We start from the raw sequence: 41,475 nt of genomic DNA, 5'->3' as shown, positions 1-41,475 counted from the left end.
TCCGCGGCCAAACTCGATGTCCGATGGAGACTGGCTGATCGGATATGGCTGCGCCACGACTTGCTACCCAACGCAAATGGCGGCCGCGGCCGCGCGCGTTCGTTTGCAGCGAGATGGCCGTACCCGGGTCGAGATCGCCGGTCATGAGATCGGCACCGGGGCTTATACCGTAATCGGTCAGGCCGCGGCTGATAAGCTCGGCGTCCCCATCGAAAAGGTTTCGGTTTTTATCGGCGATAGTGATCTGCCGCCGGCACCAGTGGCGGGCGGCTCCAATTCCACCGCGAGTACGTGCTCGGCCGTAATGATGGTGTGCAACCAGATCAGGCAGCGCCTGTTCAAGGCCCTGAACCCGAACGAAAGCCTCGCTGACAAGGCAAAGGAAACGGTGGGGCTCGGACAGACTGCGAGTACGAGACGCGCAAACAGCGATGCTCCGCTCGACCTGGAGCAGGCGTTCGATGCGCTCGGTGTCAGCGTCGTCGAAGAATATGGCGAGTGGAAGCCGGATGGCGCGCCGGCAGACTCTTTTAGCGCCATGCACAAGGGCCAGTTGCGAATGGTCGGCGGCGACAAGATGAAGGACCGCATAGCCTATGCTTTTGGCGCTGAATTCGTGGAGGTTCGGATCAATCGATGGACGCACGAGATCCGTGTGCCGCGAATGGTCGGCGCGTTCGCCGCCGGCCATATTATGAACCCGCGGACGGCGCGTAGCCAGCTGATGGGTGGCTTGATTTGGGGAATGTCCTCGGCACTCCTTGAAGCGACTGAGCTTGACCAGCGCTACGCGCGCTACGTCAACGACAATCTCGCTGATTATCTGGTGCCGGTGAATGCGGACGTGCCCAATGTTGAGGTGATCCTGGTGCCGGAGCAGGACGACCACATCAATCCGGCGGGCGTCAAAGGCTTGGGCGAGTTGGCGAACGTCGGTACCAATGCTGCCGTGTGCAACGCGATCTTCCATGCCACCGGTCAGCGCATCCGCAAGCTGCCGGTGCGACTGGAGAATATCGAATTATCGTAGCATCCCGGGCGAACAGGCTGGCAAGACACGTCTCGCTGCGCTAGAGACACCAATTCCGGTTCGTGACGGAAGGTGCCTGAATGCGAGCTCGTCAGCATCCAAAGATGTCGATACTAGCCGCCGTGGCGCTAACGGCGGCAGCGATGACAGTTATTGCCGTGCCCTTGGCGTGTGCGCCTGACAGTGCAGCGGCGCAGACCGCAGGAAAGATCATGACCACACCTTCAGGCTTGCAGATTATCGACACCGCGGTCGGCTCGGGTGTATCGCCAAAGCCCGGTCAGACCTGTGTGATGCACTACACCGGCTGGCTTTATGAGGATGGCAAGAAGGGCAAGAAGTTCGACAGCTCGGTCGATCGTAACGAGCCGTTCGAGTTTCCGATCGGACACCACCGGGTGATCGCCGGCTGGGACGAGGGTGTCGCGACCATGAAGGTTGGCGGCAAGCGCACGCTCATCATCCCGCCTGCGCTAGGTTACGGAGCACGCGGGGCCGGCGGCGTCATTCCTCCCAACGCGACGCTGATGTTCGATGTCGAATTGCTGGATGTGAAGTAGGACTTGCAACAAAAAAAGACCGGCCCCGAAGGCGCCGGTCTTTCGAATCAGTTCTTTCAATCACTCGATCAATGTTCGTCAGAGATTCTTGTTTGCCGTCTCTGCTGCCTTATTCGCAACATCCTTTGCGGCCTGCTTGGCGTCGCCAACCGCCTTTTGTCCCTTCCCCTTGAGCTCCTGAGCCGCGCCTTCGCCTTGCATCTTGTCGGAACCGACGGCTTCGCCAACACCCTGCTTGGCCTTGCCCATGCCTTCGTTGGCGGCACCCTTGATCTTGTCTGCCGTGCTACCCATGATTTAATCCCTTCGGAACTGTTGAGCGTTGCCAAGACAACTTCGCCATGAGGTAAACGTTCCTCGCTCGTCTGGTCGGCGATCGCGATTTTAGGTAACGTGTTCGCCGGTAATTATTGCTGGAAGGCAGAAGATGACGGGCTCGCATGATCGTTCACATCCGGCCCATTCGCAGGATCGTGACGCGCAGCGTTGGAAGCACGATGGTGTCCGCGTCATTCCCGGCAATCAACTTGATCCCAATGTTCCCTCCACGCCTGGGATGGATCGCAAGGCAGCAATCAATTTCGCGCGCGTTGGGGCGCAGAAACTTTGGGCCGGCACGGTAACGATCAAGCCCGATGCCAAGACCGGCGCGCATCATCACGGCCATCTCGAGAGCATCATCTATGTGGTGAAGGGAAAAGCCCGGATGCGTTGGGGCGAGCACCTGCAATTCACCGCTGAAGCCAATCCCGGCGATTTTATTTTTATACCGCCTTACGTGCCGCATCAGGAGATCAACGCTAGCCGCGACGAAGTACTGGAATGCGTTCTGGTCCGCAGCGATGGCCAGGCGGTCGCAATCAATCTCGATATCGAGCCCGTCGAAAAGCCGGAAACGGTGCTGTGGGTCGATCCGATTCATCGCGATCCGGCGGAGTCGAAGTGAAGTCATCCAGGGAACGTGGCTTTCTGGTCGAGCTTACGACCATCGCCACGTGAGCCGAGGCTTCGGCCGAAGGCAAATCGGCCGCGTAAGAGTCGCAGCTCGCGCCAAACGTTCAATGCAATTGCTGACGTCAGCGGTTCTTCGCGCTGGCGTCGGCAGAGTTGTTGATGGCTGAATGATTAGGCGCGTGGATGCATCGGCTTTGTGTTATGACTCACGAACCAACCACTGAGATGACAACAGCCATTTTCGAGCGAAGCCGCTAGCGCCAGCAAAGCCTCGTCGCAATGCGGTCGTGGCGGCGCCGAGGTGCTGACACCAAATCGGCCAGATGCGCCTCTAAGGAACCCGCAGACAAAGCAAAACACAGCGAAGCAGCAGCGCCTTGTTTCAGCCAGCCAAGAGACCAAAGGAATATCAAGGAGCCTATCGCGCGGTTGCAGCTGACCGGCCGGGAACTTCGATGCCGATATTGATAGGCTCAGGGCTGATCGCTGCGGCTATATTGCTCTCGACCCTGGTTACGGCAGTCGGTACCCGGTTCGTCGGGATGGAAAGCCCAAACGACGAGAATATGTGGCTCGTCGATCGCCTAACGGGCAGCGTTTATAAATGCCAGGCCTCCGAGCGGGGGAAGGCATCCTGCGCCGAGATCGCGACCGGAAGTATCGGTCAGCGTGAGAAGCACTGAGCGGGGCCGTTTTTCCGGTCCTCTGAATGCAGAGAATCCGCCTACATTGTCGGGGCGATGTCCAGCGCGGATAAACTCCATCCTATGACCAAGGCCGCGGCCCGGCGTATCTGGCTCGCAGCCCAGCGGCTCGACACACAAGATCCTTTTGGCGAGGGGCCGCAGGCCGTGGCCCGTGCGGTAGAACACCTCGGCTACGTGCAAATTGACACGATCAATGTCATCGAGCGCTGCCATCATCACATTCTCTGGAACCGCATCCCCGAATATCGTCGCGCGGATTTGCGCCAGGCCCAGAGCATCGAGAAAAGCGTGTTCGAATACTGGACCCACGCGCTCTCCTATGTGCCGGCCAAGGACCTGCGTTTCTTTATTCCGGCCATGAACCGGCACAGGCGGGAAGGTCACAAGTGGCTCAGCTCGGTGAAACCGGCGGACCTGCGCAAGGTGCTGAAGCTGATCCGCCGGGACGGTCCCTTGACGATCCGTGACATCGAAGACGACGTGCTGGTCGACAAGGAGCATTTGTGGGCCAGCCGCAAGCCGTCGAAACGGGCGCTGCAACTGGCGTTCTACACCGGCGTGCTAACGATTTCAGAGCGTAACGGCATGCTCAAGACGTACGAGCTGATGTCGCGGCATTTCGGTTGGGACAAACCGCCGAAGGGTGCTTCGCCGCGCGAGGTAACCGCTTATCTGCTCGCTCGCGCGTTGCGGGCGCAGGGGGTGGTGAGCATCGATTCGATCTGCCATTTGGATGCACCGAGCAAGTCGGCAGTCCGCCGACTGGTCGAAGCGGCAGTTCGTCGAGGCGAATTGGTCCCCATCGCGCTCGAAGGTGCGGGCAAGCAGGAGCACTGGGCCCAGCCGGCGATGACCGAAATTGCCAGCACCGAAGCTCATGAGATGGTTCACATCCTGTCCCCGTTCGATCCGCTGATCATCCAGCGCAAGCGGACTCACCTGTTCTTCGATTACGAGCACCGCTTCGAGGCGTATGTGCCCAAGCACAAGCGCCAATTCGGATATTTCGCGTTACCGGTTCTGGTCGGTGACGCGATCGTCGCCGCGCTCGATCTCAAGACCGACCGCAAGCAGCGCAAACTGCTGGTGCAGAGCTGGAGCTGGGTAGGCGGCGGCGCACGGGGCGCGCGCAAGGAATCGAGGCGAAGAATCGAGGAAGAGCTGCACCGTTTCGAACGGTTTCAGCTGGCTGAATAGCTCAACATCTCGCATTTGTCTGGCCGGCGCAGACCTCCTGGGGGCCAGGCGCACACTGCTCGCCCGCGCGGGATTAACGAATCTTCACGAAATCATGATCAGTGACGAATATTGACAATCGTTACTAAACAATCGACACTCCCTACACGAAGACTGGAAAGGGAAGCTGTCATGTTCGTCCGGTCAATTTTTGCTAACTATTTCAGGCTTATGGCCGGCGTATCGCTAGCGATGATTGCAATCGCATTGGCCGGCTGCAACGAGAAGGTTGCCGAGAACCCCACGCCATCGCGGCCGGTTTTGGTGGCCCGTGTGCATTACGAGGCGGAATCGCCGGAACGGAGCTTCGTCGGCACCATCAAGCCGCGGATCGAGACCGACATGGGGTTCCGAGTACCGGGTAAAGTTGCAAAGCGCCTGGTCGAAGTCGGCCAGACCGTCGACGTTGGCCAGCCGCTCGCAACGCTCGACGACGTCGATCTCAAACTTCAGGCCGAGCAGGCCGATGCGGAACTCCATGCAGCGACCGGTGTGCTGGCGCAGGCCGCCGCCGCCGAGCAGCGCGCGAAGGAGCTGCGCACAAAAGGCTGGACCACCGACGCCCAAATGGATCAGGCCAGAGCCGCTGCCGATGAAGCGCGGGCGCGCTTGAATCGTGCCGAGCGCTCGGTCGAACTCACCAACAATTCGCTGTCCTATGCAACGCTGGTTGCTGATACCCGCGGCGTCGTTACCGCGACCCTGGTCGATCCTGGTCAGGTCGTCGCGTCAGGCCAGACCGCCATTCGCGTCGCCCGCTTTGCGGAAAAGGAAGCCGTCGTCGCAATACCTGAGACGCTAGTCGGTCGCGCCAAGGACGGTGTCGCCAGCGTGACGCTGTGGTCAGAGCCGAACAAGAAATATGCCGCCAAGCTCCGGGAGATCGCGCCCGCTGCGGACCCCGCGACCCGAACCTATTTGGCAAAATTCTCGCTGCCGGATGCCGGCGATGACGTCTCGCTTGGGATGACCGCAACCTTGACGCTGGCCGACCCCGAAACCATGAGGGTTGCCCGGCTGCCCCTGTCAGCGCTGTTCAGCACCGGCGGCGATCCTTCACTCTACGTGGTCGATGATAAGGGCGACGTGGCGCAGACGCCAGTTGCGGTCAAATCCTACGAGAGCAACGACGTCGTTATAGTCGGAGGTGTCAACGAAGGCGCCAAAGTTGTGGTGCTCGGCGTGCAGAAGCTCGATCCGACCCAAAAGGTTAGGGTCGTCTCTTCACTGTCATTCTGAGGGAGGACACGATGAAGCGCTTCAATCTTTCCGGCTGGGCGGTCAGCCATCCGTCGCTCATCCTCTTCCTCGTCATCGCGCTTGGCGCCGCCGGGTTCTTTTCTTACGAGCGGCTTGGCCGCGCGGAAGATCCGTTCTTCACCGTCAAGGTGGTGAACATCTCCGCTATCTGGCCGGGCGCCACTGCTGCCGAGATGCAGAGCCAGGTCGCGGACCCGATCGAAAAAAAGCTCCAGGAGCTGCCCTATTTCGAGAAGGTCCAGACCTATTCGAAACCGGCATTTACGGCGATGCAGGTCACCTTCAAGGATTCGACCCCGCCCAAGGACGTGCCGTATCTGTTCTATGTTTTGCGCAAGAAGCTCGCTGACGTTCAGGGCCAGCTACCTGCCAATCTGCTCGGTCCCGTCGTCAATGACGAATTCTCCGACGTCGACTCGATCCTCTATATGATGACCAGCGACGGCGCGGATTACGCGCAGTTGAAGAAGGCGGCCGAAGGTATGCGCCAGCGTCTATTAAAGGTGCCGGGCGTCACCAAAGTCGACCTTTACGGCACCCAGGACGAGAAGATTTACGTCGAGTTCTCGCACGCGAAATTGGCGACGCTTGGGATCACGCCGCAGGCCTTGTTCGATTCGCTCGCCAAGCAGAACAATGTCGTGCCAGCAGGCACAGTCGAAACCTCCTCGCAACGCGTGCCCCTGCGCGTCACCGGCGCGCTCGAAGGCGCCAAGGCAGTCGCGGAAACGCCTGTCGAGAGCAATGGCCGCGTGTTCCGGCTGGGCGATATCGCCACCGTTACGCATGGTTTCGTCGATCCGCCAAGCTTCGTCGTGCGTCAGGAGGGAACGCCGGCGCTTGGTATTGGCGTAGTCACCACTAAAGGCGCGAACATCCTGGAGCTCGGCAAAGAGGTCGAGAAGGCGACCTCCGAATTCATGGACGCGGTGCCGCAGGGCATCAAGGTCGAGAAGATCGCCGATCAGCCGAAGGTCGTCGAGCACGCCGTCGGCGAATTCGTGCACTCCTTTATCGAGGCGCTGGCCATCGTGCTGTTCGTCTCCTTCCTCGCGTTGGGCTGGCGCACCGGAATCGTGGTGGCGCTATCAGTACCGCTGGTGCTGGCGATCGTATTCATCGTCATGAATGCGATGTCGCTCGATCTACATCGGATCACGCTGGGGGCGCTGATTATCGCGCTCGGGCTGCTGGTTGACGATGCCATCATCGCAGTCGAGATGATGGTGGTGAAGATGGAGCAGGGCTGGGACCGCGTCCGCGCGGCGTCCTTTGCCTGGGAGTCCACCGCGTTTCCGATGCTGACCGGTACCCTCGTCACGGCGGCCGGCTTCCTGCCTGTTGGCTTCGCCAATTCGGCGGTAGGCGAATATGCCGGCGGGATTTTTTGGATCGTGGGAATCGCGCTGGTCGCCTCCTGGTTCGTGGCCGTGATCTTCACGCCCTATATCGGTGTCAAGCTGTTGCCGAACATCACTGTCAGTCGCAACCACGATCCGCACGCGGTTTATGAGACGCGCATGTATCGAATGCTGCGCGGTATGATCCAATGGTGCGTCGAGCACCGTGTCAAAGTCGTGCTGGCGACTGCCGGCGTGTTCGCCCTGTCGATCGTCGCGTTCGGCCACGTGCAGCAGCAGTTCTTCCCGCTCTCCGAGCGCCCGGAATTGTTCCTGCAGTTGCGGCTGCCGGAAGGCACCGCCTTCAATGTCACGGAAAAATCGGTGAAGAAGGCTGAAGCTCTGCTGAAGGACGACAAGGACATCTCGACCTACACGGCTTACGTCGGCCAGGGCTCGCCGCGGTTCTGGCTCGGGCTCAGCCCGCAACTGCCAAATGAATCTTTCGCCGAGATTGTGATCGTCGCCAAGGACGTCCACGCGCGCGAGCGGATCAAGGCTCGGATCGAGAAGGCGGTCGATGACGGCGCCCTGACCGAAGCGCGGGTGCGCGTAGATCGCTTCAACTTCGGCCCGCCGGTCGGCTTCCCCGTCCAGTTCCGGGTGATTGGGCCGGACACCAAGACCGTGCGCGAGATCGCCTATCGGGTCCGCGACGTCGTCAAGCAGAACCCGAGCGTCAAGGATCCGCAGCTCGACTGGAATGAGCAGTCGCCTTACCTGAAGCTTGTCGTCGATCAGGACCGCGCCCGCGCGCTGGGCCTGACGCCGCAGGACGTCTCCCAGGCGCTAAGCATGCTGATTTCAGGCGTACCGGTGACGACCATTCGCGACGGCATCGAAAAGGTTGCGGTCGTCGCGCGCGCTGTGCCCTCCGAGCGGCTCGATCTCGGCCATGTCGGCGATCTCACGGTGACCTCTCGCAACGGAATCGCGGTGCCGCTCACGCAAATCGCAAAGATCGAATACTCCCATGAGGAGCCGATTATCTGGCGGCGCAACCGCGATATGGCCATTACGGTGCGCGGCGATGTCGTGGATGGCGTGCAGGCCCCTGATGTCACCAGCCAGATCTGGCCCAAGCTGCAGGAAATCCGCGACAGCTTGCCACCGGCATACCGGATTGAGATGGGTGGCGCGTTCGAGGAATCCGCCAAGGGCAATTCGTCGATCTTCATCCTGTTTCCCCTGATGATGATAGTCATGCTCACCTTGCTGATGATCCAGCTGCAAAGCTTCTCGCGCTTGCTTCTGGTGTTCCTGACCGCCCCGCTCGGGGTGATCGGCGCCTCGCTCGGCCTCAATGTCGCCGGCCAGCCATTTGGGTTCGTGGCGTTACTCGGATTGATCGCGCTGGCCGGGATGATCATGCGCAATGCGGTGATCCTGGTCGACCAGATCGAGACCGACGTGTCGCATGGGTTGACGCGCAAGGAAGCCATTGTGGAAGCGACCGTCCGCCGCGCCCGTCCCGTGGTGCTCACGGCGCTCGCCGCCATTCTGGCGATGGTCCCACTATCGCGTTCGGCGTTTTGGGGTCCGATGGCGATCACCATCATGGGCGGCTTGTTCGTTGCAACATTCCTGACGTTGCTGTACCTGCCAGGCCTCTATGCGCTGTGGTTCCGAAAGACTCTTGAAGAAAGCGGCACGAGCGAACATCTTAAACTTGCGCCGCCGCTGGACCATTCACAACCTGCATTTCCGCTTGCTGCGGCGGCGGAATAATTGAACATTGAGGACACGGATCGGTGCTGAGATGACGCTGGTTTCCGAACAGATCGAAGTTGATACCAGAGAGCGGATTCTCGGGGTGGCGGAGCGTCTGTTTCGCGAAATCGGCTACCAAAAAACGACCGTCGCCGACATCGCCAAGCTGCTGCGCATGAGCCCGGCGAACGTGTACAGGTTCTTTGATTCAAAGAAGGCGATCCACGAGGGCGTCGCCCGTAGCATGATGGCCGGGGTCGAGGAGGCCGCCCAGGCGATCGCAGCCGGACCCGGCTCGGCGACCAACCGGCTGCGCGAGCTCTTGACCACGGTCCATCGGATGAACAGCGAACGCTACGTCGGCGATTCCAAGCTGCATGAGATGGTTGCGGTTGCGATGGAAGAGAGCTGGCAGGTTTGCGTCGCACATATCGAGCGGATTACCCAGACTATCGCCACCGTCATTGCTGATGGCGTAGCCGCTGGTGAATTCGACGTGCCGGACGTGCCGGTCGCGGCGATGTGCACCTGTACGGCGATGATCCGATTTTTTCACCCGCAGATGATCGCGCAAGCGGCCACCAAGCCGGGGGCATCACTCGATCAGGTGATCGATTTTATCCTCGCGGCCCTTGCGCCGCGCACCCGGAAGGGCTCCGCTGCCCGCTGAGGTCGCTAGCCACGTCCCATCCCGGAATGCCCGCACGTGAAAGTTGGAAGCGTGACTGAAAAAGAACTGCATTATTACGAGCCGGCCAATGGCCACGGCCTGAAGCACGATCCGTTCAACGCCATCATAGCTCCACGTCCGATCGGCTGGATTTCCTCGCGCGATGCCAATGGCAATATCAATCTCGCGCCGTACAGTTTCTTTAACGGATTCAATTATCACCCTCCGATCATTGGATTTTCCTCCACCTCGTGGAAGGACAGCGTTGCCAATATCGAGGCTACCGGCGAGTTCGTCTGGAATCTCGCCACCATGGCGCTGGCGCGTCAGATGAACGCCACCGCCGCGCACGTCGCCCATGACGTCAGCGAATTCAAGATCGCCGGGCTGACCGCCGTCCCCGGCAAGCGGGTCAACGTGCCCCGGGTCGCGGAAAGCCCGGTGTCCTTTGAATGCAAGCTGTCGCAGATCATTCAGCTCCAGGGCGCCGACGGCACCAAGGCGCAGGCCTGGCTCACGCTTGGCGAAGTCGTCGCGGTTCATATCGACAAGGCGTTCATCAAGGACGGCGTCTATCAGACGGCGCTCGCGCGCCCGATCGTGCGGGCAGGCCGGCGCGGTGACTATTTCGAAATTCGTCCCGAAGCCATGTTCGAGATGACCAGGCCGGACTAATTGGAGTCTGCTCCCGAGGAGGACGGGAATTTTCCGCACAGGCCGGCGACATCAAATGGCCCGATAACGATCAATTTCGCTTTATTTTCAAGTTGCCGGATTCACTGAAATCGCGCGCTTTCCGCTAAGATGAGTTGTGTTCTGGCATAGACGCGAGGCCAGGTTACGCTATTGCCCGCCCCGAGGTGAGGACATCCCATGGATTTTCAGGCCTTTCGCCGTGACATCATCACCAAGCCAATATTCTCGTGGGCGCGCCGCGTGTTGCCCGCGATGTCGGATACCGAGCGCGAGGCTCTTGAGGCGGGTGACGTCTGGTGGGATGCGGACCTCTTCACCGGCAATCCCGATTGGTCGAAGCTGCTTGCCACCGCGCCGGCGAGGCTGACGGCGGAAGAGCGTGCCTTCCTCAACGGCCCGGTCGACGAGCTCTGCGCGATGCTCGATGACTGGAAGATCAATTGGGAATGGCGCGATCTGCCGACCGAAGCCTGGGACTATATCAAGCGCGAAAAATTCTTCGGCATGATCATTCCGAAACAATATGGCGGGCTTGGCTTTTCGCCGTACGCCCATTCGGAAGTTGTGCGGAAGATTTCATCACGATCTCTGACGGCGGCCGTGACGGTGATGGTACCGAACTCGCTCGGCCCGGGCGAGCTCTTGATGCGGTTCGGCACCCGCGAACAGCAGCAGCGATGGCTGCCGAGCCTGGCCGACGGCCGCGAGATTCCCTGTTTCGGATTGACCAGCCCGGAAGCAGGATCCGACGCGGCCTCGATGATCGACAACGGCGTGATCTGTCGTGGAAACTTCGATGGACGCGAGGTGCTCGGGGTGCGCCTCAACTGGCACAAGCGATACATTACGCTTGGCCCTGTAGCGACCCTGCTGGGCCTCGCGTTCAAGGCGTACGACCCCGAACATCTTGTTGGCCCGCAAGAAGAACTCGGTATCACCGTTGCCCTGATCCCGACCCATCTGCCCGGAGTCGAGATCGGTCGTCGCCATCTCCCGGCGATGCAGGTGTTCCAGAATGGTCCGAACTGGGGCCGCGATGTGTTCATTCCCATGGATTACATCATCGGCGGCGAGGCACGGCTCGGCCAAGGCTGGAAGATGCTGATGACGGCGCTGGCGGCCGGCCGCGGCATCTCGTTGCCTTCGCTTTCGGCTGCTGGCGCAGCCTATGCGGCGCGAACCTCGGGCGCTTATGCGCGCATCCGCGAGCAGTTCAACGTTCCGATCGGGAAATTCGAGGGCATCGAGGTGCCGCTCGCCCGCATTGCCGGCACCGCGTATCTGCTCGATGCGGCGCGTCGACTGACCTGTGCGGCGCTCAATCAAGGTCATCATCCCGCGGTCATTTCCGGGATCATGAAGCTGCAGGCGACCGAGCGGATGCGCCTTGCGATCGACGACGCGATGGACATCCATGCCGGAAAGGCTGTGATCGACGGCCCGCAAAACTACATGGGCGCTCTTTATCGTTCAGTGCCCGTCGGCATCACCGTCGAAGGCGCCAACATCCTTACCCGCAATTTGATCGTATTCGGGCAGGGCGCGATCCGTGCGCATCCGTTCATGCTGGAGGAGATGAACGCGCTCGGCGAACAGGATCCAGCCAAAGCGCTGGATGCCTTTGACAAGGTGTTCTGGAAGCATGTCGGCCACAGTATCGCGACATTGTTCCGGGCCTGGGGCCGGAGCTGGACCGGCGGCGCGTTCGCAACTGTGCCCAACGCCGGACAGGCCACGGGATTCTATCGCCAGCTCTCGCGCTACTCGGCGGGATTCGCGCTCTGCGCGGACATGGCGCTGTTGACGCTTGGCGGCGCGCTAAAGCGCAAGGAAATGCTCTCGGCCCGTTTCGGCGATATCCTGTCCGAACTGTATCTGTTATCGGCGGTCCTGAAACGCTGGCAGGATGAGGGTCGGCAGCCGGCCGATTTCGCCGCGCTGGAATGGTGCATGGCCAGCGGCTTTCGGACGATTGAGTGCAGTTTCGCGGAAATCCTGGCGAACCTGCCCAATCGCTTCATCGCTGTCGTCCTGAAGTTCCTGATTCAGCCGTTGGGCGCGCGCGTGCTCGGTCCCTCAGATCAGGTGACCCATCGATGCGCGCAGCTGGTACTGGAGCCGTCGGAGGCGCGCGATCGCCTGACGCCCGACCTGTCGCATGTCGAAGACGATCGCGGCCTGGCGCGGCTGGAAAACGCGTTCCGGTTGGTCAGCGCAGCCGAGGACATCGCCCGAAGAATGCGCGCCGCTCATATTCACGATTGGAGGGAGGCGGTGAAGAAAGGCGTCGTCACGCAAACCGAGGGCGATCAGCTTGCGGCGGCTCACGAAGCCGTTGCGAAGGTGATTGAGGTCGACGACTTCGCGCCCGAGGCGTTGTCGCCGATTTACAGGAAGCCGGGCGACGTGCATCAGTTCTTTCAGGAGCTTGGTGAACAAAAGGCGGCAAGCTGATGGCGCGGCCGGTCTTTATCGTCGATGGCAGCCGGACGCCGTTCCTCAAAGCGCGTAGCGGGCCGGGGCCATTCACGCCGGTCGACCTCGCGGTGCAGTGCGGCCGGCCGTTGCTCGCTCGGCAGCCCTTTCCCCCGTCGGCGTTCGATCAGGTCATCCTCGGCTGCGTCAACGTCATCGCGGACGAGATGAATCCGGCACGGGTCGCCGCGTTGCGACTTGGTATGGGCGAGGCGATGGTCGCTTTTACGGTGCAGATCAATTGCGGCTCCGGCATGCAGTCGGTCGACACCGCTTATCAATATATCCGCGAAGGCGCGTCCGAACTGATCCTCGCCGGCGGGGCGGAAGCGCTAAGTTATGCGCCGCTGGTCTGGCCGCAGCAGGGCGTGCGTTGGTTCGCGGGGCTGGCCGGCGCCAAGGGACTGCTCGCCAGGATCGCGGCGCTATTGAAAGCTCGGCCAGCCTATTTCAAACCGGTGATCGGGTTGGAGCGCGGGCTTACCGATCCGATTACCGAACTTAACATGGGACAAACTGCCGAAGTCGTGGGTCATCTCTTTGGCATCACCCGAGCCCAATCGGACATTTACGCCGCCGAGAGCCATAAGCGGCTGGCCAACGCCCAGGCAAAGGGTTTTCTCAAAGGCGAAGTCGAAATCGCGTTCGCTCGCGACGGCAAGTTCTACGATCATGATGACGGCGTGCGGCCGGACTCCTCGCCGGAGACGCTTGCAAAACTGAAACCCGTGTTCGAGCGCCCATGGGGACAGGTCACCGCCGGCAATTCGTCCCAAATCACGGACGGCGCGTCATGGGTGATCCTTGCCTCTGAAGAAGCGGTCACCAGGTACGGGCTCACGCCGAAAGCCGTCATCGTCGACAGCCAATGGTCGGCGCTTGACCCCAGTATCATGGGCCTCGGGCCGGTGCTGTCGGCAACCGAAATCTTGAAGCGCAACAAGCTGGCGCTCGGCGACATTGAGACTTGGGAGTTGAATGAGGCGTTCGCGACCCAGGTGCTCGGGTGCCTTGCCGCTTGGAGGGACGAGAAGTTCTGCCGCGAGATTCTTGGCCTTGAGGCTGCTGCCGGGCAGATCGACCTCGCCCGGCTGAATGTCGATGGCGGCGCGATCAGCCTCGGTCATCCCGTCGGCTGCAGTGGCAACCGGATCGTGCTGCATCTGGTCAATGCCATGAAGCGGCTTGGCACCAAACGGGGGATCGCGACCGAATGTATCGGGGGCGGGCAGGGTGGCGCCATGTTGATCGAGACGGTGTGACGATGGACTCACGCATCAAGGAAGTCCTCGCGGACCGCGTGCTCGAGCTCGGGCCGAAGCCTGCGGCCGACGGTCCTTATCGCAATTTCAAGCTGACTCGCGACAGCGATGGCCTTGCCTGGCTGCTGTTCGACCGTGCCGGCGCCAGCGCCAACACGCTTTCGGCTGAGGTGATTGAGGAGCTCGACCTGGTGCTTGCGGCGCTGGAGGCCGAGCGGCCCGCGGGAGTTGTCGTTCGCTCGGCCAAGAACTCCGGCTTTATCGCTGGCGCCGATGTCAACGAGTTTCGCGGCGCAACCGATTCCCGCCTCGTCGAAACGGCGATTAGCCGAGCGCATGCCGTAATCGATCGCCTGGAAGCGCTGAAAATTCCGACCGTCGCCGTCATTCATGGCTTTTGCCTGGGCGGCGGCCTTGAAGTCGCGCTCGCCTGCCAATCGCGCATCGCGATCGAAGGCGCGCGGTTTGGTTTTCCAGAGGTTATGCTAGGCCTGCATCCCGGCCTCGGCGGCACTGCGCGCTTCACGCAGCTGGTCAACCCGATCCAGGCAATGCGGCTGATGCTGACCGGAAAGATTGTCGATGCGCGAGCGGCGAGGTCGCTCGGGCTGGTCGATGCGGTCACTGAGGAGCGGCATGTTCGCAACGCCGTCAGGGATGCGGTGTTCGGCCGCTTGAAACGCGCGCGGCCGGGCATCTTGAACACAGTTCTGAAGTTTGCGCCGCTGCGGGGCTTGCTAGGCTCGCGGATGCGCAACGAGGCCGAAAAAGCCGCGCCGCGCCAGCATTATCCCGCGCCCTATGCATTGATCGAGCTTTGGGAAAAGCACGGCGGCGACAGGCACGCGATGCTTGCGGCCGAAAAGACCTCGTTCGCCGGACTGATGGTGACGCCGACGGCGCAGAACCTGATCCGGTTGTTTTTCCTGCGCGAGCAGATGAAAAAACTGGCGGGAAGCGATGCCAACGTGCGCCATGTTCACGTTATCGGCGCCGGCGCGATGGGCGGCGATATCGCGGCCTGGTGCGCACATCAGGACCTGCGGGTCACACTGTCCGACATGAAGCCGGAGCCCATCGCCGGCGCGGTAAAGCGTGCCTCGGATCTGTTCGGCAAGATCATCCGCAAGCGCACCGACATCCGCGACGCGCTGGACAGGCTCGTTCCGGATCTGGACGGCGAGGGCGTGCGCAACGCCGATTTGATAATTGAAGCCGTTCCCGAAAAGCTGGAGCTCAAACAGAAAGTTTATGCCGGGCTCGAACCCCGGATGAAACCGGACGCGATCCTGGCCACAAACACGTCCAGCATTCCGCTGCAGGATTTGAGGGCGACCGTGCAACGGCCGGAGCGGCTGGTCGGATTGCATTTCTTCAATCCCGTGTCCCGATTGCAACTCGTTGAGGTCGTGAGCCATGACGGCAGTGATCCGCTGGTACTCAAGCGGGCGCTGGCCTTTGTCGGCGCGATCGATCGGCTGCCGCTACCGGTCAAGAGCTCGCCGGGCTTTGTCGTGAACCGCGCGCTAACGCCTTACATGCTCGAAGCCATGCTGATGCTCGACGAGAACATCGACAAGCTCACGATCGATACCGCGGCTGAAAACTTCGGCATGCCGATGGGTCCGATCGAACTCGCCGATCAGGTCGGGCTCGACATCTGTCTTGCGGTCGGCGACATGCTGCGCTCGAAGTTCGGCGATCTTCTGCCACCCGCGCCGGCATGGCTTCGCGACAAGGTCGCTCGGGGCGAACTCGGCCGCAAGACCGGCAAGGGCTTCTATACCTGGAAGGACGGCAAGGCCGAAAAGAAGCCAACCTCGACGGAAGCCGCGCAGCCAAGGCCCGAATTGATCGACCGCCTGGTGCTGCCGATGTCCAACGTGTGCGTCGCCTGCCTGCGCGAAGGCATTGTCGAGGACTCAGATCTCGTCGATGGTGCCATGATTTTCGGGACGGGCTATGCGCCGTTCCGCGGCGGTCCTCTGAATTATGCTCGAGGCCGCGGGCCGGAGAACGTGGTATCGGCCTTGCGGGGGCTGGAGCAGAAGTTCGGCGGGCGCTTTGCGCCGGATGCTGGTTGGGACAGTTTCAAATGATATCTTGCGATTTAGATGCACGGGACAACTGAGATGGATGAAACGCAAGCCATCCATGCCCCTCCGAATTACGAGATCGAGCCGTGCGGTGATCTTTCGATCCGCACGCTGGCTATGCCTGCCGATACCAACCAGAATGGCGACATCTTCGGCGGGTGGCTGCTCAGCCAGATGGACATCGGGGGCCGAATCTTCGCATCCAAAGTCGCAAAATCCCGCACCGTGACTGTCGCGATCGAGGCGATGAACTTTCGCAAGCCGGTATTTGTCGGTGACGTCGTCTCTGTCCATGTCAATCTGGTCCGCATCGGCAAAACCTCCGTCACCGTCCGCGTGGAAGCCTGGGTGATGCGCCGCAAGGAGATGCATTCGATCCTGGTGACGGATGGCAACTTTACGTATGTGTCGATTGACGACAACGGACGGCCGCAGGCGATCGAGCCGGGGGAACCTCCGATCTCCACTTAATGGACCGAAGGATTTGCGGCCCGGGAAAATGATAACTTTGCACCGTGGCGGACATTGACGGGGGAATTTTGACAGGTCTCAATAAACCCAGGTGAATCGAGCGCACGCCGGCTTATCGGCAAGTCGCCGATCGCAGCTCTCAGCCTGCGCGATCGTCAGGCGATAAGCTGCCCAGTATGTTTCGAAATCGCTTCCGCAGGTTCGGCGTACAAAAAATCAAAGTGATGGGCGTCATGGGTAACAATGATCCGCGAGACCTTTTGCAAACCGTGGAACGAGACCTCCGGCTCGATCTGTTCCGTGGCATCGGATTGTGGATGATCTTCCTCGATCACATTCCGCACGATGTTGTCGCCTGGCTGACCCTGCGCAATTACGGCTTCAGCGACGCCGCCGAATTCTTCGTATTCATCTCAGGTTATCTCGCCGGGTTCATCTACGGGCCGATTGTGCGCGGGGGCAGTTTCCTCGCAGCTACCAAGCGGCTGTTGAAGCGCGCGGCGGAAATGTACGTCGCCCACATCATGCTGTTTCTGCTTTTCACGGCACAGATCGCGCGCACCGCCAGAAAATTCGACAACCCGATGTATGAAAATGAGTTCAATGTCTACAATTTCCTCCAACACCCGGACGTGCTGATCGGGCAGGCGCTTACGCTGCGCTACAAGCCGGTCAACCTCGATGTGCTGCCCCTCTATATAACGTTGATAGCCGCTTCGCCGCTGATCCTATGGTGTCTGGTGCGGCGCCCCAACTGGACCTTGCTTGCCTCGGCCATCCTTTACGTTGCGGCGCGGTGGTTCGACTGGAATCTCGCGTCGTACCCGCCGGGGACGACCTGGTACTTCAATCCCTTTGCCTGGCAATTGTTGTTCGTGTTCGCGGCCTGGTGTGGTGTTGGAGGCGCCGCCAAGCTCGAATTCCTGATCAGGTCTCGCGTTGCGCTGGTGGTTTCGATTGCGTGGATTCTGTTTGCCCTGCTGATCGTGATGACGTGGCACATCGCATTCCTCGAAGCCTTGGTGCCAAAATGGATGATCAAGGCGATCTACCCGATCGATAAAACCGATCTGGATATGCTGCGGCTGACGCATTTCTTCGCCCTCGCCATCCTGGTCACACGGTATTTCCCCCGCGAGTGGAGCGGCCTCACGTCCAAATGGTTGCGCCCGCTGATTTTGTGCGGACAGCACTCGCTTCCGATTTTCTGCTTGAGCGTATTCTTGTCATTTGGAGCGCACTGGATACTGATGCAGTACACCAGAGGTGTCTGGGAGCAACTCGTTGTCAGCGCCGGAGGCATCCTGATCATGGTAGCGGCCGCGTGGCTTCTCGATCGGGCTGCCAAGGTGCCCAACCTGTTCGTGGATGCGGCCGAATTCAAAACGGTCAAAGCCATCGAGTCCGGCAAGGGTTGATCTTGTTCTTTGAAATCCAACCCCTCTGCTAAGGCTTATGGCCTTTCTGGCGCAGCGCTTCGGTGAGACGTCCCTTTAGATCCTCTGCCGCTTTACGGCCGACTTCCTGGCCAATCTGGATGCTTTGCTGCGCGACCACTGAAGACTTTTCCAGGAGCTTTTGGCCAGCCGGCTGGCGATAGAAGGCTTCTATTTCGCGCAGCTCACCGGCCGTGAAGTTATTGGCATAGACCGCGACGATGTCATCGACCATGGCCGAATAATAGGGAGCAAACGCATCGGCCAGCATTGGCATCATTGCGTCATAGTCGCGCTCGATCTCCGGCCTGTCCTGCACCACGGCCGGCCTTAGGCCCAGCAGGATCGCCGGCAAGAGCGCCTTGTACTGCTCGGACAATTTCATCGTGGTCACGAGTGCCCGCGCCGCTGTCATCGTGTCCGGGGAGGGGGTTTGCGCTTGCGAAGCGCCGATCGAAAACAAAAGAGTGCTGGCGATGATCGACAGGCGTCTGGGCATGGTGATCCTCCGATGGCGGCCAGCGCGATGATATCTGAAAATCCGGTCGTCGGCCCGGCCCTTGCTGCCCCACGCATCATGCAGTGGCTGACGCGGCACACGCGTCGTTCGCCGCCTTTAGCTCTGGTGAATCAAAGGCTTTCGCGTAGTTTTGCAACCGGAACCTTTTGCCCTCTTCTTTGTTGTAGGGGCCGCTGAGGAATGAAGGGCTCTGAGGAAATGTCGGACCGTTACATCATTGAAGTCCGCTCGCAGGCGGCGGGCATCGTGGTGCGGACTCCGCATGGGTATCGCTTCTTCGCAGCCGACCCGCGCTTCAATCGGCTGGAAGGCCGGCTGTTTCGCAACGCCCGGGAGGCCGAACGCGCGGCGATGCGTCTGGCCGACAGTTCACTGAAAGAGGCAGCGTAGCGCGTTCCTGCGCCCGCGTTCCAGACGGAACGCGCGCACTATTTGAACGGGTGCTGCAGAATCGTCGGCATCGAAGGCCGGACTCGCCGGACTGTGATCGGCAGTCCGTCGGACTGGAATTGCAGTTGGTACCTCCTGCCGCTTTTATCCATTGCCATGCAGGAAATGCTGGAAATCTGGCGCACCGCCAGATTTCCAACTTGTTTGCAGGTTCCGGCGGAGAATTCCACGCTCGGCACGGGCAGCCCGTCGACCTTGGGCCTGTGTTTGGAGTTGAGCAGCATTCGGTCGATTGGCAATTCGTACAGATCGCCTTGTCCTTTGCGGCCATTTTCGCCCGAGAAGGATATGACGTGACTTTCGTCCGAAGGGTCGTCGAGCACAATCGTGAAGTTGGCGCGCCCTTGTTTGCTGTGGAAGTATGCGACGGACCTGCATGCGAAGTAGCGCCCCGCGATTTCGACGGTGCTGCAGGTTCCTGACATCAGTGCGAACATATCAATGTCCGGCTCCGGTCCCTTGGAGTCGTTTGCCACCGGGACCGGCCGAGGGATGTCGCCACCGTGCGCCAGGACGGGAAAGAAGATGATAGCAACGGCGAGAAACTGCCGGCACAGGCGCATGGTCATGCTCAATTGATTGATCCCCGATCGACAGGTTAGCTGAAACGTTCTGCGCCTTGCTAGGCTTACGGGGAGCTTTTAAACCGATAAACATGCTTGGCAGCACGATTTCGTCGAGCAAGGAGGTACTTTGCGTGCCGCAGGCCGCCTTCAGGCCGGTCTGCCACGTTGACCGCGCGCCGGAACCGCCGCACCATCCATCCCGGGATCGCCGGAGGTGCCGCCGTGGCTGGACTAACCAACCGCCAAAATGAAATCCTGAACATCGCCCGCACTTTTGGGCGCGTGACGGTGGAGGATCTCGCAAAGCGTTTCGAAGTCTCGGCCCAGACCATTCGCAAGGATCTCAACGATCTCTGCGACCATCGGTCACTGACCCGGATCCATGGCGGCGCGATTATCGCCTCCGGGGTCGAGAACCTGGCCTACGAAGCGCGCCGCTTCGTCGCCGCCGAGGAGAAGAAAGCGATCGGCGCGGCCGCCGCGGAGCTCATTCCAAACGGCTGCTCGCTTTTTATCAACATTGGCACGACGACGGAAGAAGTAGCCAGCGCGCTGAGGTCGCACGAGGACTTGCTCGTCATCACCAACAACCTCAATGTGGCGATGGTGCTCTATCGACATCCGCGCATTGAAGTGATTGTTGCCGGCGGTGCCGTTCGCCGCGCCGACGGTGCGGTGATCGGCTCGACCGCCATTAGCCTGATAGGTCAGTTCAAGGTCGATTACGCGATCATCGGGGCTTCCGCCATCGACGAGGAGGGAGCGCTACTGGATTTCGATTATCGCGAGGTGCAGGCCGCGCAGGCCATTATTGCGAATGCGCGAAGCGTCATGCTGGTGGCAGACAGCACGAAACTCCGGCGGAGCGCACCGGTGCGCATCGCCCATCTCAGCCAGATCCAGACCTTTGTCACCGACACCGCCCTGCCGGCGGGACTTGCGAACATTTGTCATAGCCGCGGCATTGAGGTGATCGAGGCGATGCCGAGATCCGCATCCGATCTCGATGAGCCCGGTGCCGAAGCTCCATCGCCGAGCGTGGTTCGGCGCGCCTGACCCGATCCAGCAAAAATCAATGACGCGCGCGCCCCTCGCGGCGGATGCCGTTCGTGCATTTTCGATTGCTTTCGGAATTGGTTGTGTTTTACTCCAAACCGAAAGCTAAATCTCCAAAATGAACGGTGCGAACGCCGGGGGCGCGTCTTTGGACCGAATTTTTGACCTCGCGATCATCGGTGGCGGCGTCAACGGGTGCGGCATCGCCCGCGATGCCGCCGGCCGGGGCAATTCGGTTTTCCTTTGCGAAATGAACGACCTGGCGAGCGGGACGTCATCTTGGTCGACCAAGCTGGTGCACGGCGGCCTGCGGTACCTGGAGTATTATGAGTTTCGTCTGGTCCGCGAGGCCCTGATCGAGCGCGAGATTCTATGGCAGATCGCGCCTCACATCATTCGCCCGCTCCGCTTTGTGTTGCCCCACCACGATGGGTTGCGCCCGGCGTGGCTGCTGCGGCTCGGTCTGTTCCTCTATGATCACATCGGCGGCCGCAATCTGCTGCCTCCGACGCGCACTGTCGACCTGACCCGGGACGAAGTTGGGCAGCCGCTCGCTCCAAACCGCTTCGTCAAAGGCTTTGAATATTCCGACTGTTTTGTCGACGACGCCCGCCTTGTGATCCTGACCGCGCGTGATGCGGCCGATCGTGGCGCCGAAATTCGCACCCGTTCGCGCGCGGTCGAGATCAAGCAGGCTGACGGAATCTGGCACGTTACGACTGAAAACAGCGTCTCCGGCGAGCGCTCGAGCATCAGCGCCCGGGTGCTTGTCAATGCCGGCGGTCCATGGGTGGAGCAGGTGCTGGCATCAGGGGCAGGCGTCAATGCCAGAGCCAAGGTGCGACTGGTGCAGGGCTCGCACATCGTGGTGCCGAAACTCTATTCCCACGACCGCGCCTACATGTTCCAGAACAGTGACGGACGGATCGTATTCGCGATTCCCTATCAGGACGATTTCACGCTGATTGGCACCACCGATCGCGACTTCGTCGGCGACCCGTCAAAGGTGACGGCGTCGAGCGAAGAGATAAAATACCTCTGCAATTCCGTCAGCGAATATCTAGCCAAACCAGTCAGGCCGGAAGACGTGGTCTGGACTTATGCGGGTGTTCGCCCGCTGTATGACGACGGCGCCAGTGAAGCCAAGGCGGCCACCCGTGATTACGTCTTCGAACTCGACACACCCGGCGGTGCGCCGCTGCTCTCGATTTACGGCGGCAAGATCACCACTTATCGCCGCCTGGCGGAGGAGGCGCTGGAGCGACTGTCGCCATATCTGCACAGCGCCAAGGCGCGCGAGGGCTGGACCGGCAAATCACCATTGCCCGGGGGCGATCTCGACGTCTCGGCGGTCGCGGCGATGGCTGCGGAGTTGCAGCGCAATTATTCGTTTCTTACGCCGCTACATGCCAATCGTCTGGTGCACGCCTACGGCACCCGCGCCGTCAAATTGCTTGGCACGGCGAAATCGATGGCTGACCTCGGCCAATCGTTCGGCGCCACCCTGACGGAAAAAGAGATCAAGTACCTGATGTCGCAGGAATGGGCCCTGACAGCCGAGGATATCGTGTGGCGGCGATCGAAGCTTGGACTGCGGCTGAGCGCCGATCAGATCGCCGCCATCGACGCCTGGATCGCCGCCAACACTGGTTCGGTGCAAGGATTACGTGAAGCAAGAGGGCGGTCATGACCGTCACGCTCGAGCGAGTCACGCGATCGATCGATGGCCTACCGGCTATCCGAAATGTCAGCCTGACGCTTGAGCGCGGTACCCTGAGCGTGCTGCTGGGACCGACTCTATCGGGCAAGACATCGATCATGCGGCTGCTCGCTGGTCTCGACAAGCCGACGACCGGCCGCGTGCTCGTCGATGGCAAGGACGTTACCAGCCTCGACGTGCGGCAGCGCTCGGTGGCGATGGTCTATCAGCAGTTCATCAATTACCCGTCGCTCACCGTCTATGAGAACATCGCTTCACCACTGCGGGTGCAGCGCAAGCCGCGCGCTGAAATTGAAAGGCGCGTTCAGGAAGCAGCGAAGCTCCTGAAACTCGAGCCTTATCTGCACCGCACGCCGTTGCAATTGTCCGGTGGCCAGCAGCAGCGTACCGCGATCGCCCGCGCGCTTGTGAAGGGAGCCGATCTGGTATTGCTTGACGAGCCTCTCGCCAATCTCGACTACAAGCTGCGCGAGGAACTGCGCACCGAATTGCCGCGCATCTTTGAAGCCTCGGGCGCGATCTTCGTGTACGCCACCACCGAACCCACAGAAGCCTTATTGCTGGGCGGCCGCACCATCTGCATGTGGGAAGGCGAAGTGTTGCAGGCCGGGGAGACGCCAAACGTCTATCGCCATCCCGACAGCTTGCGCGTGGCCCAGGTCTTTTCCGACCCGCCCCTCAATGTCGTTGGAATCGAAAAGAGCAAGGGCTCGGTTAAGTACGTCGGCGGTGTCGAAGCTCCGGCAACTGGACTTTATGCCGGAATCGGCGACGGCGCCTATCGGGTCGGCTTTCGCGCTCACCAGCTCGAACTCGCCAGCGGAATTGCCGGCCGCCACGCGTTTCATGCCACCGTGACAGTGACCGAAATCACCGGCTCGGAAAGCTTCGTCCATCTCAGCCGCGACGCTTCCAGTTGGGTCGCGGTGCTGCACGGTGTGCACGAATTTCCGCCGGGCCACATGCTCGATGCCGTGCTCGATCCGAACAATGTTTTTGTCTTTGACGGGGCGGGCCGCCTGGTCGCCTCGCCGGGCGGGATGTGAGGAATGCAGCATGGCCCGCATTGACCTCGTCGATCTTGCTCACTCCTACGGCGGTGACAACGCGCCGGTGGAATCGTTTGCGCTAAAGCCGATCTCGATGACGTGGCGCCAGGGCGGCGCGTATGCGCTGCTCGGCCCATCGGGCTGCGGCAAGACCACGCTGCTGAATTTAATTTCCGGCATTGTTACGCCGTCGCGGGGCAAGATCCTGTTTGACGGCGTCGATATCACGCCGCTGTCGACCCAGAGGCGCAACATCGCGCAGGTATTCCAGTTTCCGGTGATCTACGACACCATGACGGTGCAAGAGAACCTGGCATTCCCGCTGAAAAACCGCGGCCTGCCCAAGGGCGAGATCGGTGCGCGCGTCACTGAGATCGCCGACCTGCTCGACTTGACACCGTATCTTTTGCGCAAGGCGACGCGGCTCACGGCCGATGCCAAGCAAAAAATCTCGCTCGGCCGCGGACTGGTGCGATCCGACGTCGCCGCCGTTTTGTTCGACGAGCCGCTCACGGTGATCGATCCCGAATTGAAATGGCAATTGAGGTCGAAGCTCAAGGCGCTGCATCGCACGCTCGACCTGACCATGATCTATGTCACCCACGACCAGACCGAGGCTCTAACCTTCGCGGACACTGTCGTGGTGATGCATGATGGGCGCGTCGTGCAGAGCGGGACTCCGGCGGAACTGTTCGACAAGCCCGCGCACACGTTCGTTGGGTATTTTATCGGCTCGCCCGGAATGAACATCGTGCCCGCCGAGGTGAGCGGACGCAACGCACGCATCGACGGTCATACTATCGCGTTGAAGCGCAGCTACGATCGGCTTTCGTCGACTGCCAAAATCGAGATCGGCGTCCGTCCCGAATTCGTCGATATCGCGCCGCCCGCGCCAGGATTGCTGTCGGCCAACATTGAACGCGTCGATGACCTCGGCCGGATCCGCTTCGCGCGCGTGCGCGTCGGCGATGCGAAGTTCGCAGCCAGAGTGCCGCCGGGATTTACCGTCCCGGACAATGCCGCCGGACTGGTGTTCGACCCAGCGCACGTTCACGTCTACGCCGACAGCCTTCTGGTGGAGGGATCGACCTGATGGACAAGACCATCAATCAGAAGGCCTGGTTCCTGGTGCTGCCGGTGTTTCTGGTGGTGGCATTTTCGGCCGTGCTGCCGCTGATGACGGTCGTGAACTATTCGATGCAGGATACGTTCGGCAACAATCAGTTTTTCTGGAATGGGGTCGGCTGGTTCAAGGAATTGCTCGATCCGTCCACCGATCTGGGCGGGCGCTTCCTGGCATCGTTGTGGCGCAACCTGTTCTTTTCCGCCATGATCCTGGCGATCGAAGTCCCGCTCGGGATCGTGGTCGCGCTCTCGATGCCGCGACAGGGCTGGAGCGTCGCAGCGTGCCTTGTGATCATGGCATTACCGCTGCTCATTCCATGGAACGTGGTCGGCACCATCTGGCAGATTTTCGGCCGGCCTGACATTGGACTGCTGGGCTATGTGCTGAACAATATCGGCATCGACTACAACTATGTTTCCAATGATTTCGACGCCTGGGCCACCGTCATCGTGATGGATGTCTGGCACTGGACCAGCCTGGTCGCGCTGTTGTGCTATGCCGGGCTGAAATCGATCCCGGATGCGTACTATCAGGCGGCGCAGATTGACGGCGCCTCCCGCTGGGCGGTGTTCACCGCGATCCAGCTGCCCAAAATGAATCGCGTCCTGCTGATCGCGGTGCTGCTGCGGTTCATGGACAGCTTCATGATCTATACCGAGCCGTTCGTTGTGACCGGCGGCGGACCCGGCAACTCGACGACCTTCGTTTCCATTGAACTGGTCAAGATCGCGCTCGGCCAATTCGACCTCGGCAAGGCGGCGGCGCTGTCGCTGGTTTACAACCTCATCATCATCATCGTGTGCTGGGTTTTCTATACCGTCATGACCAATGCGGGCGCCGATCGCCCCATCAGCAAGGGAGTCGCATGATGCATTCGATTCCCGGCCGTCGGCTCATCCTCTCGCTGTTCCTGGTGTTCCTGCTGCTGCCGATCTATTGGCTGGTCAATATGAGCTTCAAGACCAACCACGAGATCGTCTCGACCATGACGCTGTGGCCGCATCAGCCGACCATCGCCAACTACATGCGGATATTCACCGACGAGAGTTGGTATTCCGGTTACATCAACTCGCTGAAATATGTCGTCATCAACACCGTGATCTCGATTTCGGTGGCGTTGCCGGCCGCCTACGCCTTTTCACGCTATCGCTTCCTCGGCGACAAGCACCTGTTCTTCTGGCTGTTGTCGAACCGGATGGCGCCGGCGGCAGTCTATGCGTTGCCGTTCTTCAATCTCTACTCGGCCATCAGCCTGTTCGACACGCCGTGGGCAGTCGCGCTGGCGCATTGCATCTTCAATGTGCCATTGGCCGTGTGGATACTGGAGGGTTTCGTCTCCGGGGTGCCGCGCGAGATCGACGAGACGGCCTTCCTGGACGGCTATTCCTTCCCGCGTTTCTTCCTGAAGATACTGGTGCCGCTGATCGCCAGCGGCATCGGGGTCGCGGCGTTCTTCTGCTTCATGTTTTCGTGGGTCGAATTGCTGCTGGCGCGGACTTTGACGTCGGTGGACGCCAAGCCGATTTCCGCCGTCATGACCCGCACCGTCTCCGCCGCCGGCATGGATTGGGGATTGCTGGCGGCCGCCGGTGTCCTGACCATCATCCCGGGCGCGCTGGTGATCTGGTTTGTCCGCAATTACATCGCGCGCGGCTTCGCGCTGGGCAGGGTGTGAGGGCGGCGGGCATGGAAAACATCGCATGGATGGCCTGGACCCTGCCCACCGCGATCTTTTTCGCGCTGCTTGCCCTGACGCTTGCCTTGATGACCTGGCTTGCGATTGCCCGACCCGAGGCGGAACGCGTCGGCGTGCTGCGAATTCCGACGACGCGCGGCGATCGCCTTTTCATTTCACTGATTACAGCCGCAGTGATTCATCTGCTGTGGATTGGATTTATCGGCACCGATACGATTGCGACCCTTCCAATCGGAGAAGAGGGAATTGAATTGTCGAGCCTGTGGCTCGCCACCGTGATTTCGCTTGTTGCGGCCGTTGCGATTTTCCGCACCGTCTGAAGCAGCGAAAAGTCAGCAGATCCGGGGGCAACCCGGGCCTGGGTAGTTTGTGTCTGCAACGGAGGAACCAATATGCGATATTGTAGGAGCAAGACGGGTTATGCGACCAACGCTCGCCTTCTAACCATGAGCAGCGCCGCGGCGTTGATCGCGGCCAGCGTGACAATCGCATCGCCGGCACGTGCCGACGACGCGGTGATACAGCGATGGATAGACACCGAGTTCCAGCCATCGACCTTATCCAAGGCAGACCAATTGAAGGAGCTGCAGTGGTTCGAAAAGGCAGCTCAGCCGTTCAAGGGGATGGAGATCAACGTCGTCTCGGAAACGATCACGACGCACGAGTACGAAGCCAAGACCCTGGCGAAAGCCTTTACCGAAATCACCGGTATCAAGATCAGGCACGACACCATCCAGGAAGGTGATGTGGTCGAAAAGCTTCAGACGCAGATGCAATCCGGCAAAAACGTGTACGACGGCTGGATCAACGACTCGGATCTGATCGGTACCCACTTCCGCTACGGTCAGACCGTTGTGCTATCGGATTACATGAAAGGTGAGGGCAAGGACGTCACCGACCCGATGCTTGACGTCAACGACTTCATCGGCAAGTCCTTCACCACCGCGCCTGACGGGAAGCTCTATCAACTTCCCGACCAGCAGTTCGCGAACCTTTACTGGTTCCGCTATGACTGGTTCACCAATCCCGAATACAAAGCGAAGTTCAAGGCCAAGTACGGCTACGAACTCGGCGTTCCCGTGAACTGGTCAGCCTATGAAGATATCGCCGAATTCTTCACCAACGACATCAAGGAGATCAACGGCGTCAAGGTCTATGGTCACATGGACTATGGCAAGAAGGATCCCTCGCTGGGATGGCGGTTCACCGACGCGTGGTTGTCGATGGCCGGCAACGGCGACAAGGGCATTCCGAATGGCCTTCCCGTCGATGAGTGGGGCATTCGCATGGAGGGCTGTCGCCCGGTCGGCTCTTCAATCGAACGTGGCGGAGATACCAACGGTCCAGCGGCGGTCTATTCGATCGTCAAATACCTTGACTGGCTGAAGAAGTATGCTCCCCCGCAAGCGCAAGGCATGACCTTCTCCGAGGCAGGGCCGGTGCCTGCGCAGGGCAACATTGCGCAGCAGATATTCTGGTACACGGCCTTCACCGCCGACATGGTGAAGCCGGGACCGGTCGTAAATGCCGATGGCACGCCGAAATGGCGAATGGCGCCGTCGCCGCATGGCGCCTACTGGAAAGACGGGATGAAACTCGGCTACCAGGACGCCGGCTCCGCAACCTTGCTGAAATCCACGCCGCCCGATCGACGCAAGGCGGCCTGGCTCTATCTGCAGTTCATCATATCAAAATCTGTGAGCCTGAAGAAAAGCCACGTCGGTCTCACCTTCATTCGTGAGTCCGATATCTGGGACAAGTCGTTCACCGAGCGCGCACCGAAGCTCGGCGGGCTGATCGAGTTCTATCGCTCGCCGGCGCGCGTGCAGTGGACGCCGACCGGAAATAATGTGCCTGATTATCCGAAGCTGGCACAATTGTGGTGGCAGAACATCGGCGATGCGTCGTCAGGTTCCAAAACGCCGCAAGCTGCGATGGATGCTCTGGCGGCAGCTCAGGACTCGGTGATGGAGCGCATCGAGAAGTCAGGCGTGCAAGGCGCTTGCGGACCGAAGCTGAACAAAAAGGAGAAGGCCGAATACTGGTTCGCCAAGGCCGAAAAGGACAAGACCATCGCGCCCCAGCGCAAGCTGGCGAATGAAAAGCCAAAGGGAGAAACCATCGACTACGACGCGCTGATCAAGTCGTGGCCGGCCACGCCTCCGAAGCGGGCCTCCTTGAATTGAGACTTGCCATCTAAAGGCGGCACTAAAGAGGAAGGCCGGGAGCGATCCCGGCCTTTTTCTCAAATGTGAATTACGAGCCTCAGGCGAGCTATTCGAAAGCCGCTGCTCGCGGACTATTGGGCCGCCAGCGCCTCGCTCAGTGTCGGATAATCCGTGTAGCCTTTGGCGTCCCCGCCGTAGAAGGTCGCTTTGTCCGGCGCATTGAGCGGCGCGCCACGCCTGAGGCGCTCGACCAGATCCGGGTTGGCAATGAACAGCTTGCCGAACGCGATCAGGTCGGCCTCATTGGCCGTGAGCACCTTATTGGCGAGCGCGAAATCATAGCCGTTATTGGCGATGTAGGCGCCGTTGAAGAGCTTGCGCAACGAGCCATAGTCGAAAGGTGCAACGTCGCGCGGACCGCCGGTCGCGCCTTCGATAACATGGATGTAGACCAGCTTCAGCGCGTTGAGATGATCGACGATATGCTCGAACAGCGGCTGCGGATTGCTGTCGGAGATGTCATTGGACGGCGTCACCGGCGAAATGCGAATGCCGGTCCGCTCGGGTCCGGCCTCCGAAGCGACGGCCTTCGTCACTTCCAGCATTAGCCTGGCGCGATTCTCGATTGATCCGCCATAGGCGTCGGTGCGCTTGTTGGCGCCGTCCTTGGCGAACTGGTCCAGCAGATAGCCGTTGGCGCCGTGGATTTCGACGCCGTCGAAGCCGGCCTCGATCGCGTTCACGGTAGCGCGCCGGAAGTCATCGACGATCCCCGGTATTTCCTCCAATGCGAGCGCTCGCGGTTCGCTGATATCGGTAAAGGTGCCGCCAACGAAAGTCTTGCCCTTGGCACGGATTGCCGAGGGCGCGACAGGCGCGCCGCCGTTCGGCTGCAGTGTCGTGTGCGAAATGCGGCCGACATGCCAGATCTGAATGAAGATGCGCCCGCCGCGTCCGTGCACGCGTTCGGTCACCTTGCGCCACCCGGCGACCTGTTCTTTCGAATAGATGCCGGGCGTATCCTGATAACCTTGACCCTGCTGCGAGATCTGACTGGCCTCGGTAATCAACAGGCCGGCGGAGGCGCGCTGCCCGTAATACTCAACCGCCAGAGGGCTCGGCACCATGCCGGCGACCGCCCGGTTGCGCGTCAGAGGTGCCATCACCAGCCGGTTTGGCAGCGTAATGGGCCCAAGCTTGTAAGGCTCGAGAAGTTTGGACGAGGTGCTCATTCTTATTGCTTTCGGATTTATTTGTGACGGGCAGGGGCGGGCGAGGCAAGTCTGGGTGAAGTGTGCACTGCAATCGGCCGCAGCAAGCTGCGAGCTATTCGGATATTGCAGATTAGCCCCGCACGACGCCTGTCCCATCACGAAACGGCGCATGGGCCTTTTAATTCATTGCCGCCTGCCTCAGTTCACACCCAGAAAATCGCGCTTGCCGATTTCGACGCCGTTGTGGCGCAGGATACCGTGCGCGATCGCGGCGTGAAAATAAAAATTCGGCAGCGCAAAGTTGCTCAAGAACTGCTGCCCCTTCAGCGTCATCATGTTATTGGGGCCGGCGGGAAAGCTGACGTCCCGGCTCTCGGCGCCCTCGAACTGCACCGGCTTGAAGCTCTTGACGTAATCGAGCGTTTTCGCGAGCCGCTGCTTCAACGCGTCGAAACTGGTTTCGGTATCTGGCGTGGTCGGCACCTCGCTTTGTGTCAAGCGGGCGCAGCTCTTCGCGGCGAAATCGCAAACCAACTGAATTTGACGTGTGAACGGCAGCATGTCCGGATACAGGCGTGCGCCGAGTAGCACCTCCGGCTGAATGTTCTTTGCCTTGCAGTGGGCCTCAGCCTTGGTGAGAATTCCATTGAGGCTGCCGAGAATTTGGAGGAACGCCGGCACGGTCGTGTCATGGAAAGACATATAAATCTCTTTTCGTTGCTAAGATGATTGCGAGCCCACCCTGGTCGCGCGCAAGCGGTCCTATGACAGACTCAGCGAAAGCGGTCCAGCCACACTCTCCAGGCAAAAACAATGGATTGCGTCGCTTGCGCCGTAGGGCGGGGCAATCGGCTCTATTGCGCTGTGGCCGCGTGTGGAAGCGGCTGTGCACGGGATCCGCGCAGCCGCGCCAACAATTCGGCCGTGGGCCATGAGTCGGCAGGCAGGCCATATTTGATCTGCATCGCCTTTACTGCGCTGCGGCTCTGCTGGCCCATCACGCCGTCGATCTTGCCGACATCGAAACCTGCGCGCACCAGCAACTGCTGCAGCTCGCGCAGCTCATGAAAGGGCAGTTGCGCGACCCGCGACGAGGGCCGCTGCATCGGCGGCGCGCCCGCGATGCGAGTAGCCAGATAGCCGGCGGTGGTGGAATAGATCAGGGAATTATTCCATTCCGTGTAAACGCCGAAATTGGCGTAGGCCAGGAATGCCGGGCCCATCCGGCCCATCGGTAGCAGCAGCGACGACGGCATGTTGTCACTTGGCAACGCCCTGCCATCCGGGTAGCTCACGCCCAACTGCGACCATTTGGAGCGCGGCAACTGAATGGTGAGATCGGCCTGGTCCCAAGGAAAACTGGAGTCGGCGGGCAAGCGCACTTCCTGCAACCAAGGCTCGCCACGTCGCCATTTCAGGCCGCTCGCGATGTAGTTCGCCGTCGAGCCGATCACATCCGCCGGGCTGCGCAGCAGATCTCGATGGCCGTCGTTATCGTAATCGACGGCGTAGTTGAAATAGTGCGTCGGCAGAAATTGCGTTTGTCCCAGTTCGCCGGCCCAGGAGCCGACCATCTCCGCAGCAGTGAGGTCGCCACGATCAATGATCTTCAGCGCGGCAATCGTTTCACCCGTAAACATCTGAGAGCGGCGGCAATCGTATGCCAGCGATACCAGCGAGCGCAAAGTCGGTAGATTGCCCATGTTGGCGCCGAAATCGCTTTCCAGCCCCCAGAACGCGGCGATCACCGCCGGCGGAACGCCATACTCCTTCTCGGCCCGGGCGAACGCCGCTGCGTGGGTCCTAATTCGGGCTTGCCCCTGCTGCATTCGGTAGCTCGCCGCCATGCGGCCGGCAAACTCCGTGAACACCTGACCGAACACCCGCTGGCCGCGATCCCGATTGACGATGCTTTGATCGTACACAAGGTAGGGCGAGGCTTCGCTGATCGCGCGCGCCGAGACCCCGGCCTTGGCCGCCTGCGCTTTCAGATCGGCGAGAAAGCGGTCGAAGCTCATGCCGCCGTGGCAAGTGGCGCCGCGTGGCGCGGGCGCAACGATTGGTCTGGCTGGAGTGACGATTGGTTGAGCCAGTGCCAGCAGCGGCGCGGATATTAGAACCAACAGGGTAGCGCCCGCAGAAATTCGTGGCATCGAACCGCTTCGCATCTGGTTACCGATCATGGAGTGAATTCAGCATTTGTGTAGCGAAGTTTGGCGTGAGCGTCATTGCTCATTGCGGAGAAGACGGAAATTGTGTGGGGGAAATTTCGGCCGCCATCATTGCGACAGTGCAACCACGTCGCCGGTCTTCATCCCTCCTCCGATCTTCGTCCGGAGGGTGACGCGAAGCGTCGGGTGGGGTAGGTCGCGCGCGAACGAAACAGCCCTCACCCGTCACATCGTTCGCGCCGCTCAAAGTAGGAGGGATAAGAAAGAGCGGGCGTCATTTGGGAGGAGCGAGCGCGACGAAGCAGTCCATTCTTCCTGTTGCTCCGTGGATTTCTTCGCTGACGCTCGCAATTGAGTTGCAAGATGTCCGCGCGGTTTGAAATTGAACCAAATGCATCATCCCGCAAGTTCACAACTCTCTTGCATTGCTGAATGCAAACGAAGAAACGCGGCGGGTGTTTTCGTCCAGGATCAGGCTGCGGGTGATCGGCGGCTCGGCGCGCTGGCTGCAGTTCTCGCGTTCGCACAGCCGGCAGTTGACGCCGATCGGCGTGCCCTCCGTCTTCTCGAGATCGATTCCGGCGGCGTAAATGAGCCGAGACGCATGACGGATTTCGCAACCGAGCCCTATTGCAAAGCGCGGCTGCGGCTGCGGGTGCGGCGCAATCGGCCGGCGCACCATCTGTGCGATCGAAAAATATCGGGTGCCGTCAGGCAATTCAATCACCTGCTTGAGCAGGCGGTCCGGCGTGTCGAACGTCGAATGCACATTCCAGAGCGGGCAGGTGCCGCCGAATTTCGAGAACGGGAACGTGCCGGAGGAAAATCGCTTCGAGACGTTGCCGGCATTGTCGACGCGCAACATGAAAAACGGCACGCCGCGCGCGTTAGGCCGCTGCAGCGTGGTCAGGCGGTGACAGACCTGCTCGAATCCCGCGTTGAAGCGTTGGCCGAGCACATGGACATCGTAGCCGAGGGCTTCGGCAGCCGCATGAAAAGCCTGATACGGCATCATCACTGCGGCAGCGAAGTAATTCGCGAGCGTTATGCGATAAAGCCGGCGCGGGGTGTCATCGAGCGGACCGGCGCGATTGATGATTGTCTCGAAGGTCCCGGAGCACTCGGCAAGCCCGATCTGGAAAGCGAGCTGGAAGGCGCGGCCGGGGCCGTCCACCAGCTCCGAGATCAGCACTTGACGGCGATGGCGATCGAACCGCCGCAACGTCTCGCGCATGACATCGAGCGGCATGATGCGGGTCACAATGGAATGCTTCTCGCGCAAGCGCGTCGCGAGCGCCGCAAACAGCTGTTCGGAAGGCACGTTCAATTCGTCGCGCAGATTTTCAGCAGCCTGTTCGAGTTCGGGGAAATAGTTGCGATTGGCTTCGATCAACTCGCGGACGCGCTCGATCGGATTGGCTTCGAATCTGCTGGCTTGGTCGCGATCGGCCATTTGGGCGGCGACCAGGGTTTCACCGCGGCGTGCTTCGGTGTAGGCCGCGTATAGCCGCTGCAGCGAGTGCGTGACGCCAGGGCACAATTCCGCGAGATCGCGCAGCTCCTGTTTCGGAAGCTCGATCTGGCGAAACAGCGGATCGGAAAAAATCTCGTTCAATTCGGCGAAGAAGCGATCCTCATCGGCGGTGGCAAGGTCGCGCAAATCGAGGTCATAGGTCTCGGCCAGGCGCAGCAGGATCTGCGCGGTGACGGGACGTTGGTTGCGCTCGATCAGGTTGATATAGCTCGGCGAGATCCCGAGCCCCTCAGCAATCTGGGTCTGCGACAGACCGAGTTGCTGGCGGATGCGTCGAAAGCGCGGTCCGACGAACAGTTTTTTGCCGGCGTCCGTTGCCATCACAGCCTCGCTTGTGACAAAAAATTACAAAATGACAGTTACTACAATAGAAGATGTTACAAGACATCATCATTAGATTGCAAGATCTATATACGAATTAACGCAATTCGCGTTTAGCTCCAGCCACGTTTCGCAACGCACTGTCACGAATGTCGATTGGAGATCACGATGGCAAAGAGCTTTGAGCAGCTAGTCCCCGCGCCCGCCGGGCGTTTCGATGGCATCAGCCGTCCCTACACCCCGGCCGAAGTTGAGCGGCTGCGTGGCTCCGTGCCGATCGCCTATACGCTGGCCGAAAAAGGCGCCAATCGGCTCTGGGAGTCCCTGAAAAAGGAGCCCTACGTCAATTCGCTCGGCGCGGTAACCGGTAACCAGGCCATGCAGCAGGCGCGTGCCGGACTGCCTGCGATCTATCTGTCGGGCTGGCAAGTCGCCGCCGACGCCAATACGGCGGGCGCGATGTACCCCGACCAGAGCCTCTATCCCGCCAACGCCGGGCCGGAGCTGTGTCGTCGCATCAACCGCACCTTCCAGCGCGCCGACCAGATCGAGCACTCCGAGGGCGGCGCCAAGATCGACTGGTTCGTTCCGATTGTCGCCGACGCCGAGGCAGGCTTCGGCGGTCCCTTGAACTCGTTCGAAATCATGAAAGCCTATATCGAGGCGGGCGCGGCCGGCGTCCACTTCGAGGACCAGCTTGCCTCGGAAAAGAAGTGCGGCCACATGGGTGGCAAGGTGCTGATCCCGACCGCGGCGCATGAGCGCAACCTGATTGCCGCGCGTCTGGCTGCCGACGTTTGCGGCACGCCCACCTTCGTGCTCGCACGCACCGACGCAGAGAGCGCCAAGCTGATCACCGCCGATGTCGACGAGCGCGATCGCGAGTTCATCACCGGCGAGCGCACTCCCGAAGGCTTCTTTCGCCTCAAGCCCGGTACCGGTCTCGCCCATTGCATCAAGCGCGGCATCGCGTTCGCGAAATACGCGGATTTGCTGTGGTGGGAAACGTCGACGCCGAACCTGAAGGAAGCAAAGGAATTCGCCGAGGCCGTGCACAAGGTCTATCCCGGCAAGATGCTGGCCTATAACTGCTCACCGTCGTTCAACTGGGAAGCCAACATCGACAAAGCCACCATCGCAAAGTTCCAGCGCGAAATCGGCGCGATGGGGTACAAATTCCAGTTCGTGACCTTGGCGGGTTTCCATTCCCTCAACCACGGCATGTTCGAACTGGCGCGCGGCTACAAGGCCGAAGGCATGGCAGCTTACTCTCGCCTGCAGCAGGCCGAGTTCGCATCGGAGAAGCACGGCTATTCGGCGACCCGTCATCAGCGCGAGGTCGGCACCGGCTACTTCGATCTGGTGTCGACCACGATCACTGCCGGCACCTCGTCGACCACGGCGCTTCACGACTCCACCGAAGCCGCACAGTTCAAGGCTCACGGTTCTGAGATCCAGATTCAGGCAGCTGAATAACAGGAGGCAATGATGACCAAAGGCAGCAATTTCTGGGTGATTGGGGGCGAGTTCGGTTCGATGAACTTCCACAAGCTCGTGGAAGGCTCCGCCCAGGTCAAAGGCCCGTTCAAGACCCGCAAGGAAGCCGAGGAGTGCTGGCGCGAGGTATCGGAAGAGAACCGGCACAAAGCCGGTGTTCGCTTCTCGATTGTCGAAGAGCCCTCTCGCGTCCCGGCCTGATATCGGCCGGTCCACGGCCGAAAGCAAAGCTGCGCAGCGGCCCCGTCCGGCTCCTCCAGGCAGGCCCGCAGTCGTTTCGCCGCATCAACCTCTAAGTATTTGGCAGCAAAGAACGTTTGCGGAATTCGGGGTTGCTGATACGCTAAGTCCCGTGGGGACCATCGGGACAGGGGCGATCAACCGGATGTCAGAGGCGTCAAATACCGCAACTCAGGCCGTGAGCGATCGGCATCCGATTCGGCTGCGCGATGCCTTACGGCAGGCTCGGATCGAGGCGGCCGATCGCACCGGAGTTGTTGTCGACCTGCGCGATGCCGAGGTGGCGCGATTGGAAATTCTGAACGACGCGCTGGAGCCATTGTTCGCGCAAATTCCGGATCGTGTCGATCTGTTCGATCGCGGCATCAGCCAGGGCGAGACGCCGCGGCTGTGGATCGACGTGGTCGCTCATGTCGTGATGGGACGCGACAAGCGGATCTACCGGTTCGTGCAGGACACCCGCTTCGGCCGCATCGTCATTGCTGAATCGCATGACGTGACCGATATCGTCGACGCGGTCACCGACTACGTCGCGCGGCGCATGGTCGAGCGCGAGCATGCGCTCGTCGCCACCCCGGAGCCGCAAGCGACGGTGAGCGAGAAGCCGCGCCCCAGCAGGTTCTGGACATTCGCGCTGGGCTTCATTGCCGGCGCGCTCGCCCTGTTCGCGCTGGCGCTGTACGCGAGTTTGCAGAGCTAGAGCGTTTTCCAGGAAGGGGATGCCGGTGAGGAAAGCGCGTGAGAATAAGCTAGATCAATCGCACCCGCCGTAACTCCCGAACGCGCAGCCCCTCGTCGATCCCGCGGACGATCTGTTCTACCTGCCAGACGGCGCCGTCGCGTTGGATGGAAAACAGATTGTAGGCGGCGGCGGGATGCTGCCGATGCGCGATCGCCGATGCCGAAGGCACGCCAAGGGCGGGTATCGAGCCGTGGGGTCCCTCGATCCAAATCGTTGAATGCACGTGATCGTGCCCATGCAGGATCAACTCGACGCCATGCTGCTTCAAAAGCGCGAGGAGGAGATGAGAATCGGTAAGCCGCTTGGTATAGGCATTCGAGCGCAGCGGGTGATGGATTAGCAGCACCCGAAAAGCCTGCTCGGTGGATAATCCGGCGAGCAAGCGAGCAAGCGCGTCAATCTGGGTATGGCCGAGCTGCCCCGTCGCCATTAATGGCGCCGTCGGGACCGCCGATGACAGGCTGATCAGCGCCAGCGGACCGCGGCGGCGGAGGGAGGGGAAGGAGCTCGCGCCATCGCGACCCTGGTCATCACCGAGATAACCTGCCCAGGCTTGCGCAAACCGATTGCTGGTGGCGCGAACATAAGCATCGTGGTTGCCGGGAACGACGCTGACGCGACCCGGCGGCCCGATGCTCTCGAGCCACGTGCGCGACGGTTCAAACTCCGCCTCCAGGGCGATGTTGACGAGGTCGCCGGTGACCGCGATGTGATCCGGCGCTTGCGCCTGCATGTCCGATACAATTGCGTCGAGCACATCCCGGCGATGATACTTGTGGCGGTTGCGAATCCAATTGAGATAACCGAGCGCACGTTTGCCCGCGAGATCGCGAAGCCGCGCGGCGGGCATCGGCGGAAGATGAGGATCCGACAAATGCGCCAGCGTGAACGACGACATTACATCCATCCGAGCGGGCGGGCTGAGCCAGTGAGCCACGGCATGTCATGATATCCTGTATCCGGAAAAGGTAATGGCAAGCGGGCCTGCGCGATGCAAGGATCAATCACAATCTGCGGAAATACTGGAATTAGACCGCGATGAAACTTGAGGCTTTGCGAAAGCGGTTCGAGCCGCTGCTGCGGCGCGGTTTCCATCTGTATTGGCGCTTGTCCCGGGGTATGACGCTAGGAGTCCGCGGCATCGTCGTTGACGGCGATGATCGCGTCTTTCTCGTCAAGCACAGTTATGTCGCCGGTTGGCATTTGCCCGGCGGCGGTGTCGAACCGGGTGAGAGCTTCCTCGACGCGCTGCGGCGCGAGTTGGCCGAGGAGGGGTGTATCGAAGTAGTTGGTGAGCCGGTCCTGCTGGGGATGTTCTTCAACAGTCACGTGTCCAGCCGTGACCACGTTGCGGTCTACCTGGTCCGGAATTTTCGCCAAAATCAGTCACCCGAGCCGAATCGTGAGATCGTTGCCTGCGGCTTCTTCGAAGCCGGCGCGCTGCCCGAGGATACCACTACGGGTACCCGCCTGCGGATATCCGAGGCGCTTCAGGGCAAGAGCCAGATCGGGACCTGGCGCTAGCGATGGCGACTAGCAGCCGTATTGAAGGCGGTAACATGGTGGACGCTCGGCTTGTCGCCAGCCGGCGAGCGCTTGAGTGTGCTAAGGGAAGTTTCGAGTCGAGAGATCGGATGGAATCGGGTTTTTCAGAAATGACATCTTCGATGCGGATAGCGGTTCTGGTGCCGTGCTTCAACGAAGAGGCGGCGGTCGCCACCGTTGTCGCCGATTTTCGCAAAGCGCTGCCGAAAGCGGAGATATTCGTCTATGACAACAATTCATCCGATCGCACTGCCGTGGTGGCGCGGGAGGCCGGGGCCGAAGTGAGGAGCGAACGCCGCCAAGGCAAGGGCCATGTGGTCCGGCGCATGTTCGCCGACATTGATGCGGATATCTATGTCCTGGTCGATGGCGATGCGACCTATGACGCGGCCAGTGCTCCCCGGATGATCGAGGCGTTGATCTCGGATCACCTCGACATGGTCGTGGGCCTGCGAATAGACAAAGTCCAGGCTGCCTATCGAACCGGCCATCGCGCCGGCAACTGGATGCTGACCGGCTTTCTGTCGTCGGTCTTTGGCCAGGCCTTCACGGACATCCTGTCCGGCTATCGCGTATTCTCCCGCCGATTCGTCAAATCGTTTCCGGTGCTGTCGGATGGCTTCGAAATCGAAACCGAGTTGGCAGTGCATGCGCTGGAGCTGGCGCTGCCGGTCGCCGAGATCGAAACACCTTATTATGCCCGTCCCGAGGGATCATTCAGCAAGCTCAATACCTGGCGTGACGGCTTTCGAATTCTTGGCACGATTTTGAAACTTTACCGGTCGGAAAAGCCGCTGCGTTTTTTCGCGGTGATCGGCGTCTTCCTGACGTTGATTTCGATCGGTCTGGCAATCCCGATCATTATCACTTTCGTGGAGGAAGGCATTGTCCCGCGTCTGCCCACAGCAGTGCTGTCGATGGGACTGATGATCCTGGCAATGCTGTCGTTGTCTTCGGGAATGGTGCTTGACACCGTCACGCGCGGACGGCGCGAGATCAAGCTATTGGCCTATTTGTCGCAACCGCCGTTGAGCAAGAATTGACGGTGCGATCGCCGGCGCGGGGCAATGGACCGCGCGTTCGCCAGATGCTATCCCGCGCGTCATGAGCGATCTCGCTGTCACAATATTGGCCGAAACTGCCAACGACGCGCAGGCGATCGAACGCCTGCACGAGCGCACCTTCGGGCCCGGCCGTTTCGTGCTAAGCGCATACCGGATTCGGGAGCACGTCGATCATCTGCTCGAGCTGTCGTTTACCGCCAGGATCGGCACGCTGCTCGTCGGTTCGGTGCGGCAATTGCCGATTTGCATCGGCGACACAAAAGCGTTGCTGCTTGGGCCGCTCACCGTCGAGCCGCCATTTCGAAGCCGCGGGATCGGGCGAGCGCTGCTGGAGCGCGCACTCAGCGAGGCCAAGACCAAGGGACATCGGCTGGTGTTGCTGGTCGGCGACGAAAGCTACTACAGCTGTGTCGGCTTCAGGCGCGTGCCGAAGGGGCGGGCGAGCATGCCGGGACCAGTGGACTACGACCGCCTGTTGGTTGCGGAGCTCGCCGAGGGCGCATTCACCGATGTCTCCGGCGCCATTCGTCCTGACTGGAGCATGGCGCGATAGCTGTCCGCGCACATCACAGCTTCTGCGAGACACCGACGAAGAAGCCCCGCCTCGGCCCGAACTGCGGCGCGAAGACACCGATGCCCGAGCCATCCCTGATTTGATAGATCGAATCGAACAGGTTGACGACGTCGAAGCGGAGCGTGGTCGGCTTGGTCCATCCGGGGAAAAGATGTTCGTGCGAAATACCGAGGTTGACCTGAGTATATGACGGCAGATGATCCGTGTTGGCGAAGCCGGACCGAAGTCCGCTGCCATAGATCATGGACGCGCTGAAGCGCGTGCCGTTCCACAAATACGAGGCGCCCGCCGATGCGGTCAGGACCTGGGCGTGATCGGTGTAGATGTAGTGAGTGGCAATATAGTTTAGCTCGTCCTGACTGAACAGAAACTGGTTTGATACGATGTTGGTGGCAACCTGTTTTGCCCAGGCAATGTTTCCGTACGCGCGGAAGTTGCCGTTGGTGTAGGTCGATTTGACCTCCAGACCAATGTTCTCACCACGGTCATAGTTGAATCCGTTCAGCACATATGCGGCGCCGAACTGGCCGTCGTCGAGCAGGTCGCGGGCGATCTTGTAATAGCCGTCGACGCCCACCTCGAGGCCGGGCACGGGATATATCTTCTGGACGACGCCGACGTCGAACACGTGAGATCGCTCCGGCAGGACAGGACTGTTGAGCCCGATCTCGGGAGTTTGCGTGTTGGCGGGGACCGCAGGCGGCGTCACCAGCGCCAGATTGGTCGGGGCCGCGATGACCTGCTGCGGGGGCGTAAAGTTTCGCGCATAGCCCGCATGGAAGGTAGTGCCGTCATAGGGCTTCCAGGTCAGGCTGATGCGTGGACTGAGCTGGTTGGCATCGACGTACTGATACATCTGGTCGAACCGCAACCCGGCGTTCAGGGTCAGCTGGTTTGTGATCCTCCATTCATCCTGAATGTAGGTGCCGAGGAGCCAACCGGTCTTGCTGTTTGAATCAAAGATCGAAAATGGCGCATCGATCGTGCCTGCGGTCGGGTCGCTGGGATCGACCAGCGGCAGCACGGTCGAAGCATTATTGACCAAGCTTCGCTCAGCGCTGGCGGAAAATCCAAAGCGCAGCGTATGCGCATAGCCGACTCGCCACGCGGTATCTTCCTGGATCCCGTTGACGAAGCTCTGACGGTAAACGTCCGATGCCACTCCGTTGAACACGAGATCGCCGATCGGGTCCGGCATAAAGTGCAACTGGCTATAGCGGTTGAAATACGAGACCTGCAGATCGATGTCGTCGATCGACTTCTGGTAGGCAGCGACATTGAATTGGTTGAACTCATTCTGATGTTCGTTGAGGAAAGTTGAATTGAAATTGGAGACGCCAAAGGCCGTGAAATTCGGCGTCTGTCCGGGATTGTTCGGAATCTGAAACGTGGAATTCGATATGCCGCTCATGAAGGTGAGGCGACTGGTAGAATCGAGCACGGTCGATAAATAGAAAAATCCCTTTTCCTGTGACGTGCGGTCGTGAATGGCTTCCCTCGAGGAAGTCGGATTTTCTATTCCAAGGTTATTTTGAAGAAAGCGTCCGGAGGCGAAATACTGGGTTTGCCCGACGGTGCCGCCATATTCGAAGCTCGGCGTGATCGTGCCGTGGCTTCCGCCGTAGATACCAACGCTTCCGGAGTTGTTGAACGCGTCGGCCTTGGTCAGGATGTCCAGCACGCCTGCCGTGCGCAATCCATACTGTGCCGGCAACGCGCCGGTCAGCAGCGTAAGGCTGCCGACGATCCCGGTGTCGAGGATTTGGCCGAACGCGCCGACTCCGTCGGGCAGCATGATCCCGTTGATGCGATATTGGATATTGGCATGCTCGTTCCGCACATGCAGTTCTCCGCTCGCGGCAGAGTCCTGCGTCACTCCAGGAAACTGCAACAGCACTTTGTCGAGCGACGCATTGTTCCCCTGCGGCAGCGCTTCAATAGCCTGGTGGTTCATTTGATGCGCAGTGGCGCCGAGCGGTGCAATAATATTCTGGCGGGCCTCGTCGAATTTTTCATTCTTGCCAGCCACGATTTGCGTTTCCGTTGGCGGCGGTGGGGGCGCCCGCGGAATCTCGCGACGCTTACCCGTGACCACCCGGACTCTCGCGCGGCGTGGCGGCTCCACGCGACGGGGCGCTACGACGGTGATGCCGGGCAGAGTGGTCGCTGCACCGGCTGCGGGCGGTGCAGTCTGCGAGCTTGCGTTGCCGGCCAAGCCGAGCAGCAGTGACGCCGAGCCCCCGAGCAGGAGTGTGCTTC

At 60.5% G+C, this 41,475-nt stretch carries 38 protein-coding genes; 29 read left to right on the top strand and 9 right to left on the bottom strand.

All coding sequences use genetic code 11. From position 1 onward, the window contains the following. A partial coding sequence (locus VJV58_RS07975) for a xanthine dehydrogenase family protein molybdopterin-binding subunit (protein ID WP_324136795.1) occupies nucleotides 1-1,030 on the top strand: 1,030 nt, incomplete at its 5' end. Nucleotides 1,031-1,110: 80 nt separating this feature from the next. Next, nucleotides 1,111-1,590: an FKBP-type peptidyl-prolyl cis-trans isomerase gene (locus tag VJV58_RS07970; protein ID WP_324136794.1), complete on the top strand. Its 480-nt coding sequence runs from the start codon at nucleotides 1,111-1,113 to the stop codon at nucleotides 1,588-1,590. A gap of 78 nt (nucleotides 1,591-1,668) precedes the next feature. On the opposite strand, the gene VJV58_RS07965 is transcribed toward VJV58_RS07970, so the two are convergent. Continuing rightward, on the bottom strand, nucleotides 1,669-1,884 hold the full coding sequence (locus VJV58_RS07965; protein WP_324136793.1) for a CsbD family protein: 216 nt from the start codon (nucleotides 1,882-1,884) through the stop codon (nucleotides 1,669-1,671). Between the two features lie 133 nt (nucleotides 1,885-2,017). On the opposite strand from VJV58_RS07965, the gene VJV58_RS07960 reads away from it, so the two are divergent. From VJV58_RS07960 to VJV58_RS07905, 12 genes are all read left to right on the top strand, one after another. Then, entirely contained in the window at nucleotides 2,018-2,536 is a 519-nt protein-coding gene (locus VJV58_RS07960) for a cupin domain-containing protein (protein WP_324136792.1), read from the top strand. A gap of 463 nt (nucleotides 2,537-2,999) precedes the next feature. Beyond that, nucleotides 3,000-3,227 (top strand): hypothetical protein, encoded by a 228-nt coding sequence (locus VJV58_RS07955; RefSeq protein ID WP_324136791.1) that lies wholly within the window; start codon nucleotides 3,000-3,002, stop codon nucleotides 3,225-3,227. A 57-nt stretch (nucleotides 3,228-3,284) separates the two neighbouring features. Continuing rightward, nucleotides 3,285-4,448 (top strand): winged helix DNA-binding domain-containing protein, encoded by a 1,164-nt coding sequence (locus VJV58_RS07950; RefSeq protein WP_324136790.1) that lies wholly within the window; start codon nucleotides 3,285-3,287, stop codon nucleotides 4,446-4,448. A gap of 171 nt (nucleotides 4,449-4,619) precedes the next feature. Beyond that, nucleotides 4,620-5,726 (top strand): efflux RND transporter periplasmic adaptor subunit, encoded by a 1,107-nt coding sequence (locus VJV58_RS07945; RefSeq protein ID WP_324136789.1) that lies wholly within the window; start codon nucleotides 4,620-4,622, stop codon nucleotides 5,724-5,726. 11 nt (nucleotides 5,727-5,737) lie between these two features. Next, on the top strand, nucleotides 5,738-8,875 hold the full coding sequence (locus VJV58_RS07940; RefSeq protein ID WP_324136788.1) for an efflux RND transporter permease subunit: 3,138 nt from the start codon (nucleotides 5,738-5,740) through the stop codon (nucleotides 8,873-8,875). 31 nt (nucleotides 8,876-8,906) lie between these two features. Further along, entirely contained in the window at nucleotides 8,907-9,527 is a 621-nt protein-coding gene (locus VJV58_RS07935) for a TetR/AcrR family transcriptional regulator (protein WP_324136787.1), read from the top strand. 51 nt (nucleotides 9,528-9,578) lie between these two features. Continuing rightward, nucleotides 9,579-10,202 (top strand): flavin reductase family protein, encoded by a 624-nt coding sequence (locus tag VJV58_RS07930; RefSeq protein ID WP_324136786.1) that lies wholly within the window; start codon nucleotides 9,579-9,581, stop codon nucleotides 10,200-10,202. A gap of 198 nt (nucleotides 10,203-10,400) precedes the next feature. Beyond that, nucleotides 10,401-12,677 carry an acyl-CoA dehydrogenase gene (locus VJV58_RS07925; protein ID WP_324136785.1) on the top strand — a complete coding sequence of 759 codons (2,277 nt, stop codon included), beginning with the start codon at nucleotides 10,401-10,403 and terminating at the stop codon, nucleotides 12,675-12,677. After that, the gene (locus tag VJV58_RS07920; RefSeq protein WP_324136784.1) at nucleotides 12,677-13,960 is read left to right on the top strand and encodes an acetyl-CoA C-acetyltransferase; all 1,284 of its coding nucleotides are present in this window, start codon (nucleotides 12,677-12,679) and stop codon (nucleotides 13,958-13,960) included. Before VJV58_RS07925 ends, VJV58_RS07920 begins: the two co-directional genes overlap by 1 nt. Nucleotides 13,961-13,962: 2 nt before the next feature. Beyond that, entirely contained in the window at nucleotides 13,963-16,059 is a 2,097-nt protein-coding gene (locus tag VJV58_RS07915) for a 3-hydroxyacyl-CoA dehydrogenase NAD-binding domain-containing protein (protein WP_324136783.1), read from the top strand. Between the two features lie 33 nt (nucleotides 16,060-16,092). Then, entirely contained in the window at nucleotides 16,093-16,527 is a 435-nt protein-coding gene (locus VJV58_RS07910; RefSeq protein WP_324136782.1) for an acyl-CoA thioesterase, read from the top strand. A gap of 233 nt (nucleotides 16,528-16,760) precedes the next feature. Continuing rightward, nucleotides 16,761-17,945: an OpgC domain-containing protein gene (locus tag VJV58_RS07905; protein ID WP_324136781.1), complete on the top strand. Its 1,185-nt coding sequence runs from the start codon at nucleotides 16,761-16,763 to the stop codon at nucleotides 17,943-17,945. A gap of 28 nt (nucleotides 17,946-17,973) precedes the next feature. Here the strand turns inward: VJV58_RS07905 and VJV58_RS07900 are convergent, their stop codons facing one another. Further along, nucleotides 17,974-18,462, bottom strand: coding sequence for a DUF2059 domain-containing protein (locus VJV58_RS07900; RefSeq protein ID WP_324136780.1), 489 nt, complete (start codon nucleotides 18,460-18,462; stop codon nucleotides 17,974-17,976). Between the two features lie 219 nt (nucleotides 18,463-18,681). On the opposite strand from VJV58_RS07900, the gene VJV58_RS07895 reads away from it, so the two are divergent. Next, complete coding sequence (locus VJV58_RS07895) at nucleotides 18,682-18,873, top strand: hypothetical protein (protein WP_324136799.1); 192 nt, start codon at nucleotides 18,682-18,684, stop codon at nucleotides 18,871-18,873. Nucleotides 18,874-18,911: 38 nt separating this feature from the next. Here the strand turns inward: VJV58_RS07895 and VJV58_RS07890 are convergent, their stop codons facing one another. After that, complete coding sequence (locus VJV58_RS07890; RefSeq protein WP_324136798.1) at nucleotides 18,912-19,502, bottom strand: hypothetical protein; 591 nt, start codon at nucleotides 19,500-19,502, stop codon at nucleotides 18,912-18,914. Between the two features lie 219 nt (nucleotides 19,503-19,721). Here VJV58_RS07890 and VJV58_RS07885 point away from each other — a divergent pair, with 219 nt between their 5' ends. From VJV58_RS07885 to VJV58_RS07850, 8 genes are all read left to right on the top strand, one after another. After that, nucleotides 19,722-20,555: a DeoR/GlpR family DNA-binding transcription regulator gene (locus VJV58_RS07885; protein ID WP_324136779.1), complete on the top strand. Its 834-nt coding sequence runs from the start codon at nucleotides 19,722-19,724 to the stop codon at nucleotides 20,553-20,555. Between the two features lie 148 nt (nucleotides 20,556-20,703). Further along, nucleotides 20,704-22,245 (top strand): glycerol-3-phosphate dehydrogenase, encoded by a 1,542-nt coding sequence (glpD, locus tag VJV58_RS07880; protein ID WP_414641445.1) that lies wholly within the window; start codon nucleotides 20,704-20,706, stop codon nucleotides 22,243-22,245. Then, the gene (locus VJV58_RS07875; protein ID WP_324136777.1) at nucleotides 22,242-23,321 is read left to right on the top strand and encodes an ABC transporter ATP-binding protein; all 1,080 of its coding nucleotides are present in this window, start codon (nucleotides 22,242-22,244) and stop codon (nucleotides 23,319-23,321) included. The genes glpD and VJV58_RS07875 overlap by 4 nt, the downstream gene beginning before the upstream one ends. Before the next feature lie 10 nt (nucleotides 23,322-23,331). Further along, nucleotides 23,332-24,417 carry an ABC transporter ATP-binding protein gene (locus VJV58_RS07870; RefSeq protein ID WP_324136776.1) on the top strand — a complete coding sequence of 362 codons (1,086 nt, stop codon included), beginning with the start codon at nucleotides 23,332-23,334 and terminating at the stop codon, nucleotides 24,415-24,417. Then, nucleotides 24,417-25,319, top strand: coding sequence for a sugar ABC transporter permease (locus VJV58_RS07865; RefSeq protein ID WP_324136775.1), 903 nt, complete (start codon nucleotides 24,417-24,419; stop codon nucleotides 25,317-25,319). Before VJV58_RS07870 ends, VJV58_RS07865 begins: the two co-directional genes overlap by 1 nt. Beyond that, entirely contained in the window at nucleotides 25,319-26,125 is an 807-nt protein-coding gene (locus VJV58_RS07860; RefSeq protein ID WP_324136774.1) for a carbohydrate ABC transporter permease, read from the top strand. The genes VJV58_RS07865 and VJV58_RS07860 overlap by 1 nt, the downstream gene beginning before the upstream one ends. Before the next feature lie 11 nt (nucleotides 26,126-26,136). After that, nucleotides 26,137-26,466, top strand: a complete 330-nt coding sequence (locus VJV58_RS07855; RefSeq protein WP_324136773.1) for a DUF2160 domain-containing protein — start codon at nucleotides 26,137-26,139, stop codon at nucleotides 26,464-26,466. Nucleotides 26,467-26,592: 126 nt separating this feature from the next. Then, nucleotides 26,593-28,332, top strand: coding sequence for an ABC transporter substrate-binding protein (locus VJV58_RS07850; protein ID WP_324136797.1), 1,740 nt, complete (start codon nucleotides 26,593-26,595; stop codon nucleotides 28,330-28,332). Nucleotides 28,333-28,445: 113 nt separating this feature from the next. Here VJV58_RS07850 and VJV58_RS07845 read toward each other — a convergent pair whose 3' ends face one another. The 4 genes from VJV58_RS07845 to VJV58_RS07830 form a co-directional block, all read right to left on the bottom strand. Next, nucleotides 28,446-29,546: an alkene reductase gene (locus tag VJV58_RS07845; RefSeq protein ID WP_324136772.1), complete on the bottom strand. Its 1,101-nt coding sequence runs from the start codon at nucleotides 29,544-29,546 to the stop codon at nucleotides 28,446-28,448. A gap of 180 nt (nucleotides 29,547-29,726) precedes the next feature. Next, nucleotides 29,727-30,230 (bottom strand): DUF1993 domain-containing protein, encoded by a 504-nt coding sequence (locus VJV58_RS07840; RefSeq protein ID WP_324136771.1) that lies wholly within the window; start codon nucleotides 30,228-30,230, stop codon nucleotides 29,727-29,729. A gap of 152 nt (nucleotides 30,231-30,382) precedes the next feature. Continuing rightward, nucleotides 30,383-31,681, bottom strand: a complete 1,299-nt coding sequence (locus tag VJV58_RS07835; RefSeq protein ID WP_324136770.1) for a lytic murein transglycosylase — start codon at nucleotides 31,679-31,681, stop codon at nucleotides 30,383-30,385. A gap of 427 nt (nucleotides 31,682-32,108) precedes the next feature. Then, a complete protein-coding gene (locus VJV58_RS07830) occupies nucleotides 32,109-33,554 on the bottom strand; it encodes a helix-turn-helix domain-containing protein (protein WP_324136769.1) in 1,446 nt (481 codons plus the stop codon). Between the two features lie 168 nt (nucleotides 33,555-33,722). Here VJV58_RS07830 and aceA point away from each other — a divergent pair, with 168 nt between their 5' ends. The 3 genes from aceA to VJV58_RS07815 all read left to right on the top strand — a co-directional run bounded on the left by aceA (nucleotide 33,723) and on the right by VJV58_RS07815 (nucleotide 35,991). Beyond that, complete coding sequence (gene aceA / locus VJV58_RS07825) at nucleotides 33,723-35,030, top strand: isocitrate lyase (RefSeq protein WP_324136768.1); 1,308 nt, start codon at nucleotides 33,723-33,725, stop codon at nucleotides 35,028-35,030. Between the two features lie 12 nt (nucleotides 35,031-35,042). Next, on the top strand, nucleotides 35,043-35,252 hold the full coding sequence (locus VJV58_RS07820) for a DUF4170 domain-containing protein (RefSeq protein ID WP_324136767.1): 210 nt from the start codon (nucleotides 35,043-35,045) through the stop codon (nucleotides 35,250-35,252). A 184-nt stretch (nucleotides 35,253-35,436) separates the two neighbouring features. After that, nucleotides 35,437-35,991, top strand: coding sequence for a hypothetical protein (locus VJV58_RS07815; protein ID WP_324136766.1), 555 nt, complete (start codon nucleotides 35,437-35,439; stop codon nucleotides 35,989-35,991). A 49-nt stretch (nucleotides 35,992-36,040) separates the two neighbouring features. On the opposite strand, the gene VJV58_RS07810 is transcribed toward VJV58_RS07815, so the two are convergent. Continuing rightward, nucleotides 36,041-36,931, bottom strand: a complete 891-nt coding sequence (locus VJV58_RS07810) for a metallophosphoesterase (protein WP_324136765.1) — start codon at nucleotides 36,929-36,931, stop codon at nucleotides 36,041-36,043. A gap of 140 nt (nucleotides 36,932-37,071) precedes the next feature. Here VJV58_RS07810 and VJV58_RS07805 point away from each other — a divergent pair, with 140 nt between their 5' ends. From VJV58_RS07805 to VJV58_RS07795, 3 genes are all read left to right on the top strand, one after another. Then, nucleotides 37,072-37,557 carry an NUDIX domain-containing protein gene (locus VJV58_RS07805; protein WP_324136764.1) on the top strand — a complete coding sequence of 162 codons (486 nt, stop codon included), beginning with the start codon at nucleotides 37,072-37,074 and terminating at the stop codon, nucleotides 37,555-37,557. A 131-nt stretch (nucleotides 37,558-37,688) separates the two neighbouring features. After that, nucleotides 37,689-38,621 carry a glycosyltransferase family 2 protein gene (locus tag VJV58_RS07800; protein ID WP_324136763.1) on the top strand — a complete coding sequence of 311 codons (933 nt, stop codon included), beginning with the start codon at nucleotides 37,689-37,691 and terminating at the stop codon, nucleotides 38,619-38,621. Between the two features lie 61 nt (nucleotides 38,622-38,682). Further along, a complete protein-coding gene (locus tag VJV58_RS07795; RefSeq protein ID WP_324136762.1) occupies nucleotides 38,683-39,195 on the top strand; it encodes an N-acetyltransferase in 513 nt (170 codons plus the stop codon). A gap of 13 nt (nucleotides 39,196-39,208) precedes the next feature. On the opposite strand, the gene VJV58_RS07790 is transcribed toward VJV58_RS07795, so the two are convergent. After that, nucleotides 39,209-41,464 carry a TonB-dependent receptor gene (locus tag VJV58_RS07790; protein ID WP_414641446.1) on the bottom strand — a complete coding sequence of 752 codons (2,256 nt, stop codon included), beginning with the start codon at nucleotides 41,462-41,464 and terminating at the stop codon, nucleotides 39,209-39,211. Nucleotides 41,465-41,475 lie beyond the last annotated feature (11 nt).

This window comes from Bradyrhizobium sp. (genome assembly GCF_035273305.1).
Taxonomy (GTDB): domain Bacteria; phylum Pseudomonadota; class Alphaproteobacteria; order Rhizobiales; family Xanthobacteraceae; genus Bradyrhizobium.
The sequence above is the reverse complement of the archived record's forward strand: the minus strand, read 5'-3'. Positions and strand labels throughout refer to the sequence as shown.

Coding starts and splice junctions, on each gene's coding strand:
- VJV58_RS07970 (WP_324136794.1), top strand. CDS start 1,111: ATGCGAGCTCGTCAGCATCCAAAGATGTCGATACTAGCCGCCGTGGCG.
- VJV58_RS07965 (WP_324136793.1), bottom strand. CDS start 1,884: ATGGGTAGCACGGCAGACAAGATCAAGGGTGCCGCCAACGAAGGCATG.
- VJV58_RS07960 (WP_324136792.1), top strand. CDS start 2,018: ATGACGGGCTCGCATGATCGTTCACATCCGGCCCATTCGCAGGATCGT.
- VJV58_RS07955 (WP_324136791.1), top strand. CDS start 3,000: ATGCCGATATTGATAGGCTCAGGGCTGATCGCTGCGGCTATATTGCTC.
- VJV58_RS07950 (WP_324136790.1), top strand. CDS start 3,285: ATGTCCAGCGCGGATAAACTCCATCCTATGACCAAGGCCGCGGCCCGG.
- VJV58_RS07945 (WP_324136789.1), top strand. CDS start 4,620: ATGTTCGTCCGGTCAATTTTTGCTAACTATTTCAGGCTTATGGCCGGC.
- VJV58_RS07940 (WP_324136788.1), top strand. CDS start 5,738: ATGAAGCGCTTCAATCTTTCCGGCTGGGCGGTCAGCCATCCGTCGCTC.
- VJV58_RS07935 (WP_324136787.1), top strand. CDS start 8,907: ATGACGCTGGTTTCCGAACAGATCGAAGTTGATACCAGAGAGCGGATT.
- VJV58_RS07925 (WP_324136785.1), top strand. CDS start 10,401: ATGGATTTTCAGGCCTTTCGCCGTGACATCATCACCAAGCCAATATTC.
- VJV58_RS07920 (WP_324136784.1), top strand. CDS start 12,677: ATGGCGCGGCCGGTCTTTATCGTCGATGGCAGCCGGACGCCGTTCCTC.
- VJV58_RS07915 (WP_324136783.1), top strand. CDS start 13,963: ATGGACTCACGCATCAAGGAAGTCCTCGCGGACCGCGTGCTCGAGCTC.
- VJV58_RS07910 (WP_324136782.1), top strand. CDS start 16,093: ATGGATGAAACGCAAGCCATCCATGCCCCTCCGAATTACGAGATCGAG.
- VJV58_RS07905 (WP_324136781.1), top strand. CDS start 16,761: ATGGGTAACAATGATCCGCGAGACCTTTTGCAAACCGTGGAACGAGAC.
- VJV58_RS07900 (WP_324136780.1), bottom strand. CDS start 18,462: ATGCCCAGACGCCTGTCGATCATCGCCAGCACTCTTTTGTTTTCGATC.
- VJV58_RS07895 (WP_324136799.1), top strand. CDS start 18,682: ATGTCGGACCGTTACATCATTGAAGTCCGCTCGCAGGCGGCGGGCATC.
- VJV58_RS07890 (WP_324136798.1), bottom strand. CDS start 19,502: ATGACCATGCGCCTGTGCCGGCAGTTTCTCGCCGTTGCTATCATCTTC.
- VJV58_RS07875 (WP_324136777.1), top strand. CDS start 22,242: ATGACCGTCACGCTCGAGCGAGTCACGCGATCGATCGATGGCCTACCG.
- VJV58_RS07870 (WP_324136776.1), top strand. CDS start 23,332: ATGGCCCGCATTGACCTCGTCGATCTTGCTCACTCCTACGGCGGTGAC.
- VJV58_RS07865 (WP_324136775.1), top strand. CDS start 24,417: ATGGACAAGACCATCAATCAGAAGGCCTGGTTCCTGGTGCTGCCGGTG.
- VJV58_RS07860 (WP_324136774.1), top strand. CDS start 25,319: ATGCATTCGATTCCCGGCCGTCGGCTCATCCTCTCGCTGTTCCTGGTG.
- VJV58_RS07855 (WP_324136773.1), top strand. CDS start 26,137: ATGGAAAACATCGCATGGATGGCCTGGACCCTGCCCACCGCGATCTTT.
- VJV58_RS07850 (WP_324136797.1), top strand. CDS start 26,593: ATGAGCAGCGCCGCGGCGTTGATCGCGGCCAGCGTGACAATCGCATCG.
- VJV58_RS07845 (WP_324136772.1), bottom strand. CDS start 29,546: ATGAGCACCTCGTCCAAACTTCTCGAGCCTTACAAGCTTGGGCCCATT.
- VJV58_RS07840 (WP_324136771.1), bottom strand. CDS start 30,230: ATGTCTTTCCATGACACGACCGTGCCGGCGTTCCTCCAAATTCTCGGC.
- VJV58_RS07835 (WP_324136770.1), bottom strand. CDS start 31,681: ATGCCACGAATTTCTGCGGGCGCTACCCTGTTGGTTCTAATATCCGCG.
- VJV58_RS07830 (WP_324136769.1), bottom strand. CDS start 33,554: ATGGCAACGGACGCCGGCAAAAAACTGTTCGTCGGACCGCGCTTTCGA.
- aceA (WP_324136768.1), top strand. CDS start 33,723: ATGGCAAAGAGCTTTGAGCAGCTAGTCCCCGCGCCCGCCGGGCGTTTC.
- VJV58_RS07820 (WP_324136767.1), top strand. CDS start 35,043: ATGACCAAAGGCAGCAATTTCTGGGTGATTGGGGGCGAGTTCGGTTCG.
- VJV58_RS07815 (WP_324136766.1), top strand. CDS start 35,437: ATGTCAGAGGCGTCAAATACCGCAACTCAGGCCGTGAGCGATCGGCAT.
- VJV58_RS07810 (WP_324136765.1), bottom strand. CDS start 36,931: ATGTCGTCGTTCACGCTGGCGCATTTGTCGGATCCTCATCTTCCGCCG.
- VJV58_RS07805 (WP_324136764.1), top strand. CDS start 37,072: ATGAAACTTGAGGCTTTGCGAAAGCGGTTCGAGCCGCTGCTGCGGCGC.
- VJV58_RS07800 (WP_324136763.1), top strand. CDS start 37,689: ATGACATCTTCGATGCGGATAGCGGTTCTGGTGCCGTGCTTCAACGAA.
- VJV58_RS07795 (WP_324136762.1), top strand. CDS start 38,683: ATGAGCGATCTCGCTGTCACAATATTGGCCGAAACTGCCAACGACGCG.